Source organism: Actinomyces wuliandei, from assembly GCF_004010955.1.
In the GTDB taxonomy this organism is placed as follows: domain Bacteria; phylum Actinomycetota; class Actinomycetes; order Actinomycetales; family Actinomycetaceae; genus Actinomyces; species Actinomyces wuliandei.
This window is the reverse complement of the sequence record NZ_CP025227.1, coordinates 3,051,459-3,107,761: the sequence shown is the minus strand read 5'-3', so window position 1 is coordinate 3,107,761 and position 56,303 is coordinate 3,051,459. Positions and strand designations below refer to the sequence as shown.

At 65.3% G+C, this 56,303-nt stretch carries 42 protein-coding genes (1 of these 42 only partly in view); 28 read left to right on the top strand and 14 right to left on the bottom strand.

Features of this window, described 5'->3' with window-relative positions; all coding sequences use genetic code 11:
- The first annotated feature begins 710 nt into the window (after positions 1-710).
- From rpmH to CWS50_RS13070, 8 genes are all read left to right on the top strand, one after another.
- Positions 711-848 (top strand): 50S ribosomal protein L34, encoded by a 138-nt coding sequence (gene rpmH, locus CWS50_RS12835; RefSeq protein ID WP_127843101.1) that lies wholly within the window; start codon positions 711-713, stop codon positions 846-848.
- 1 nt (position 849) lies between these two features.
- The gene (gene rnpA / locus CWS50_RS12830; protein ID WP_180342376.1) at positions 850-1,218 is read left to right on the top strand and encodes a ribonuclease P protein component; all 369 of its coding nucleotides are present in this window, start codon (positions 850-852) and stop codon (positions 1,216-1,218) included.
- Between the two features lie 41 nt (positions 1,219-1,259).
- Complete coding sequence (gene yidD / locus CWS50_RS12825) at positions 1,260-1,541, top strand: membrane protein insertion efficiency factor YidD (RefSeq protein ID WP_243118576.1); 282 nt, start codon at positions 1,260-1,262, stop codon at positions 1,539-1,541.
- A gap of 150 nt (positions 1,542-1,691) precedes the next feature.
- A complete protein-coding gene (gene yidC / locus CWS50_RS12820; protein WP_127843099.1) occupies positions 1,692-2,891 on the top strand; it encodes a membrane protein insertase YidC in 1,200 nt (399 codons plus the stop codon).
- An 83-nt stretch (positions 2,892-2,974) separates the two neighbouring features.
- Positions 2,975-3,652, top strand: a complete 678-nt coding sequence (locus CWS50_RS12815; RefSeq protein ID WP_127843098.1) for a Jag family protein — start codon at positions 2,975-2,977, stop codon at positions 3,650-3,652.
- A 132-nt stretch (positions 3,653-3,784) separates the two neighbouring features.
- Positions 3,785-4,513, top strand: a complete 729-nt coding sequence (gene rsmG / locus CWS50_RS12810; protein WP_127843097.1) for a 16S rRNA (guanine(527)-N(7))-methyltransferase RsmG — start codon at positions 3,785-3,787, stop codon at positions 4,511-4,513.
- 109 nt (positions 4,514-4,622) lie between these two features.
- Positions 4,623-5,525, top strand: coding sequence for a ParA family protein (locus tag CWS50_RS12805; RefSeq protein ID WP_127843096.1), 903 nt, complete (start codon positions 4,623-4,625; stop codon positions 5,523-5,525).
- Between the two features lie 131 nt (positions 5,526-5,656).
- Positions 5,657-7,102, top strand: a complete 1,446-nt coding sequence (locus CWS50_RS13070; RefSeq protein WP_423243484.1) for a ParB/RepB/Spo0J family partition protein — start codon at positions 5,657-5,659, stop codon at positions 7,100-7,102.
- 3,640 nt (positions 7,103-10,742) lie between these two features.
- Here CWS50_RS13070 and CWS50_RS12795 read toward each other — a convergent pair.
- The 8 genes from CWS50_RS12795 to CWS50_RS12760 all read right to left on the bottom strand — a co-directional run bounded on the left by CWS50_RS12795 (position 10,743) and on the right by CWS50_RS12760 (position 23,687).
- Entirely contained in the window at positions 10,743-11,702 is a 960-nt protein-coding gene (locus CWS50_RS12795; RefSeq protein WP_127843095.1) for a D-alanine--D-alanine ligase family protein, read from the bottom strand.
- 8 nt (positions 11,703-11,710) lie between these two features.
- Positions 11,711-13,009, bottom strand: coding sequence for an aminotransferase-like domain-containing protein (locus tag CWS50_RS12790; RefSeq protein ID WP_180342385.1), 1,299 nt, complete (start codon positions 13,007-13,009; stop codon positions 11,711-11,713).
- A gap of 300 nt (positions 13,010-13,309) precedes the next feature.
- Positions 13,310-14,755, bottom strand: a complete 1,446-nt coding sequence (thrC, locus tag CWS50_RS12785) for a threonine synthase (protein ID WP_127843093.1) — start codon at positions 14,753-14,755, stop codon at positions 13,310-13,312.
- Between the two features lie 175 nt (positions 14,756-14,930).
- The gene (trxA, locus tag CWS50_RS12780; RefSeq protein WP_127843092.1) at positions 14,931-15,257 is read right to left on the bottom strand and encodes a thioredoxin; all 327 of its coding nucleotides are present in this window, start codon (positions 15,255-15,257) and stop codon (positions 14,931-14,933) included.
- Positions 15,258-15,459: 202 nt separating this feature from the next.
- Positions 15,460-16,380: a thioredoxin-disulfide reductase gene (trxB, locus tag CWS50_RS12775; protein ID WP_127843091.1), complete on the bottom strand. Its 921-nt coding sequence runs from the start codon at positions 16,378-16,380 to the stop codon at positions 15,460-15,462.
- A 103-nt stretch (positions 16,381-16,483) separates the two neighbouring features.
- Entirely contained in the window at positions 16,484-20,761 is a 4,278-nt protein-coding gene (locus CWS50_RS12770; RefSeq protein WP_127843090.1) for a murein biosynthesis integral membrane protein MurJ, read from the bottom strand.
- Positions 20,758-23,181 carry a DUF6049 family protein gene (locus CWS50_RS12765; RefSeq protein WP_243118363.1) on the bottom strand — a complete coding sequence of 808 codons (2,424 nt, stop codon included), beginning with the start codon at positions 23,179-23,181 and terminating at the stop codon, positions 20,758-20,760. Before CWS50_RS12765 ends, CWS50_RS12770 begins: the two co-directional genes overlap by 4 nt.
- The gene (locus tag CWS50_RS12760; protein ID WP_127843089.1) at positions 23,178-23,687 is read right to left on the bottom strand and encodes an NUDIX hydrolase; all 510 of its coding nucleotides are present in this window, start codon (positions 23,685-23,687) and stop codon (positions 23,178-23,180) included. Before CWS50_RS12760 ends, CWS50_RS12765 begins: the two co-directional genes overlap by 4 nt.
- Positions 23,688-23,839: 152 nt before the next feature.
- Here CWS50_RS12760 and CWS50_RS12755 point away from each other — a divergent pair, with 152 nt between their 5' ends.
- Positions 23,840-25,330 carry a CCA tRNA nucleotidyltransferase gene (locus CWS50_RS12755; RefSeq protein ID WP_127843088.1) on the top strand — a complete coding sequence of 497 codons (1,491 nt, stop codon included), beginning with the start codon at positions 23,840-23,842 and terminating at the stop codon, positions 25,328-25,330.
- 38 nt (positions 25,331-25,368) lie between these two features.
- On the opposite strand, the gene CWS50_RS12750 is transcribed toward CWS50_RS12755, so the two are convergent.
- The gene (locus CWS50_RS12750) at positions 25,369-26,130 is read right to left on the bottom strand and encodes a hypothetical protein (protein ID WP_127843087.1); all 762 of its coding nucleotides are present in this window, start codon (positions 26,128-26,130) and stop codon (positions 25,369-25,371) included.
- Positions 26,123-26,797, bottom strand: a complete 675-nt coding sequence (locus CWS50_RS12745) for an ATP-binding cassette domain-containing protein (RefSeq protein ID WP_127843086.1) — start codon at positions 26,795-26,797, stop codon at positions 26,123-26,125. The genes CWS50_RS12750 and CWS50_RS12745 overlap by 8 nt, the downstream gene beginning before the upstream one ends.
- Before the next feature lie 211 nt (positions 26,798-27,008).
- Between CWS50_RS12745 and CWS50_RS12740 the strand changes: the two genes are divergently transcribed.
- Together CWS50_RS12740 and CWS50_RS12735 are read left to right on the top strand one after the other, a co-directional pair.
- Entirely contained in the window at positions 27,009-28,199 is a 1,191-nt protein-coding gene (locus CWS50_RS12740; RefSeq protein ID WP_127843085.1) for a Gfo/Idh/MocA family protein, read from the top strand.
- A gap of 246 nt (positions 28,200-28,445) precedes the next feature.
- Positions 28,446-29,978, top strand: coding sequence for a glycoside hydrolase family 36 protein (locus tag CWS50_RS12735; RefSeq protein ID WP_127843084.1), 1,533 nt, complete (start codon positions 28,446-28,448; stop codon positions 29,976-29,978).
- A 52-nt stretch (positions 29,979-30,030) separates the two neighbouring features.
- Here CWS50_RS12735 and CWS50_RS12730 read toward each other — a convergent pair whose 3' ends face one another.
- Together CWS50_RS12730 and CWS50_RS12725 are read right to left on the bottom strand one after the other, a co-directional pair.
- Positions 30,031-30,936, bottom strand: coding sequence for an ATP-binding protein (locus CWS50_RS12730; protein WP_127843083.1), 906 nt, complete (start codon positions 30,934-30,936; stop codon positions 30,031-30,033).
- Between the two features lie 144 nt (positions 30,937-31,080).
- A complete protein-coding gene (locus tag CWS50_RS12725) occupies positions 31,081-32,676 on the bottom strand; it encodes a DUF4832 domain-containing protein (protein WP_243118362.1) in 1,596 nt (531 codons plus the stop codon).
- 379 nt (positions 32,677-33,055) lie between these two features.
- Between CWS50_RS12725 and serC the strand changes: the two genes are divergently transcribed.
- Together serC and CWS50_RS12715 are read left to right on the top strand one after the other, a co-directional pair.
- Entirely contained in the window at positions 33,056-34,138 is a 1,083-nt protein-coding gene (gene serC, locus CWS50_RS12720; protein ID WP_127843082.1) for a 3-phosphoserine/phosphohydroxythreonine transaminase, read from the top strand.
- A 49-nt stretch (positions 34,139-34,187) separates the two neighbouring features.
- Positions 34,188-35,366 (top strand): phosphoglycerate dehydrogenase, encoded by a 1,179-nt coding sequence (locus CWS50_RS12715; protein WP_127843081.1) that lies wholly within the window; start codon positions 34,188-34,190, stop codon positions 35,364-35,366.
- Between the two features lie 82 nt (positions 35,367-35,448).
- On the opposite strand, the gene CWS50_RS12710 is transcribed toward CWS50_RS12715, so the two are convergent.
- Positions 35,449-37,218, bottom strand: a complete 1,770-nt coding sequence (locus CWS50_RS12710) for a carboxylesterase/lipase family protein (protein WP_127843080.1) — start codon at positions 37,216-37,218, stop codon at positions 35,449-35,451.
- A 90-nt stretch (positions 37,219-37,308) separates the two neighbouring features.
- Here CWS50_RS12710 and CWS50_RS12705 point away from each other — a divergent pair, with 90 nt between their 5' ends.
- From CWS50_RS12705 to CWS50_RS12645, 13 genes are all read left to right on the top strand, one after another.
- Positions 37,309-38,676, top strand: a complete 1,368-nt coding sequence (locus tag CWS50_RS12705; protein ID WP_127843079.1) for an MFS transporter — start codon at positions 37,309-37,311, stop codon at positions 38,674-38,676.
- 125 nt (positions 38,677-38,801) lie between these two features.
- The gene (locus CWS50_RS12700) at positions 38,802-39,524 is read left to right on the top strand and encodes a FadR/GntR family transcriptional regulator (RefSeq protein WP_127843078.1); all 723 of its coding nucleotides are present in this window, start codon (positions 38,802-38,804) and stop codon (positions 39,522-39,524) included.
- 194 nt (positions 39,525-39,718) lie between these two features.
- Complete coding sequence (locus CWS50_RS12695) at positions 39,719-40,003, top strand: hypothetical protein (RefSeq protein ID WP_127843077.1); 285 nt, start codon at positions 39,719-39,721, stop codon at positions 40,001-40,003.
- Positions 40,004-40,498: 495 nt separating this feature from the next.
- Positions 40,499-41,236, top strand: a complete 738-nt coding sequence (locus tag CWS50_RS12690) for an aspartate/glutamate racemase family protein (RefSeq protein WP_127843076.1) — start codon at positions 40,499-40,501, stop codon at positions 41,234-41,236.
- A gap of 73 nt (positions 41,237-41,309) precedes the next feature.
- Positions 41,310-42,812, top strand: a complete 1,503-nt coding sequence (locus CWS50_RS12685; RefSeq protein WP_127843075.1) for an NCS1 family nucleobase:cation symporter-1 — start codon at positions 41,310-41,312, stop codon at positions 42,810-42,812.
- A gap of 169 nt (positions 42,813-42,981) precedes the next feature.
- Positions 42,982-44,361 carry an allantoinase AllB gene (allB, locus tag CWS50_RS12680; RefSeq protein WP_127843074.1) on the top strand — a complete coding sequence of 460 codons (1,380 nt, stop codon included), beginning with the start codon at positions 42,982-42,984 and terminating at the stop codon, positions 44,359-44,361.
- Positions 44,362-44,545: 184 nt separating this feature from the next.
- Positions 44,546-45,541: an aspartate/ornithine carbamoyltransferase family protein gene (locus tag CWS50_RS12675; protein WP_127843073.1), complete on the top strand. Its 996-nt coding sequence runs from the start codon at positions 44,546-44,548 to the stop codon at positions 45,539-45,541.
- A 191-nt stretch (positions 45,542-45,732) separates the two neighbouring features.
- Positions 45,733-46,152, top strand: coding sequence for a DUF3830 family protein (locus CWS50_RS12670; RefSeq protein WP_243118361.1), 420 nt, complete (start codon positions 45,733-45,735; stop codon positions 46,150-46,152).
- Positions 46,153-46,239: 87 nt separating this feature from the next.
- Positions 46,240-47,070 carry a transketolase gene (locus tag CWS50_RS12665; protein WP_127843072.1) on the top strand — a complete coding sequence of 277 codons (831 nt, stop codon included), beginning with the start codon at positions 46,240-46,242 and terminating at the stop codon, positions 47,068-47,070.
- Positions 47,067-48,080 carry a transketolase family protein gene (locus CWS50_RS12660; protein WP_127843071.1) on the top strand — a complete coding sequence of 338 codons (1,014 nt, stop codon included), beginning with the start codon at positions 47,067-47,069 and terminating at the stop codon, positions 48,078-48,080. Before CWS50_RS12665 ends, CWS50_RS12660 begins: the two co-directional genes overlap by 4 nt.
- Before the next feature lie 151 nt (positions 48,081-48,231).
- Positions 48,232-49,161 carry a sugar phosphate isomerase/epimerase family protein gene (locus CWS50_RS12655; RefSeq protein WP_243118360.1) on the top strand — a complete coding sequence of 310 codons (930 nt, stop codon included), beginning with the start codon at positions 48,232-48,234 and terminating at the stop codon, positions 49,159-49,161.
- A 32-nt stretch (positions 49,162-49,193) separates the two neighbouring features.
- Complete coding sequence (gene gcl / locus CWS50_RS12650) at positions 49,194-50,993, top strand: glyoxylate carboligase (protein WP_127843070.1); 1,800 nt, start codon at positions 49,194-49,196, stop codon at positions 50,991-50,993.
- Between the two features lie 11 nt (positions 50,994-51,004).
- The gene (locus CWS50_RS12645; protein ID WP_127843069.1) at positions 51,005-52,549 is read left to right on the top strand and encodes an NCS1 family nucleobase:cation symporter-1; all 1,545 of its coding nucleotides are present in this window, start codon (positions 51,005-51,007) and stop codon (positions 52,547-52,549) included.
- 75 nt (positions 52,550-52,624) lie between these two features.
- Here CWS50_RS12645 and CWS50_RS12640 read toward each other — a convergent pair whose 3' ends face one another.
- Positions 52,625-53,389, bottom strand: a complete 765-nt coding sequence (locus CWS50_RS12640) for a DUF4352 domain-containing protein (RefSeq protein ID WP_127843068.1) — start codon at positions 53,387-53,389, stop codon at positions 52,625-52,627.
- Between the two features lie 361 nt (positions 53,390-53,750).
- Here CWS50_RS12640 and CWS50_RS13900 point away from each other — a divergent pair, with 361 nt between their 5' ends.
- Positions 53,751-55,463, top strand: a complete 1,713-nt coding sequence (locus CWS50_RS13900) for a sensor histidine kinase (protein WP_279221957.1) — start codon at positions 53,751-53,753, stop codon at positions 55,461-55,463.
- A 41-nt stretch (positions 55,464-55,504) separates the two neighbouring features.
- Positions 55,505-56,303: the 5' portion of a response regulator transcription factor gene (locus CWS50_RS12630; protein WP_127843067.1), read on the top strand. The gene runs 47 nt beyond the window's last position; only the first 799 of its 846 coding nucleotides appear in the window; its start codon is at positions 55,505-55,507; its stop codon lies off the right edge, out of view.

The following is a 56,303-nucleotide window of genomic DNA, read 5'->3' as shown; positions in this document are numbered from 1 at the left end:
GTTCTGAGTCACAGTGAGGCGGTCAGGCAGTGCATGCCCACGCTGGTGGGTGTTCTTCTAGCTCAGCACAGGTAGCCGATGGAAAGAGCAGACGTCACTCGGGCGTGGTGTCCACAGGCTGCACAGGAGCAACAAGGCGTGGTGTCCACAGGGAGTCATGGGGGTCGGCATCCTCCGCGTAAACAGGTGAAACTTATAAAAGTTGATACTCAATGCAGGGAATCTTATAATGTTCGTGACGGCGCATCCCTAAGGTCCGCGCACGTACCGGCTGGGCGCTGCCCAGGCGTTGCCGGTGCTGCCGGCCTGCTAAGGCTTGCGCACACTGGCACACTGCGGCCAGGCAGGAAAGACGCGGAGGTGCGAGCGCTTGTTTCGGTACGGACGCCGTCGCCCTACAGAGCACGGCGAGAAGGAAGGAGACGGTGAGAACATGGATATGATAGAAAGCACTAATAAATAATGACCGTCGCATGCGCCCCCCAGCGCTGGCGCCGAGCGCCATGGGTATGACCCCGGCGTGTCAACCGCAGCGACCGGACGACATGTCGGTGAGAAGCTGGTGTGTTTGACCCCCGGGCACGTGAACCGTACAGTACCACTGGTGGACGTGCGGTCTCCCGTCCCAATCCATGGGCCAGCCGCATGGGGCAGTGTCACAGGATTTTCTGCGATACTGCAAGAACATACCCAGAGTCAGGAGTTAAGTCGTGACCAAGCGGACCTATCAGCCCAGCAACCGTCGTCGTTCCAGAGTTCACGGCTTCCGTAAGCGCATGCGGACCCGAGCAGGTCGCGCAGTTCTTGCCTCGCGTCGCCGTAAGGGCCGCGCGCGTCTCGCCGTTTGAGGTGCTCAGCGCGAGGCATCGTCTGATCCGGGGTGAGGATTTCTCCTCCGTGGTACGAAGTGGTGTGCGCAGCGGGAGCCGGAACATGCTACTTTACTTCTGTTCCGGTGCCGATGGGGATAACTCTCCTGTGCGTGTCGGAATAACAGTGTCTAAAAAGCAGATTCCTCTGGCGACGCACCGTAATCGCGTCAAGCGCCGACTGCGAAGTCTTCTGTCCGGCCGTCTTAATAGGATACGGCCTGGGTCAAAGTTGGTAGTCCGTGTCCTGTCTGATGCAGACGGTGTCACCAGTACCGACCTCGGTAGGGACTTTGATTCCCTTCTTCAGCGGTGCCAGTACCTACATGCAAAAGGTCGGCGGCGATGAGTGGTTCGGTCCTGCTCATAGTAAGTGCAGTAACCCTTCGGCTGTGTCACGCTGCACACGTTGTCGTCTTGTCTCTTCTGGTCTTTTATCAGAAGCGTATTTCCCCCGCGTTTCCGGCGAGGTGCCGTTACTACCCGACTTGTTCCGCATATGCGGTTGGTGCTGTCAGGACGCACGGTGCATTTAAGGGTCTGCTGCTTACTACCTGGAGGCTGTTGCGGTGTAACCCTATGACCTTAGGCGGAGTTGATCATGTCCCCGACAAAGGTCAGTGGCGATACGCTCTGCCCCGTGATGTTCCACGCTTCTTCCTTAAACAGTAGCGGTTGGCCAAGTTTTCCCGCATTATAGAGGCAACGTTACGGCCACCAAGTTTGAACTGAACTTGAATATGATGCAGTTACGGATATGAGAGCAGGGCCGCAGTCGGCCCGTCGGAAAGTTAAACAACTACTCGGAGGCTAGGAGCAGACATGGACAACATACTATGGCCCCTCAGTGTTGTAGTCGCGTGGGTCATGGTTCATATTCATGACTTTCTAGTCTTTCTGGGCTTTCAGGACGGCCCAGGGATAGCTTGGGTCCTCTCGATTATTGGTCTTACCGTGGTGGTCCGTATCCTTATTATGCCGCTTATGTTTAGGCAGATAAGGTCGTCTCGTGGGATGCAGCTAATGCAGCCCGAGATGCAGGCGCTTCGAGAAAAGTATAAAGGCAAGAAGGACCCCGTGTCACAGCAGCGCCAGCAGGAGGAGATGATGGCGCTGTACCGTAAGCATGGTACTAACCCACTTTCCTCATGCTTGCCGCTTCTTGTGCAGATGCCGGTATTCATAGCACTCTTTCGGGTGCTTGCTTCACTGCAGCGCGTCGCGGAAGGATCGTATAACGGCCGAAGTTCCATCGGTCCGTTGACTGCCGATATTGCGTCAGACATTCAGGCGTCCAACGTGTTCGGAGCTCATCTTTCAGACTCGTTCGTGAGCACGCCGGACGTTCAAGTCAGAGTTGTCACAGTCATTATGATTATCATTATGTCGGTGACGCAATGGTACACCATGGCGCAGTTGAGCATGAAGAACATGCCGGAGTCCGCCAAGAACTCAGACAACCCCATGATCCGCTCTCAAAGAATAATGATCATGGTGATGCCGCTTATCTTTGCCATCAGCGGGGTCCAGTTCCAGATCGGAGTCCTGGTATACTGGGTGACATCTAATATCTGGACACTGGGACAGCAGTTCTTTACTATTCGTAATATGCCAGCACCTGGCTCGGAAGCAGAAAAAAAATATCGCGCGCGTGTCAACGCCAGGCGTGCTCGTAAGGGACTGCCTTCACTAGAAGAAGAAGAGCGTGCAGAGGCTGCCGCCAAGGCTGAAGCCGATAGACGGGCTCGCGGTCAGCGGCGTCAGCCGACCCGTAAGGAACGGCGAGGGAAGTCTGGTCGAGCTGCGTTGGCACACCATACTTCGGGGGGCTCTTCAGCAGAAGGAGAGGACGCAAGTCCTCGGAGGAGCCAGAATGGCAGTTATCGCGGTGGTGGTATCGAAGGGACCTCATCCAAGCATGACAGCCTGACTGATGAGGAAATTGCTCGGCGCCGCTACGAGAAACGTGCTCGTGCCCGGAGGCAAGAAGCGGCGAGGCGCAAAAAGAGGCGCCACCGGTGATGAACAGCTTGAACTCTTATGTTTTGTTATGCAGGCTAGACCTATTAGCAGTGTTCGTTGACCCCACAAAGAACGGATAACCGATGAGCGACACCACGGCTCGGGCTGAGGCAGTATCCCGTCTGGAGGAAGAAGGTGAGATAGGCGCGGACTATCTTGAGGAGCTTTTGGATATTGCTGACATCGGGGGTGATATTGATATTGATATAGACCACGGTCGAGCATCTGTTGCAGTTGTCGCTTCTGACGAGGGCGATGAACATGAGCTGGCGGATCTTGTGGGAGATGAAGGCGAGGTCCTAGAGGCGGTTCAGGATCTCACTCGTCTTGCTGTGCAGGCACGTACCGGTAGCCGGTCGCGACTTATGCTTGATATTAATGGCTACCGTGCCTCTCGCCGACATGAGTTGACTAAGGTTGCTGAGGAGGCAATTACCAAGGTCCTTCTTGTGGGTGAGCCAGTGGTTCTAGAGCCAATGAATCCTTTTGAGAGAAAGATCTGCCACGATGTTGTAGCCGCAGCTGGACTTGCCTCGGAGTCTGAGGGTGCTGAGCCATATCGCCATGTTGTGGTCAGCCCTGCTAAAGATGATGTCAGCACACCTGGTACTCATGGTAGTGCTACCGCAGCGGGGACGCGGACAGAAGACATAGGCAACGGTGCGGCTTTTGGTGCAGATTCCGTGTCGGTAGATGTACATGCGTCACACAAGTTGGTAGATGGCACCGGACATCATTCTGTTGCCGGAATAGGGAGTTGATAGACTCACTGGCCTTGGGTACGCGCTGGAACAGGTAGCAATGACTCTGGTTCTGAGTTGGTGGTGATGCGGATTTGAGGCCACGACGGTCAATGTTCTCCGTGGTCACAAAAATGTTGGGAGGAGATGCGTATGAGTAGTTTCGATGGAGGTGGTGCTGGTTGCGATGAAAGCACTTTGTGCGAAAATGTGTTTAGCCCCAACGGTGGCGACGTGGCACAGGAAGAAACCAGTGCTACGCTCGAGGTTCCCCGCCAGGACGTCAGAGACTTCTTTGGCATTGCGTTTTCGGGTGCTGAACAGTTTGCGTACATGCTCGCGCGAGAAGGTCGGGTGCGAGGAGTTATAGGACCCCGTGAGCTTCCAAGGCTTTGGAGTCGGCACCTCGTCAACTCTGCGGCGGTGCTACCTTTTCTTCCCAGGAGCGGCAGGGTCGCCGATATTGGTTCGGGAGCGGGTTTTCCTGGAGTGGTCCTCGCACTTTTCCGGCCTGATCTCGATATTGTTCTTGTTGATGCGATGGACCGTAGGGTGAAGTGGCTTCATGACGTAGTGGATGAGTTGGGCCTAGAACGTGTGACGGTGCGGCACGGTCGTGCTGAGGACATGCGCGACCAGTTTGACGTAGTAACAGCTCGCGCGGTTGCTAGCCTTCCGAAGCTGGTTCATCTGACGGCACCTCTCATGCGCAGCGACGGGTGCCTCGTTGCCCTCAAGGGGGCCAAGGTAGAGGCGGAGATCGACAAGACGAAACAAGCCATCAAGAAGTTCCAGCTATCGACTCCTGTTATCCATGAGGTTGCCCTGCCGGGTGGTGGTGGGACACGGGTTGTCGAGCTGCGGCGGCGAAGCAGTCCATGAAGAGCCGGTGAAGTTCGGCGCGCAAATCAGGTAACTGTCGGACTCCTCGCGTAGACTGCTAGTGTCCGGCTGGCTCCAGCAGTTGGACTGTCGTCCGAGGAGAAGCAGGTTGTCTGGTTCGTCTATTTTCGATCAGCTCCAGGCCGACCGTGTTGCGCTGGATGAGATGACCGAAGAGGGTCACCCTCGTCCTGAGCAGACGCGTATCATGGCTGTCGCTAATCAGAAGGGTGGCGTGGGCAAGACCTCTACCGCGGTTAACCTCGCTGCGGCGTTAGCGCAGGGTGGACTGCACGTTTTGCTTATCGACGCTGATTCACAGGGTAACGCGTCCACGGCTCTAGGAGTCGAGCATGATGAAGGTACCCAGTCGATCTATGATGTGCTGGTTGACGATGCTCCGATCAGTGACGTCGTGGCCAGGACACGATTTAGCGACACACTGTTGTGTGTACCGGCAACCATAGATGTCGCTGCTGTTGAGATTGAGCTAATTGAGACTAGGGAAAGGGAGTCTCGGCTGCGTAATGCGCTCATCGAGTACCTAAGGTTCCGTGAGCGAGAGGATCAGCCACGCTTGGACTATATTATTGTAGATTGTCCGCCTAGTCTCGGTATCATGACTATTAATGCATTCGTTGCCGCCCATGAAGTTCTTATTCCAATGCAGGCAGAGTACTATGCTTTGGAGGGTCTGGCGCTTCTTACCAGGTCTATTGACCGAATAGCACAGATCCACAATCCAGGTCTTGGTGTTTCGATGATAGTGCTGACTATGTTTGACGGGCGGACTACGTTGTCGCGCGAGGTTGAATCTGAGGTTCGAACATATTTCCCTGATGCGACTCTTGAAACCAAGATACCTCGTTCTATCCGAGTTGCTGAAGCACCGTCGTTTGGCGCACCTGTTGTGTTCTGGGATCCACGTTCTACTGGTGCGGTAGCTTATATGAAGATGGCACGTGAGGTCGCTTTTAGGGGCGTCCCTGCTAAGGAAGGTGGCGAGGCCTGATGGCTCAGAAGAGGCGAGGACTTGGGCGGGGTCTCCAGGCCCTTATTCCTGATACTCAAAGAGAGACTGTAAGTTCAGGTAGGCCTTCTGACGTTTTCTTCCCAGAGAATCGGGAAAATGATGTCGCTGCGATGGACGAGTCCCAGGGAGGACATACTGGTAACTTTCAAGGCTCGGAGGTACTGGTCGGCCAGGAAAAATTCAGTCAGTTGGATAGCAGCGGCTCGGTTGATTCAGAGGACAAATCAACTCCAAAGGGGGCATTGAAGCGTCTCTCTTACTCAGATTCTTCGCGTGATGCCTATTCAGAAGGCGTTGATGTAGCCGTTGAGACCGGACAAGGAGAACCAGCTGAACACGACTTGAAGTCCGAGACTGCGACGACACGACAGAGGAAGCAGTCCAGGCGGGCTAGGAGTACTGCTGAGAAGACCCTTCGGGGCTCAGGGTCGGGTCGTCGCATCGACGGCTCCTCGGGTTCTGGCGCGGCCCAGGATAGAGGTAAGGGCACTTCGACTCATGTTTCACGTGAAACGGCTTCGAAGTCTTCTCAGCAGGCAGATGACGTTCATGCTGCCGATCGCCGTCCCTCTAGATCACAAGCCACCCCCATAGGTGATGGAGGAGATTCTGGCGACGTTGCCGTTCATAGTAGTCAGACTGCCTCTGATCAGCACGTAACTAATTCGGAAGGTAACTATGATGCTCAGGTTTCTGTCGTCAAAGAAGGTGAGCTTGTTCCAGTTCCCGGCGCAACTTATGCTGATATTCCGGTGGATCGTATTGATCCGAATCCCCGACAGCCTCGGCAGGTTTTTGACGAGGAGGAGATTACTGAGCTCGCTGCTTCTATCGTAGAAGTTGGATTGCTGCAGCCTGTTGTCGTACGCCGCGTTTCATCTCGAGAACGGCAGGAGGAGGAACGTTTCGAACTGATTCTAGGTGAACGTCGGCTTCGGGCTGTGAAAGAGGCGTCGCTCGACACTATTCCTGCGGTGGTTCGAGATACAGACGATGTCGACATGCTGCGTAACGCATTGTTGGAGAACCTTCATCGGGTGCAACTGAATCCCTTGGAGGAGGCTGCTGCCTATCAACAGCTGCTTGATGACTTTAACTGTACTCAGGCTGAACTCTCTGAGAGGATCGCTAGATCGCGATCACAGATTTCTAATACATTGAGGTTGATGAAGCTTCCCCCATTGGTACAGCGTCGACTGGCGGCCGGTGTGCTGTCGGCTGGTCATGCTCGGGCTCTTCTGGGGCTTCCGCACGTAGATGCGATGGAACGTATGGCTCAGCGTGTTGTTGCAGAAGGACTTTCTGTCCGCGCGACTGAGGAGTTGGTTGCTCTTCACGAGGAATCCGACTCATCTCGTCAGCAGACCAAGACGTTACGTGCTCGTAGTACTCCGTTGCCCGCGTTGTCAACTCGACTGTCTGATGCCTTTGATACGAGGGTTAAGGTGACTAGGGGGGCGAAGAAAGGTCGTATCACTATTGAGTTTGCAGGAGATGACGACCTCGCTCGTATCATAAGGACGCTAGCGCCTGGAACTTCTCTTGACGAGGACTAGTTAGACAACCTGTTGTCGTGTTAAGCACCAGTTTGAACCTGGTTCTCGTATGTGAACCGCCTTTTCCGCTGAGGAGCATAGGTGTGATCGTCATGTGGCCACTTTCCGGGTTCGGTGCCATGTGAGTTTCTCCGCGCATATTGCGATCCTGGTCGTTGTGGTACTCGTGACGGTTACTTGTGTTCCCGCTTTGCTTCATGGTTGGTATTAGCGCCGGGCGACATGTATGCATGCGGGACGATATTCGTACATATGGTTTTGCTTTTGGCCAACTGTGGGGGTTTGTTCCATACATGTTTCACTTTGTACGTGCTGTAGTGCTTCCCCTGATGATGAAACTCGCCGCCACTGATTCTATTCCGACACGGTTCGGGTGTAGGCCTTCATAGATGTCGCAACCTGTGAGGGCGAATGCATGTGCAAGCAGCCAAACACGGAGGGCACATGAGTCGCGCCGCTCAACTGCGGGACTATAGGTGTGGTGCTCTGTATGCGCACCTTGTGCTCAGGCTAGTTGGTACCTGTTCTACTCGGATTCTTTCACGCATATGTGTGGGTGGTTGGGAGTTGTTCACTACTGCGCATAACGGTTGATACAGAGTTTGTCTTATTGAGAGTGAGGTAAGTTCACGCCTCATTACTTCGTCATTTTGTCACTATGGCTCTGAGTGCTGACAGACGTGTCTTGCTGAGTATGTTTTCTATACTGGGACCTACCTGATCGGAATCGACAGTTGTCGACCAGTTCGTGTAAGTGTTTCACGTGAAACTATGATGTACTGCCCTTCAGGGACGAAGATGAGTGGACGATCGACATGCAGTTCGTGTTGCAAACTACCGCACGTCATGTCAAGAACGCTGGTTTGAAGTTGTCCGGTCGGGAATCGCATGTTAGCGCGTATTGGTTGCGCCATGTCTCTGAGCACACACATCTACGCGCCTCGTTACAACACAGGAGACTAGGTTTGACTCGTGCTGGCTGCTCCAGTCCTTGGTGTAGAAGTGCGAGCAGTTTCAACAGATCGTCTTCTGCCGAGGATACTTTCTGTGGAGCAGATTCAGACGCTAAAGGTATCTACTTGTCTCGAACATACCGCCATTTGAGCATCCGTGTGAGTTGGTTGAACTCGTGGACAGTGGTGGTTGTAGGAAGAACTTTTCCTACGCATGTAAGTGCTCGACTCGACAGGTGCGGTAGGTGAAGATTGTATGTGCCCATACGAAACCACTGCGGGTTGCATTCACTCAGGATGTTTAGCCGCATACTGCAACGGACCTGTCAGTCTGCTTCATTTGCTTGCTCTTGGAGGTCGGCGTGCATGGTTGCGATCTGTGACTGGATTGTCCGGATATGTGATGGATTGCCTAGTCTGTCGGCACCTGCTTACTCTGCCGTTATGGCACTAGGCCAGGCGGCATGTCGCAGAACTTGTGCATGGGGCAGGTATGTTCTTGTCAGCGCAGATGTTATTCAGCACGATATCTCTGGCCATTCTACATGCTTTTTAGCGCTGTCAGGTATCGATGGACGCGAGTATTCGTATACTGAACGTGCTCACTGCGTATGGCTTATATATATTCGATGTACACACTGGCAACGATGCAACGGCTGGCGCTGAACGACTTCGGATCGTATGAGTATTACCTTGACTCTCTGCCCCTGCTAGGACCGTGTATGGGGTCGGTTGTGTTGAGTCAAGTGCACAGCCAACGACATGTCTACGTAGAAACAGGGCGACGGGTGCGAGCACTCCACACCCATTATGGCAGCTGTGCCCGTACTGTAAAGAACAGAACCGATACGTTGCGGGCCCAAACCACGGCTGATTGACGGAGACTAGTAGTAACACTAGGTGTGCTGTAGTGCGAACTGTTCCAACACGTGCCAGCATACCTTGTGCGGAGCACGATGCTTAGTGCGCTAGTGTGTCGTCGCGGTGTGTGCAAGTACACCGCCTATTCTTAACGTGGATATCTGGGACCAGTATGGCAGTTATCTTCCAGGTATGTCGAGTAAGTCTGCGACTGGCGGAGACAGTCTATTTCATCAGAGAAGTTCCTAGTGGTTTCACGTGAAACATGGACCTAATCCAAATAGATGAAGCCCCCGTGGTTGTTCATGTTGCGCTCCTGACCTGTTGGCACTAGTAAATGTGTGATAGTACCGGGCGCACCTCGCCCACATGTAGTTATATACATCGGGAAGCCGGTTCACAGATGTGCGTCCATGTATGGACTCGCTCGCTTTCCGTGGCGCGAGGAATAACCTTAGCCACTCGTGGCTGTGGTCCCTGTGCATAAACTGCATCCATGCTAGCACACTGACGATGCCGCAAGGCGATCGGTGGTTCAAGCGACTCAGTGTTCTGCGGACTTCTGACTCTGTAGCGTGCGCATCCTTGGTAGTGTCTTGGCCACTTTATCTAGCACAGAATCACATATACACAGTAAACATAGTTATGTATGCGAATACAGTTACTTGCGCGATGGCGCCGTTGGCACGAACTATGTAGGTGGCTTGACGACCAATTCGTGTCAGCGGATGATCCACTCACGATCTCAACAAGACCGCTGCAGATGTGCCAGTGTTTCACGTGGAACATCCATCTTTGTATGAGTCTGGATACCGTGAATCATCGCTCCCTGCCCTGGGCTTGCGTTTGGGACCACTCTCAAACATGGACCATCCTGCATGTAGAATAGATGAATAAGGACGCCATCTGGGCATCCTCCCGAGTACAGTGCTGATCGCATCACCACATGTTGATACAGGAACTCGCTAAGTATGACGACAGCATGTGTGTAACATCAATGGAAGTGTAGGACATGCGGAATAACGTATGGCCGAATACTCCCATGGCAAGAAACTATGTGGACAAATATGGTTTCACACAGGCAACATGCATATGATGAGTATTGTTTCTGGCTGACTGTCTAACAAGTGTTTACTTGGAGTAACTGGCGGGTATCACAGGTACATATTGATAGCCTAGCCCTACGTCGGCAGAATAGCATCAACGGAACCTGCACTTCGCACAGTCATTTTCTTCTAACAACCACTAGATGCCGAAAAAATACTGAGGAAAGAGTTATGAAGGTCAAGTACTGTGTATTCCGTGCGTCAAGAACAGTCTCTGTCGGGAAAATCCCTTCATGCGTCAACACAATTCATGGAAACCAAAAAACGCTCTACCGTGGCTCGGTGCGTTGATAATAGGGCTACGGATACCATTCTCGCGATGTCCTAACAGCATTGCTCATGTAGACTCAACAACTGTTCGCGTCTCTTGTTTCCGTTTAGAAACTGTGCAGTCGGAACATGTTTCACGGAGAGTTCTCGAGCTTAAATAAAGCAGTTCATCCACCAAGAGTCAAGCAGAATAAGGTCGACCGTCGCAGATGTTAGAAGAAAACAACTATATAACTGAAACAGTCGCTATCCTCGGCTTCGCGTCCAACACATAAACTATTGCCGTGAGTTCACTGCAATTGATTCTTGCCGGGAGTGGAACTTGGGACACTGAAGAATACAGGCTAAATTCCGACAGATTGATACCGCCACGCCATCTTAGCGAACCTCAGGGCCTGCTCAGCCGTTGCGGCATGCAGCGCGCAAGCTATAGCAGCTGAGAGCGAGGCACTAGGGCTGGACCAGAGGACTTTTCACCAGAGCATCATAGAGAGGACCAAGTTCCCCGTCTGCCTCTACAGCCATGGGGAGGAGGGAGTTCTCTGTCATCCCAGGGACAACGTTGACATCAATAAACCAAGGTGTGCCGTGAGTGTCAAGGATCAAGTCGGTCCGCGACAAGTTACCGAGACCTAGCGTGCGGTGAACTGCAAGAGCCGTGTCTTGGACCTTGTCCGTGTCGCGAGCGTCAAGTCTGGCTGGCACAAAGTACTCGGACCGGCCAGGATTGTACCTGGCGTCGAAGTCATACTGGCCCTGGGAAACCACTTCCACCGGCGGCAAGGCACGTGGTCCCTCCCCAGTGTCGACGACAGACACCGCGATCTCTGTGCCCTCAACGTATTGCTCAATAAGAGCGCGGTCATCATAGGAAAAACAGGCGACCATTGCTGCTCGCAGTTCGTCAGCATTGAAAGCGATGGATACACCAAGACCAGAACCGCCTTGATTCGGTTTGACAACAAGTGGAAAACCTAGGTGCGCGGTAACGACGCCGAGAACCTCCTGGGCGCCCAGTTGGCTGAAGTACTCGCGTGGCAGCGTCAGGGAGTCCGGGGTAACAACGCCGCCAGTTCGCACGGTGGCCTTGGCAGTTGGCTTGAATGATGAACGTTGGCAGCCATCTGAATGCGTGCCAACGTAAGGAAGGTCTAGTGCGATGAGAGTGTTTTGGAGACCTCCATCTTCACCGTGGCTTCCATGTACCAGCGGCCACACCACATCAGGACCAAAAGCCCGCAGGGAACTAATCATACGGGCATCGACATCAAGGACGAGTACAGAGTGTCCAGCATGCTTGAGAACTTGGGCCACGCGATTGCCAGAGCGTAGGGAGATATCCCGTTCGTGACTGAGGCCTCCCGCAAGAACGGCGACACGTAGTGACTCTGACTGAGGACTGTTGCTCATGACTCTCCTTAAATTTGATCGGGTCCCGGGGCAGCTATACCCTCTGAGACCCGGTGTACGGTGGGACCAAACAGTCTGTAGTTCTCCACGTCCCGGCTAACGACCTCGGACAGTCGTCGAACTCCCTCCCGGATGTCGGCGGGCTCCGGGTAACAGAAAGACAGTCGGAGATGGTCCCGACCTGCTTTTCCTTCTGCATAGAAAGCAGTTCCGGATACGTAGGCCACAAGGTTCGTTACTGCGCGAGGAAGCATTTCTTTGGCGTCAACACCCTCGGGGAGCCCAAGCCACACGTAGAATCCTCCGTCTGGGACGTTCCAGTGGCATACCGGTAGATATTCCTCCAGCGCCCCCACCATAGCGTCGCGCCGTTCCCTGTACATCGCGCGAAACTCTTCGATCTGCTTCCTCCACTCGAACTGCTCAAGATACATCGAGATAGAGTACTGGCCAACCGAGGAGGGGCAGAGGATAGCCGCTTCCGAGGCAAGCTTCATTTTTTCCTTTACCGCCGGCGGGGCGACGGCCCAGCCCACACGGTATCCTGGTGCGAAAATTTTAGAGAATGACCCAAGGTAGACTACGTCTTCTGGGGCAAGTGTTTTAAGCGCAGTATATGTCTGGCCCTCAAAGCCGAGCAGACCGTAAGGATTGTCCTCGACAATAAGAATGTGGTGCCGACGGCAGATATCAATAACGAGGGGGCGGCGTTCCTCACTGAGAGTGACGCCAGCGGGGTTATGGAAGTTGGGGAGGCAGTAGAAGAACTTGATGCTGCGTCCTTCTCGCTCCGTCCGGATGATCGTCTCCTCCAAGGCCTCGGGGACAACGCCGTGAGCATCAATGGCTACCTGTTGCACATCAGCCTGGTAGGTGGAGAAGATCGACAGAGAGCCAACGTAGGTTGGCGCCTCGGCAAGAATCACGTCACCTGGGTCGATGAACAGCTCGGTTACTATATCGACAGCCTGCTGCGAGCCCGTCGTGACAATAACGTCGTCGGCGTTGGCGTCGACTCCTTCCAGCGCCATAACCTCGGTGACGTGCTCCCGCAGCCGTGGCAGTCCCTGACCATTACCGTACTGCAGTGCTCTACCGCCGTCTTTGCGAATCATTTGAGCAGTGGCCTCAGCAATACGGTCAAGGGGCAGGTCCTTGAGGTTGGGCATTCCTCCTGCCAGGGAGACTACCTCGGGGCGCGAGGCGACCGCAAACAGGGAACGTGTCTCGGACGCCCTCAGGCCGTGGGCACGTGTGGCATAGTTGTCTAGCCATGGGTCAAGTCGGTTTCCCTTGACCTGGTTCATCTCGCCCACCAGGAGCTCCTTCCATGACGATCTCTGGTACTGCGTTCGGTGCCAAGTCTGCCACGGACAGATGTCGGGAACGTCTCATGGCTGGACCCAACTCCCTCATGCTGTTCGTCTGGTAGCCACTCGCCCAACAGAGTGGTCCGTGAAGGGCGGTCTGCTAGGCCGACAGGAGCCTCTTTGTGCCGACCGCTGTCAAGAGACTGGGCAGGAGTGCCTCCGTCCGCACCAATATAAGGCCACGTCTGTTGTTGTCTGTGCGTCGTCTTGGCGACAGCGTCCGGCTGCTGGGACAGGCTACCGAAGGATCGGCGAGGAAGCAGTGACAGCATTCTCAGCGATAATGGCTCTCAGCGGCTTCTCGTCGTTGGGTATGGTTGTCTTTCGCTGAGGAAGCGCTAGAAGCTTGCTGACAGAATCCGGGACCGGTTGGGGGCACCCAAGGGCTTCCTCGACAGTGTCGAGAAACTTTTCTGGCCTCGCGGTCTCCAGGACCAGAGTAGGGAAGCCGGGCTCCATGAGGCGCAGGGCCGTGGTGATGCCGTCAGCGGTGTGCGGGTCGACGATGACACCGTGGCTGCTCATAAGGCGGATCGTCTCCAGGCGTTCAGCGTGGGAAGAGGACATGGCGACAAAGCCGAGCTCTTCACGCATACGTTCTACTTGGTCCGACAGATCCAGTGAGCCGCTGTCCTCCAGCTCCTTCCAGGCGTGGGAGAACCGCCCTGGTCCCAGGAGAGACCACAGGAACCGCTCCAGATTGGAGGCTTTGGAGATATCCATGGAGGGACTAGACGTGGCGAGCGTGGCTTCGGCACTGCGCGGTGTGTAGATGCCGGTGGAGAAGAACTCCTCCAGTACGTTGTTCTCGTTAGTTGCGACGATGAGCCTACGCACCGGCAACCCCATACTGCGCACCAGGTGGCCTGCGTAGATATTGCCAAAGTTGCCTGAGGGAACACACACGTCGACCTGGAGGTCAGAGGGTCGTCGCTCTTCCGTCCGGTCTGTGACACGCAGCCATGCCCACACGTAGTAGACCGCCTGAGCCACGATCCGCCCGATATTGATTGAGTTGACGGCGCCTAGTGAGTACTGTGCCTTGAAGGCAGGGTCGTTGCTGAGGGCCTTGACCAGGTTCTGGCAGTCGTCGAACACACCCTCAACGGCGACGTTGTAGATGTTGGGATCGTGCAGAGAATACATCTGCGCCCGCTGGACGGGACTCATTCGATCTGCTGGTGAGAGCATGAAGACGCTGACTGCGTCCTGACCTCGGAAGGCGTGCTCGGCGGCCGATCCGGTGTCCCCGGAAGTAGCACCCAAGATATTGAGTACCTGGCCCTGCTTGCCCAGGACGTAGGGCACAGCCTGCCCCAGGAACTGCATCGCCAGATCCTTGAAGGCCATGGTAGGACCCTCAGACAGACCTACGAGGTGCAGTCCCGCAGCAACCGTGCTGCAGTCACGCACCGGTACCACGGGCGCAGGGAACCGTTGCGGTCCATAAGCTGCGGCAGTCATATTCTGAAGGTCTGACTCAGGGACGTCGGTGGCGAACAGGCCGATCACCTCAGCAGCCAGGGCCACGTAGTCCAGGGACCGCCATGTCTCCAGACGGTCCCTGCTGAGTGCCGGTAGCGTGACGGGAACCACCAGTCCCCCGTCCGGTGCCAGGCCGGACAGCAGGACCTCGGTGAAACGGGCTGCGCGCATCCCGCCTCGGGTGGAGATGTAGTGCATGAGCCGTCCCCCCATCGTGCCCGGGTTGTCGTAACACCTGCCATTCTAGGCGGCTAGTGCAGGCCTGTGACGTGCACGTGTCCAACAACCTGTTGCTCCAGAAGCAGGTAGCTATCTGAGAGTCGGTGTGCCAGCCCAACGCAGACCGGGCTGGTACACCGACCGACCCAGACCCTCAGTCCAGAACTTTCTCCACCTCGGCCTTGAACGCGGCCTTGGGCCGTGAGCCGGCGAACTGATGGAATGTCTCGCCGTCACGGATGACTGCAAAGGTGGGAATGGACTGTATCCCAAAGGACCGGGCGGTGGCTGGGCTGGCGTCGACGTTGATCTTGACGAACTTCACTCGGTCTCCCAGCTCAGTCGCGACTTCGTCGACAATCGGTGCCATCTGACGGCAGGGGCCGCACCAGTCGGCCCAGAAGTCAATGACAACGGGCTTGTCCGAGCCGAGAACCTCCTCAGTAAAAGTGGCGTCGGTGACGTCAAGAGCAGCAGACATGGTGTTCTCCTTGAATGAGTCGTGGCGTGGCCCGTCGGTACGTCTGGCGGCACCTGGGCTGATATGTCCTTCCGACGTGCTGCGCGGGTGGAAGGTTCGGTGTCTCCTAACCTTTGCGCGCATATGTGCAGGTAGAGCCGGTGATGGGTATCGCGCCTCCTTGTATGCCGTAGGGCGGGCCTGTCCGGGTCACAGCTCCACGTCACAGCGTGGCCAGGTAGTGCTCTGCGTCTAAGGCTGCGCGGCAACCGGACCCGGCTGCGGTGACAGCCTGCTGGTAGGACGGGTCTGCCACGTCGCCACAGGCAAAGACGCCTGGTAGGCGAGTCCTCTGTGACGGGGCCTCAACCTGGATGTACCCGGCGCCATCCAGGTCCAGCACATCTTTTACCAGCTCACTACGAGGAACTTGGCCAATGGCCACGAACAACCCGGTTACCTCAAGCTGGCGCCGCTCTCCAGTCACTGTGTCCTCAAGCGTCACGCCAGTGAGAGAGTCCTGACCGCGCAGCTCAGCCACCGTGGAGTTCCAGGCAAAGGTGATCTTGGGGTCGTCCTGGGCTCGCTGCGCCATGACCGCAGAGGCTCGCAGCTCGTCACGACGGTGCACGACGGTCACCGACCTGGCGAACCGAGTCAGGAACGTGGCCTCCTCCATCGCGGAGTCTCCCCCACCAACCACGACGACGTCCTGGTCCTTGAAGAAGAATCCGTCACATGTCGCACAGTAGGACACCCCGTGGCCGGAAAGACGGTCCTCACCCTCCACCCCCAGGTGTCTGTACTCGGAGCCGGTGGAGATAATCACGGTGCGGGCCTCATAGGTTCCCTCCTCTGTGACGACACGCTTGGTCGTGCCCTCCAGCTCCAGGGCGGTGACGTCCTCGTAGCGGACCTCAGCCCCGAACCGTTCTGCCTGCTCCTGCATCTGGGTCATCAGGGTCGGCCCCATCACACCTTGGACAAAACCAGGGTAGTTCTCCACCTCCGTGGTGTTCATCAGTGCTCCCCCGGCCGTCACCGAGCCTGCCAGGACGATGGGTGCCAGCTGAGCGCGAGCCGCGTAGATGGCGGCGGTGTAGCCCGCAGGGCCGGAACCGACGATGACGACGTCGTGAATCATGATCCTCCTGGTACGGGAGTAGCACGCGGTGCACACCAGTTGACAGGAACCAGTGTCACTAGAGCAAACTGGCGATGAAAAGCGGTTGTTCCCGAATGAGGGTCTATCGGAGAGTGATCTCGGTGATAGTAGCCTTGTTGGAGCCGTCAGCGGCTCTGGGAAGTTCAGTGATCCACACGACAACTGATGCTGTCTCCGTGGAGTCGAAGTCAAATGAGGTGGCCTGCGAGGTGAAGGGACCTTCAGCCAGCAGCTCGCCTCCTGCAGGGTCCTCGGGACTCGTGGCACGGATCTGGACCGATCCGCCCTCCCCAGTCCCGTGGATGTCAATGCCGGATACCTCGGCAGCTTCCTCCAGGGTCACGGCGACTCCCACTCCGCCCTTGCCATCCATGCCGGGGTCGTTGTAGTACCGGGAGAACCACTCCTGGGAGGTGTCTCCGTCCACCAGGCGGTCCGCCAGCTCTGGGTGCTCGTTCCCGTCGCCGAAGGGGTCCAGGCTCTGCGCGCCGCTGACGGTGATGGGTGCGCTGTCCTCACTGCCCTCCTCGCCCCCAGCCTGGTTGTCGGCCTCCCCGCTGCCGTCCTGGGCCGACTGAGCCGACGTCGTGGAGGGAACCGTGTCCGCAGCCGGCTCGTCGGGGTCGGTGAAGCGAATTCCTACCAGTTGCTGCAGGATCAGTACGGCGATGACAACACCGACAAGAGCCAGGACGATCAGGGTGAGGATCACGCTGGTCGTGGTACGGCTGACAGACTGAACCACTTCCTCATCAACCTCGTCCTCCTCGTCCTCAAAGTCGTCGAAGTTGACCTCGAAGCTGCCCGTGAAGGGCTCGGAGGGGACGGGGGCGGCGCCTGGGGCCGTCTCCGAGGCGTTTGTCAGCATACTTGGCATCGGGTTGACCGGACCGGTGACCTGGACGTAACCGAGTCCCGCCCGGGGGGTCATCTCCTCCTCAGCACGCAGGTCGTCAGTGACGACGGTGCCGTCGCCCGTCGCGTCGTGAGCGGAACCATGCTGGGCAAAGGAGTCCGTCACGGCAGCCTGCGGGGCCTGGGTGGCAGACGCTGAGGTGGCAGCCGAGGCTCCACCGCTCGCACTGCTGGAGCGACGCAGGCGATCCAGCACCCCGCGAGCGGCGGTGGCGACCCCGGTCCCTGCTGTATGTGAGGTGGAGTCCGGCCCGCTGTGCTGGGCGGTGGTTCTCACCGCAGCCGGGTAGTCCCGAGCGGGGTCGACCACGTAGCCGCTGACTGGCTCCCAGCTTCCCAGCGCCCGCGCGACCTCGGCAGCCGAGATGGGAGGCTGGCCGTTCCACGTACGTACGCACAGGTCGTCCAGGACCGGGTCGATACCAGCCACCAGTGTGGACGGGACGACAGGCGCGCCACCCAGACGAGGCGCGGAAGGGATCCCGGGACGCTTCCCTGGCCAACGGCCGGTCAGGCCGTAGTAGAGAATCTCCACGAGGGCGCGGGCGTCAGCACGGTCGGCGGCAAGGGGGTCGTTCTTGGCGACCTTGCTCTCCAGGTCCAGGGCGGCGGCCTCAATCCCCAGCCCGCTGATCTTGACCTCTCCCCCGGGGAGCACCCGAATGGACTCAGGAGACAGGTTGAGGTGGTGCAGGCCCTTGCGGGCCCCAGCGTCAAGCGCTTGGGCCGTCTCACCAATGATTGCTCTGACCTGTGCCGAGGTGATGCCGCGGGCCACGAGTGAGCTGAGGGTACGGCCCGCCAGGGGCTCGGTGATGATGATGGAGGGCTCGGAGCGCTCAACGTCGTACACCCGCTGAAGGCGCTCGTCGTCCACCAGTACGGCGCGGCTTGCCGCGTCCATGATGCTGTCGCGGTGCACCGAGGCGTCTGTGAGCACGAGGATGGTCACCTCGCGGTCGAGGATGGTGTCAACACCCCGGTGCCGAACGATTCGAGGCAGCGTGGTGGACAGGGTCCCCAGGAGTCCGTAGCGGCCACTGCCAATCGGCGTCGCCTCAGACATGCGTCTCCTTCCTCGGGGTGACTGCCCGTCAGACACTGATGGACCCATCGTAGCGGTCCGTGGGCTCTGTGCCTGCTCGGTGGTGTGACCTGATGGGGGCACGGCGGCCGAGGGCTCCATGCTGACAGACAGGTTGGCGGGCAGGGAGGGGCTGTCCGGAGGTGGTGCGGGAGCAGTGCCCCGGGGGGTGGCTGCAGCGCCAGCAGGGTGGGCTGGTGGTGGAGGCGAGGCGAGGGGCATCGCGTGCTCGGTTGGAGGCGTGGTCGCAGTCGCTGGAGAGGTGCGGGGGGCGGGCGGGACCGACGGAGGCACTGTCGGTGGTACAGCGGGTACCACAGGGCGTCGTACAGGTGCCCGACCACTGCGGCCAGCAGAGGAGGGGGCGTGAGGAAGGAAGCTGGGGGGGTAGGTGCCCTGCGGCTGTCCGTGTGCTGGCGCGCCGTGAGGGGCGGTAGTCGGCGCGGACGGGGGCGGTGGTGCGGGGGCAGGCTGTGGCGTGGCCGTGGGGGCTGCAGCAGGTGGAGGCGGGGGCGGTGGGGCCGCTTGTGGCGGAGGAGGTGCTGGCGGAGCGGTTCTGCTTCCCGAGGTGCCCCTGGTGGGAGCCGACGTTGGTGTCATCCACTCTGCCAGGCGTAGTACCGGCCGACCTGCCGGACCCGGCAGGCGCCGACCAACCTTGACCAGGATCCGTGACAGCGGACGGAAGGCGACGATGATCTCCTCGACGTTGACTATCCGCCCCATGACAAGATAGATGAAGGACATGACCGAGGCCACAATGACGACCTGGGTCGAGGCAGCCAGGAGGCGGTTCAGGGACGAGGCGCCATCCACCTCTCCCATCAGCGCCACCAGGACCAGGCCGATGACTACCGCAGGTGCTGCGGCCAGGCACAGGCGCAGGTGGGTGGTGGCGACCCTGCGCCCGTCCAGGCTCGGCAGGTGGCGCCGCATCAGCGGGACGACGACGACGCACGCGGCGACCTGGCTCAGGGTGTTGGCAAAGGCCGCCCAGGCCATCCAGTGGTTGGCCGGTGCCAGGAGGTAGGCCAGGGCGCACAGGACCACGGGGAGCAGGCCCACCACGGCGTCGGCGAGGAGAAGCCGCTTGGTGTCCTCGTAAGCCAGCATGACTCGCTGGGTGGTGAACCAGATCCCCTGCGGGACGATTCCCAGAGCCAGGAGGACAAGAACCGGTGCGGTGGCCTGGGCCACCCTCAGGGAGATCGACGGGGTGAAGACCTGGAGCGCTGGCACTGCCAGGACGCAGATGCCCGCTGTAGCCAGCACCGTGAACACCCCGGCGGAGCGCAACCCCAGCGACAGGTCGTCGCGCACGCCCTCCCGGTCGCCTGAGGAGGCCTTCTCGCTCATACGGGTGAACAGGGCGGTGATGATGGAGGTCACCACCAGGGACTGGGGCAGGATGTAGACCAGGTAGGCGTTGGACCACATCGTCGTTGACGGCACCACGACGTCGGCGTACTCAGGAAGCTCAGAGGCTGTGACTGCGGCTGAGCCCAGGTTGGTGGTGGCCCAGGTGCTCAGCGAGATGATGGCGACACCGAGCAGTGCCCACAGGGCGACCCTAGAGCTCTGCCCCAGCCCCAGGCCCCGTATGCCAAAGACGATGCGCGGCTGGAAGCCGGAACGTACCAGGGGGATGTAGAGGATCAGGGCCTGGGCCGCGATGCCCAGGGTGGTGGTCGCCCCGATCAAGGTGATGCGGCCCGCGTCCCACACCTCTGGCCCCTGTCCGTCGGTGTAGGCCCCGTAGACCCGGATGTAGGCGATGATGGAGACGATAGAGATGATGTTGTTGAGCACCGGCGACCACATGTAGGGGCCGAAGCTGGACCGGGCGTTGAGGACCTGGCCCCACAGGGCGTAGAGGCCGTAGAAGAAGATCTGCGGCATGAACCAGAAGGCGAAGGCGTAGGAGACCGGCTGCCAGCGACCCGAGGCCAGGGAGGAGGCGTTGACGTAGAACACCAGGGGAGCGGCAGCGGTGATCAGCACTGTGACGGCAAGCATGAGGGTGGCGGCGGTGGTCAGGAGCCGGTTGACCAGCTCCTCGCCGTTGCGCTTGCGCAGCGCCCGGACGATCTGAGGCACCAGGATGGCGTTGAGGACGCCACCGATCATCATGTTGTACAGGTTTGTCGGCAGGTTGTTGGCGGTGTTGAAGGCGTCTGCCGCTCCCGAGCCGGTAGCCCCCAGGGCGATGACGATGAGGGCGTTGCGCACCAGTCCCAGCACGCGGGAAACCAGTGTGCCCGAGGCCATAATCGCCGAGGAGCGGGCCAGCGAGGCCTGGGAGCGGTGCGGGCTCGGGGAGAGGAAGGAACGTCTGGGTCGGGCGTGCCGGGGCGGGGTCATGCCTTCTCCTGGGCTGGTGGCGGTATGGCCGGTGTGACGGTGCGGCGTCCTCTGCGCACGGTACGCGCTACGCCGGAGACCAGGACAAGGGCCAGGACACCGCCGACCACCCAGGTGCCGACAGACTCCCAGGCCGCTCGCACCTGCATGTGCACGGTGGTCGGGGCCCCCACAGCCGTACCGTCGTCCGCAAGGACCTCGATCGTCAGGTCGACGTCACCGGACCCTACTGCCTTGACCGGGACCGTCGTCGTGGCCTGGCCGCGCGCAGGGACCGTGACAGTGACAGTGTCGGGGATCTGGAGACGTTGGTTGTCCGGGACCAGGCGCACCTGGAGGGTCACCTCCTGGTTCAGGGTCGAGACGATCCTCACCGGAAGGTCAGCCTGCGAGCTGATGATGTTGATGGTGGAGGAGGGAGCAGCGCTCAGCGCGTCGATGACCGCCTCCCCGGCGGCAACGGCAGAGTCCAGGTAGGTGCGGCGGGCCTGGGGGTCGCGGCGCCAGGCTGCTGAGGAGACGATGCTCTCGACGTCGTTGGCCCGCCCCAGGGCTGCCCGGGAGTCGGAGAGCACCGAGGCGATCGAGTCCAAGCGGTTCCCCGACTGGTAGGCCTCTGACAGGAGCCCGGAGGCGATCTCGTCACTGTCACTCACCTGGTCCGGCGGGTCCGTACGGGCCACGTCCCCACTGTCCCTGCTGCTCCCACTGCGTGATCCTGCCGGGTCCGGGCTCGTGGTGCTCCTGGTGCTCCCGGTGTCCTCAGCCTCTTCCCCCTCGGTGGTCCGGGACCTCAGGGCCTCCAGATCCTGGGGAGTGACCCAGGAAGTGTCCCGCAGGGCTGCCAGCCGCTGCGCGAGCACCTCTGGCTCTACCGCTGCGGCCGAGGCCCGGTCCAGGGTGATGACCAGGTCACGCCCCACGGACGGCGCCTGGCGGGTGAAGATCGCGGTCCGTGCACGCAGCAGCTGGCGCGTGTCCAGGTCGCTGAGCTCCTGGTCGTCGAGAGGCTCGGGCTGCCGCCCAGCCAGGGTCAGCGAGGCAGGCTCGTCGGGTACCAGTACCGTGCGACCTCCGATTGTTGTCGTTCCCGAGGGCGTGTAGGTGAGGTCCTGGGCCACGGGGACGGAGCCGACGGGGGCGACGAGGGTCGTCACGGAGCCAGGAAGGGCCTCCAAGGTCTGGGCGTCCAGCTGGGAGGAGGCGGGCCAGGCCAGCGTGGGGTGTGCCCCGGCACCAGCCACGGCTGAGGACTGGGACCTCTGGATGGAAGTGGCCAGGAGGTTGGTCTCCCCCAGGTGGGACAGGGCTGCCGTGTCGGCGTCGTCCCAGGGCAGGGTCGCGACGTCGCCGTTAGCGATGGCACGGGTCAGGGCTGCGGTCAGCGACGCCGGACTGGCCGGGGCGGAGGAGGAGTCAGAGCCTGGGGGTGCGGGGGAGGGATCCGCAGCGGGTGCTGCCGACGTGGAGGTGGCTGCGGGAGGCGACCCGGAGGGCTGTGCCGTGTGGGCCGAGGTGCTGGGCGCAAGGGCTGTGCTGGTGGCGTCTGGTGGTGTCGAGCCGGACAGGTCCCCCTGGAAGGAGCTGGCATCAACACCAAGAGCCTCCAGGAGGGCTGGGTCCACCGCCAGGACCACTCCGTCACCTGCCAGCTCCAGCAGGGCCTGGACCCGCTGCTGGATCTCGGTCACGGTCACCCCTGCGGCCGAGGAGTCACCGGTCGCAGACGCCGGGAGAGTCAGGACCGTCAGCTCCTCAGCAGAGGCTGTGACAGGGACGATGGTAGTCACGCGGGCCGCGTCCACACCTGAGGCGCTGTCCCAGACGATGATGCTGCGGTCCTCAGCGACGGTGGCTCCGCCCTGGGTCAGGGCGACCTGGACGCCGCGGGGACCCCACTGGTCGTGGGCGGACAGCGGCAGGTTCTCAGCGCTGACCATCACGGAGAAGGAGGACGTCTGCCCGGGCTGGACCTGTGGCAGCCGTGTGGTGGACGGTGACGACAGGGTGGTGTCCCGCTCGTTGGCGAGCCACAGGGACAGCGTCTCGAAGGTGACCTCCGTGCCTTCCTGGACCTGGACCACCAGGGAGCCGCCTGACAGGGTCTCGTCGGTGCCGTTGGCGATGGTGCCGGTGACCAGGAGGTCCTCCCCGTCGTGGATCACCTCCGGGGCCAGGGCGTCGATGCTCAGCGTCACCTGGCCAGAGACCAGCTCTGCCTCACCTGGCAGCGCAGGAGAGGCGGCGGGCACGGGTGCCGGGGGGGGCGGGGCCGCTGCCGGCAGGGCGCTGGCAGGAGCCAGCACCAGGGCCAGCAGGCTCAGTGCTGTCAGCGCGGTCACGAGCGCTGCTGCTGGCAGGCGCCGTCCTGCCGTCTGGGGGCAGTGCCTGCGCCGACGAGGTGCCTTCCGGCTCCTCATGCGTCACCTACAAGGATCTTCCGGGCGGCCGCCACGATACGACGCTCGTTGGGGTAGGCCAGACGGCGGGCCACGTCGTCCAGGGCCACCCACTCGACGTCCTCCGCCTCGTGGTCGGGGTCGTTGTCGGTGGTGAGGAACCCGTCGACAGCCTCCAGGAGGAAGTGGTGCACCACCTTGTGGACGCGGTGGGCGTCGCCAGCGAACCAGTAGTCGATCGTCGCCAGGTGGCGCAGCACCCGGCCGGTGATACCGGTCTCCTCGGCGATCTCTCGCACGGCGGCCTCCTCCGGTGTCTCTGTTCCTTCCAGGTGCCCCTTGGGCAGGCACCACTCCAGCCGCCCGCCGCGGTTGCGGCGCGCGATGACCGCAGTGAAGGCCTGACCGGCCTGGACGTCAACAACCAGGCCGCCGGCGCTTGTCTCGTCGACGACGGGGAGGCTGCGCGCACCCGCCCGGCGAGCCGCCGAGGCGGCGCGGGGCGTGCGGGTGCGACGGGAGGACATAGGGATACTCTAGGTCCAACAGCGGTGTCAATGGATGTGGACGAGAGCTCCGCGTGGGTCGGTGAGGACTGGCGCGGCCGGAGCCGACCGGGTGCTGACTGGACGCCGACCGGGGCGCCGCTGACGGCTCCCGGCGTGGCAGGCTTGGCCTGATGACTGCACAGACCCGTCCCCCCTCCCGCGCCCCGCTCTCCGGGGAGCCAGACGCCTCCGGCCTGACCCCGACAGCACGCTCCGCGCTCTCGGCCCTGCCGGTGCCCTTGGCAGCCCTGGCCCACACCTTTGCCCGGGCAGGCCACGAGATCGCCCTGGTGGGCGGGCCGGTGCGTGACGCCTTCATGGGGACCGCCCCCCACGACCTGGACCTGACCACCTCGGCCCGTCCGGAGCAGACGGAGGCACTGCTGCGCGCCTGGGGGGACGCCTGCTGGGACATTGGACGTGACTTCGGCACGATCGGTGCCCGCAAGGGGGAGGTGGTCGTGGAGGTGACCACCTACCGCACCGAGGACTACGAGGTCGGCTCGCGCAAGCCGACCGTCTCCTACGGTGACACACTGGAGGGCGACCTCACCCGGCGGGACTTCACCGTCAACGCCATGGCCCTGCGCCTGCCCGACCTGGAGCTCGTCGACCCCCACCACGGGCTGGTGGACCTGAGGGCAGGGGTCCTGCGCACCCCGGTGTCTCCCCTCCAGTCCTTTGACGACGACCCCCTGCGCATCATGCGGGCCGCGCGCTTTGCCGCCCAGCTGGGTCTGGACGTCGAGCCCGACGTGGTGAGCGCCATGTCCCAGATGGCGTCGCGGCTGGGCATCGTCTCCGCCGAGCGCGTGCGTGCCGAGCTGGAGAGGCTGCTGACCAGCCCCTGGCCCCGCCGCGGCCTGGAGCTGCTGGTGCACACCGGGGTGGCCGACGTCGTCCTGCCGGAGGTGTCGGCCCTGCGCGAGACCGTGGACGAGCACCGCCGCCACAAGGACGTCTACGAGCACACCCTGACGGTCCTGGACCAGGCCATCGACCTGGAGACCGGCCCGGAGGGACCTGTGCCTGGACCCGACCTGGTGCTGCGCCTGGCCGCGCTCCTCCACGACATCGGCAAGCCCGCTACCCGCCGCTTCCTGCCGGGCGGGACAGTGACCTTCCACGGGCACGACCACGTGGGGGCGCGCCTGGCCGCCAAGCGCCTGCGAGCACTGCGCTTTGACAAGCAGACCGTCAAGGACGTGGCGCGACTGGTCGAGCTGCACCTGCGCTTCCACGGCTACGCCGACGCAGGGTGGTCGGACTCGGCGGTGCGCCGCTACGTCACCGACGCCGGTCCCCTGCTGGAGCGCCTCCACCGGCTCACGCGTGCCGACGTCACCACCCGCAACCGGCGCAAGGCCGCCATGCTGGACCACGCCTACGACGACCTGGAGGCACGCATCGACCAGCTGCGCAAGGCCGAGGAGCTGGCCGCGATCCGCCCCGACCTGGACGGCAGCCAGATCATGGCCGAGCTGGGGGTCGCCCCCGGGCCGGTCGTGGGCCAGGCCTACCGTTTCCTGCTGGACCTGCGCATGGAGAAGGGACCCCTGGGTGAGGACCTCGCCCGCCAGGCGCTGCGCTCCTGGTGGGCCGCCCGGCAGGAGCAGGAGTAAGGGGTGGAGCTGGACGGGATGCGCGGGCACGGCCTGTGCTAGGAGGCGTGCAGGCGCACAGCGCCCCGGTGGCGCAGACGGGAGGTCAGCCCGACGGCCAGCAGGCATACCCCCACCCAGAGGGTGTTGAGGACCAGGCTGAGCACGTAGGGTCCTGTCGAGTCGGTGGTGAACGGTGTTCCCAGGCAGACGCCAAGAGGCCCGTAGTACACCGGGTACCCCGTGTAGGAGGTGGACGCGCCCACCGTCCACCCGGTGCCCTCCAGCCCGGCCGTGCTCCACACCGCAGCGGCCTGCAGGCCGACCAGCACGACGAGCCCGCCCGCGTAGACCAGGAGCCGCAGGTAGAACCCCCTGCGGCCTGCGGCGGCGAGCCCCAGGAGCCACGCCAGGGACACCAGGGCCGCGCACGAGACGAGCTTGGCGCAGACTGCGTAGGCTACCGCCCCTGCTCTGCCCTGCTCCGGCCACGTCGTGGCGTAGGTCAGCAGGGTGATGAGACCGGTGGCGCAGAAGCCGGCAGCGAGCGGGAGTGTCTTGACCAGGAGCTTCCTCAGGGGCGAGCGGGTGGAGAGCTGGAGGAGGACGTCTCCCTTGAGCACCAGGAAGACGAAGACGTGTGCCCCCACGTAAAAAGTGGTGGCTGCCGACACGAGGATGACGGCAAAGACCCAGACCACCTCGGTCACAGACCTGTAGGAGTCCAGGAGCTCCCTGAGGAGGAGGGTGGTGGCGAGCACGACGGCGCACACCGAGAAGAAGCCCAGGTGCTTACGCGCCTCGGTGCGGACGTCACGCACGCAGCATCGCCTCCTTGATCCGTGCCTCCAGGCTCTGCCCGGAGGCTGCCTGCGAGGCCTGCGTGCGCAGCAGCATCCTGCCGTCGTGGAGCACGACGCACTCGTCGAAAAGAGGCTCCAGGCCAGCGATGAGGTGAGTGCTGACGACAAGCAGAGCGTCGGCGGGCCTGTGCTGCCCTATGAGCTCCAGCATCCGGTCGCGTGTCACGGGGTCCACTGCTGCCAGGGGCTCGTCAAGGAGGTAGACCGACGACCTCCTGGCCAGCGTCATGCCGAGGTTGAGCTGCTCCTCCATGCCCTTCGACAGGTCGCCCACCTTCTTGGAGGTGTCCAGTGAGAGGCTGTTGATGATGGACCGGGCGCGGTCGCGGTCAAAGTCCTCGAAGTAGTCTTCCAGGACGTCGGGGACTGAGCCGACCCTGAGGAACGTGTAGAGGAACGGGGAGTCCGGCAGGAGGGTCGGGAGTGCCGCGCCCGGGGTTTTTACCGAGCCCGACCGGAGGGGCAGCAGCCCGGCCAGGGCTTTGAGCAGGGTCGTCTTCCCGGCCCCGTTGTGACCAAAGAGACCCACGACACCAGGGGTGTCAAAGCGGATGGTCAGTGGGGCGAGGCGGAACCTTCTCCCTCGGGAGACGACGAGATCCTCCAGCTCGAGCAGTGCAGTCATAGGCTTAACCGTGGTTGTTCGACAAGGGGTTAGTTACAGGTGCAGGTGACGGCGTTGTCCAGGTCAGTCTCGAGATAGAAGAGACGGAGGAACCTTCAGGATGAATGCTACAGCAGACCTGTCCTGGCGTGAGGGTGTGGACGGAGGCGTGCCCGGGTCTGTGCCAGGATGGGAGGTGCCCGGGGACACGTGCTGGTGAGGAGGCGGTACCGTGACAGAGCTGAGGGTCGGCGTCGTGGGGGTCGGCGCACGCAGTCCTCTGGCTGCCCTGGTTGACTCCTCCCCTGTGCCTGCCCGGCTGGTGGCAGCGGCAGATCCCGCGACCGACCGGCACCAGCGTGCGGCGCGGCTCCTGCCCGAGGGCGTGGAGGTGGTCCCCGACTACCGTGAGCTGGTCGGGGCAGGGCGCTCCGGGCTGGACGCCGTGGTCGTGACGACTCCGGACGACACCCACGAGGAGGTGGCCTGCGCCTTCCTGCGCGCCGGTGTGCCGGTCTACCTGGAGAAGCCGCTGGCCGTCAGCCTCAAGGGGGCGGACCGGGTCCTGGAGGTGGCGCGGCGCAGCGGGACCAGGCTGTACGTGGGCCACAACATGCGGCACATGGCCGTGGTCAGGCTGCTCAAGGACGTGGTGGACCGCGGCGAGATCGGCGAGCCCAAGGCGGTGTGGTGCCGACACTTTGTCGGCAACGGAGGTGACTACTACTTCCGGGACTGGCACGCCGAGCGGGCCAGGACCACCGGGCTGCTCCTGCAGAAGGCCGCCCACGACATCGACGTCATCCACTGGATCGTCGGGTCCACGACCCGCAGGGTGGTGGGCATGGGTGACCTCATGGTCTACGGCACCGGGGGGCGGCGCCCTGCGGAGACCAGCCCCGGCACCGTCATGGGCGACTGGTTCAGCCACGACCACTGGCCGCCCGATGCGCTGACCGGGCTCAATCCGGTCATTGACGTCGAGGACCTGTCCATGGTCCTCATGACCCTGCGCAACGGGGTCATGGCCAGCTACCAGCAGTGCCACTTCACCCCCGACTACTGGCGCAGCTACACGGTCATTGGGACGCGGGGCCGGGCGGAGAACTTCGGCGACGGCGCGGGGGGCGTGGTGCGGGTGTGGACACGGCGCTCGGGGTACCGCGAGCACGGCAGCGCCGAGTACCCCATTGAGGAGGAGGGGACCGGTCACGACAGCGCCGACCAGCGCACCGTGGACGAGTTCCTGCGCTTCGTGCGTGACGGCGGGCCCACGCAGACCTCCCCCGTGGGCGCTCGCGACGCCGTGGCCGCAGGCGCTCTGGCCACCGAGTCCCTGCGCTCGGGGTCGGTGCCCCGCGACGTCCCCCAGGTCGAGGACCGCCTAGCCGCCTACTTCGAGCAGGGCCAGCGGGAGGGCTGAGCCGGGCACAGTCAGGGTGAGAGCCGGGGCTGAGCGGCGGTGACGGCGCGCTACGGCGGCGCGGGAAGGCGGTCTGTTCCATCGGGGGCCGCTGACAAGAAGGGAGTTGTCCACAGGACGTCCTGGGAGCCTGCCACTGGACCGTGGGACCCGGTAGGTTGGCGGCGTGGGCGGGACAGAAGAGGACCCAGGAGGGTCCAGAAGGACTAGAGGACCACGAAGACACCGGCAGGCAGGAGAGGCCTCGTGATCCACCAGATTGACCTGGGCGGCCGGAGCGTCGCCCTGGCCACTGACGGCACCGTCACCCGCAGGGACGGGGAGGTTTACGTGCGCGCGGCACACCTGAGTCTTCTCCACGACATGCGCAGTGGTGAGGTCTACCGCACCGGCCAGACCTCGTGGTCCCCCTCGGGGTGGCGGCGGCTGGCGGACCCGCCCCTGCGGGTGGCCAACCCGGTTCGCCGCCGCACCGCTGACGACGACGCCTGGGACGACCAGGTCCGTCATCACTCCTCCTGGGTGGCCGTGGTCGAGGACGCCGGACCCGCCGGAGGGAAGGCTGCCGGGGAGGTGGTACCAGACTGGCCCAGCGCCGTTCTCGTGGGCTGCCTGGAGGGTGAGACCCCCCGGGTACGCGTGGACGAGGCCGCCCTGGAGGCCTTCACCGAGACCGGCCGACCGGGGACGTGGGTGCTCCTGGCCGGGTCGGCCCCGCAGGTCATGGCCGCCTACGCCCGGCGGCTGGGGGCGCACCAGGGACGTCGTGAGATCAGGCCGCAGAGCGTGTGGTGCTCCTGGTACTCCTACTACGAGGGCGTCACTGAGGAGGCTGTGGCTGCCGAGATCCCTGATGTGGCCCGATGCGGGTTCTCCACCCTGCAGATCGACGACGGCTGGCAGGAGGGGGTTGGGGACTGGTACGCGGGGCCACGCTTCCCCTCCGGCATGAAGGTGGTCGCCGACGCCGTCTGGGAGGCGGACATGACCCCCGGCCTGTGGGTGGCCCCCTTCATCGCTCTGCCCGGCTCCCAGGCGGTGCGGGAGTATCCCGACGCCTTTGTCCGAGCCGCCGACGGCTCGCTGGCTGTGGCTGGGTCCAACTGGGGCTCCCACTACCACGCCCTGGACATGACCCACCCGCGTGCCCAGGACCTGGTCTACGAGGTCATCGACCGGGTGGTCCACGAGTGGGGCTTCTCCTACCTCAAGCTCGACTTCCTCAACGCTGCGGCGGTCCCCGGGGTCCGGTCCCAGGACAGCGACCGGGAGCAGGCCTACCGGGAGGGCCTGCGGGTAGTCCGTCAGGCGGCAGGGGAGGACGTGTTCCTGCTGGGCTCGGGTGCCCTGCTCATGCCCTCTGTCGGTGTCCTCGACGCAGTGCGGGTCGGGCCGGACGTGGCCCCCATGTGGGACAACTACGCCACCGATGACCCCAGTGACGCCACGGCCCGCAACGCGCTGCGAGCCAGTGTGAGCCGGCTGTGGCTGGGCGAGGTCATTGGGATCGACCCGGACGTGGCCTTCTTCCGCCACTATCGCAACCTCCTGGACGACACCCAGATGCTCTGGCTGCGTGAGCTGGCTGCCGCCTGCCGGTTCCGGTGCGTCTCAGACCGGATGGCCTGGCTGGAGGAGGTGGAGAAGAAGGCGCTGCGGCAGTGGGCCACCCGGGAGGAGGAGGTCGAGCTCCTGGGCCGCTACCGCTTCCGCGTGGGCGGGCGGGAGGTTGACCTCACCAAGGCCGTCGAGGAGAGCTCCTCGCCGTACCCGCTGTAAGAGCGCCCCTGAGTCCTGACGCGACCCCTTTGTGGTGTCATTTGTGGTGTTATTATGGTCGCAGGGCTGACAGGGGGCAGGTGACCGTGCCGTCGTCCATGGTCAGGACGGGTCCGGTCCCGGTGACCACCAGCCTGAGGACCGGCTCTCCGCGGACCTCGGTGTCAACCTGGTCCACCGCCCTGGCCAGGGACGACGCTCCCGCGCTCGCCTGCTGACCTCCCAGCTTGACCTCGACTGCGGCCCAGCGGCCGTCGGGAAGCGTGAGGACCGCGTCGATCTCGCGCCCGCTGGAGTCTCGGTAGTGGTGCACGCGCCCGCCCAGGCCGGAGACGTAGACCTGCAGGTCGTGGACCACGGCGCTCTCAAAGAGGAATCCGGTGGTGCGCACGTCTGCCAGCAGTGTGGTGGGGGAGGCGCCCAGGGCGGATGCCGCGAGTGCCGGGTCGGCGAGGTGGAGCCTGCTGGTGGTGCGCAGGCGCGCTCGTGAGCGCAGGCTGGGGGTCCAGGCGGGGACGCGTTCCACCACGAAGAGCCGCTCCAGCAGCTCCAGGTAGGAGGTGACCGTCTCTGCGCGGATCCCCGGCGCCAGCTGCTCCAGGTCTGCGGCCAGCGTGGACACCCGCACCTGGGCCGCTGTCTGCCTAGCCAGTGAGCGGATCAGGTGGTCCAGCACCTCCGGGGCGTGGCGGATCGGCGCCAGCCGGTGGATGTCGGTGCGGGTCACGTCCTCCAGGTAGCCTGCCATGGCCAGGATCGAGTCGCCGCCGTCCAGGTCGCGCAGCGCGGGAAAGCCTGAGCGGGCTAGGCGGTCGATAACCTGAGGGAGTTCTACGAGTTCCCAGGCAGCCTGCGGGCCCTCGACCACGACCGCGCCTGCGATGCGGAGTCGGCGGTGCAGCTCGTCGTCTACTGCTCGTGCCAGGTAGTGGTGGCCCAGCACCGCCTCAGTGTCCATTGCTCCCTGGTCCCCCTCGCTGCCCGAAACTGTCTGGGTACGTGGCCTATCCGGATTCGTGCAGACCTTCTCTCCGCAGGCGTGCCCACTGCGGGAGGGGCACCCACTTCCACGGGCGGGCAGCGCTCCGCATGGTCAGCCTGGTCAGCCCTCCACCTTCTCGGGGAGGACTGAGCCCGTCGGCCCCAGGTGGCCCAGGGTCAGGTAGCCCTCCAGGTCCTGGTCCTGGCCCGCGTTGGCCAGCCGCAGCGGCGCACCGCCCTCCAGCGGGTTGACGACCCGCAGCAGCACCGTCGCCTGCTCCCCCGGCACGTCCAGCTCCCCGGAGAAGGTGACCGCCGTGCCGGGCAGGACCTCGCGCAGGTCGCCGTCCAAGGGCGTGCGGCCCACCACGGTGCCTCCGGAGTCCAGGACGACGGCCTCCACCTGCCAGTCGTAGTAGAAGGGGGCCACGCCGTCGTTGACGAGCTCCACCTCCACCTCACTGCCGCGTGCACGCCACCGCGTCGCCGCCAGCTCGTAGCCGGTGGACGCGCTCGACTCGGCGGCGAGCCCGCGCTCGCGCTCCCCCATGTCCCCAGTAAAGACCCAGTCGTCGAGCAACCAGGTGGCGTGCGTGGCCTGGACGGAGGCGGCCAGGTCGATGTCGTGCCCGGCGTTGTGCCCCGCCGCCGCGTCCTGGGCGGAGCCGCAGCTGTCAGGGTCGGTCAGCACACAGTCCTGGATGCCCGGGTACACCTCCCCGCCGATCGGCTGGGTCTGCCAGGCCTGCGTGGTCCCGGCCGCGCGCATGAGCGCCATGAAGTGCCAGTCCGTCGTGTCCAGGGTGGCGTACCCGAAGGAGTCGTCGTGGTAGCCCACGTCGTGGGAGGCCGACCACGACGTGGGGTAGCGCACCTGGGTCGGGGTGGTGTCAAAGGCCTCGTCCCAGGCCTCGACCAGGGTCTTCTGGTTGGCCTCGCTGGCCATCCAGTCCTCACCCCGAGGGTTGTCCGAGGAGACGGTGCCGTCCATGGGCCAGGTGTGCCCCTCCCCCCAGAAGCCCACCAGGCCCTGGGTGACGAAGCCCAGGCGGGGGTCGCCGTCGTAACGTTCCCCAAAGGCGGAGACGAAGCCGGTGAGCATCTCCATCGTGTCCGGGTCGTTGTAGTCCGGGCTCACCGAGGCGGCTGAGCCCTGCGCCCCGTTGTGGTAAAAGGTGTAGGAGCGGGTGGTGGCCAGGCCGTCCTCCACCAGGTAGCGGGGGATGCCGCTGCTACGACCGGGAAAGTCCATGTAGAAGCGCAGGACGGTATGGTGCCCGCGAGCGGCGACAGCCTCCAGGTGGGACTCCAGTGCCGTCCAGTCGTAGGTGCCAGGTCCTGTGACCACGTCGCTGAGAGGCAGGTAGAGCCACTCCATCGTGTGGGGCAGGGCGGAGTCGGAGAGCTCGGGGTCGGCCTGCGGGTCCTGGGGGGCATAGGGGAGCATGCCCTTGAGCGGGTTGGCCGTGGGAGCGGCGGCCCGGGGCAGCTCCTCCCACGCCCCCAGGGGCAGGCAGGCACGCAGGCCTGCAGCCAGGAGGACAGCCACGACGACGGCGCTGACGGCGCTGACGACGATGGCTCGGCGTCTTCCCCCACGGCGCCCCCATCTGGCCGCGACCCGGCCCCAGAGCGCCCTGACGCTGCGCGAGCCGGGGGTGCCCGGTGCGTCGCCGGGGTCCTCGGCAGGTACGCCGTCGCTTGGGAGCTGGGTCATTCTCGCCGCCTTGCTGGGACGTGCTGGGTCGGTGCCCCGGACCACGGGGGTGGGGCAGGTCAGGGGACGGCAGCCCGACGCACGAGACCGACCTCGCCGGTCCTGGTGGGCTGCCGCCGCCTTTGTGCTCGCAGGCTACCTGCCAGGAGCGGGCAAGAGCGGTAGCAGGTCCTGGTGGGCGCAAGCCGTTGCACCCCGGGCGCGACTGCCTCTGGGGTGGTGAGTGGCCTCGACCATCTGCCACGAGCCCCTGTGCCCCCGGTAAGGCTGACGACTCCCGGGCTGCCCGGTGGAGCACTACCTCACAGTGGGGGCTTCCGGCACCACGCCACGGGTGTACGAGATTGCTGCCCCTGGCCCAAGTGGACACAATGTGCCCGTGCGCGTCTACAACTTCTCCGCCGGTCCCGCCCAGCTGCCCCTGCCCGTGCTGGAGCGGGCTGCCTCCGAGCTGACCGACTGGTCCGGGTCGGGGATGTCCGTCCTGGAGGTCTCCCACCGCGGCAAGGACTTCGTGGCATGCGCCGCTGATGCCGAGGCCACCTTGCGTCGTGTCATGGGCGTGCCCGAGGACTACCGGGTCCTCTTCCTCCAGGGCGGGGCCACAGCCCAGTTCGCAGGTATCCCTCTCAACCTCACCGCACCCGGTGACACGGTTGCCTACCTCAACACCGGCCAGTGGTCAGCCAAGGCTGTCGAGCAGGCCCGCGCCTACGACCTGGACGTCGTCGTCGCTGCGGACGAGGCCGCCTCCTCCTACACCACCACCCCGGAGGAGGGCTCCTTCTCCGTCCCCCAGGACGCCCGCTACCTGCACTACACCCCCAACGAGACCATCGGCGGCGTCGAGTTCGGCTACGTCCCTGACACGGGCGACGTCGCCCTGGTGGCCGACGCCTCCTCCACCATCCTGTCCCGTCCCCTGGACGTCAGCCGCTACGGGCTCATCTACGCCGGGGCGCAGAAGAACATGGGCCCCTCCGGGCTGTGCGTGGTCATCGTGCGTGAGGACCTCCTGGGGCGCGCCCGCACCACGACCCCCGTTGTCCTGGACTACACCAGGATGTCCGCCGCCGACTCCATGCTCAACACCCCGCCCACCTTTGCCGTCTACCTCCTGGGGCTCATCGCTCACTGGCTGGAGGATAACGGTGGCCTGGAAGCCATGGGTGAGCGCAACCGTGCCAAGGCCGAGCTGCTCTACGGTGCCGTCGACGCCTCAGACTTCTACACCAACCCTGTCCAGGAGCGCTCCCGGTCCTGGATGAACGTTCCCTTTACCCTGGCTGACCCGGCCCTAGACGCCGACTTCCTCCTCGGCGCCCAGGCTGCGGGCCTGACCAATCTCAAGGGCCACCGCTCCGTGGGAGGGATGCGGGCCTCCATCTACAACGCCATGCCCATTGAGGGCGTCCAGGCGCTGGTGGACTACATGACCGACTTTGAGGCGACCAGGACCTGAGCCCAGGACTAGGGCCAGACCTGCCAGACACAGGGAAGAGACTGCACAGATGACTGACAAGACCTACCGCATCCAGACACTCAACGGCATCTCCGGGGCTGGCCTGTCGCGCTTCCCCGACGAGCTCTACGAGGTCGGTGGTGGTGTGGAGGAGCCCCACGCGCTGCTGGTGCGCTCGGCCTCCCTCCACGACACCCCCATCGGGGACTCCGTCATGGCGGTGGCCCGCGCCGGGGCCGGAACCAACAATATTCCGGTGGCGGCGCTGACCGAGCGGGGCGTCCCGGTGTTCAACACTCCCGGAGCCAACGCCAATGCCGTCAAGGAACTGGTGCTGGCAGGGCTGTTCATCGCCTCGCGTCACCTCATCCCCGCCGCCCGCTTCGCCCACGAGCTGTCGGGCGACGACGCGCAGATCGCCAAGGCGGTCGAGGCGGGAAAGAAGCAGTTCGTGGGCTTTGAGCTGCCCGGACGCACCCTGGGCATCATCGGCCTGGGGGCGATCGGGGTCCAGGTCGCCAACGCGGCACTAGGGCTGGGGCTGAGTGTCGTCGGCTTCGACCCGGGGATCTCGGTGGAGCACGCCTGGCACCTGAGTGCGGAGGTGGAGCGGGCTGACTCGATCGAGGAGGTGTTCCGGCGCGCCGACATCCTCACGGTGCACGTCCCCCTCGTCCCCGCCACCCGGGGCCTGGTGAGCACTCAGCGTCTGGCTCTCATGAAGGACACTGCTGTGCTGCTCAACTTCGCCCGGGCGGAGATCGTCGACACCGACGCTGTCGTCACTGCCCTGGACGAGGACCAGCTGGGCGGATACGTGTGTGACTTCCCCTCCACGGCCGTCCACAAGCATCCCAAGTGCATCTCCCTGCCGCACCTGGGCGCCTCCACCAAGGAGGCAGAGCGCAACTGCGCCATTATGGCGGCGGAGTCCCTACGCGGCTTCCTGGAGGACGGTCAGGTCCACAACGCCGTCAACTTCCCTGAGGCTGTCATGGCCCGCGCGGAGGGTACCCACCGCCTGGTCATCGTCAACCGAAACGTCCCTAACATGGTGGGACAGGTCTCCACGATCGTGGCTCAGCACGGGCAGAACATCGCCAACCTGCTCAACAAGTCCCGCGACGACCTGGCGGTGACCCTGGTTGATATCGAGGGTGAGCGCCTCCCCGAGGTTCTTGCTGAGGTGCGCGCGATAGACGGGGTACTGTCGGCGCGCTGCATCTGAGCGTGGTACCGCGCGGTACCACGTGCTATGACAGGGCACACGCCCGGGTATTGGCGAGGCCTTAGCCGGGGCAGCCACGACCTCAGCCCTGCGGGCTGCGCCCCTGGGTCGTGTCCTGGCGCCTCAGGCTCCTGCCTGCGGCCAGCAGCCGACGTTGGAGCCTGTACACCTCGCCGTCGGCGGCGCCGTCAGGACGGGGGCCGCGTGGGTCGCCGTAGGTGCGCCCCAGGCCGCGCTCGTCCCAGGCGGTCCACCCCGGGTCCCCGGTGGTGATGAACCGTACCCAGTCGCCGTGCACAGCGTCAGCCAGTGACTGCGGCGGTCTGCCCTGCAGGGTGTGGTCGCAGTAGGGGTGGGTCAGGCAGTCGAAGGCGAAGGGTACCTCGAAGCAGTGAGTGGACCAGCCGGTGGCGGGCGACTCCCAGGCGAAGCGGCTGATCCACGTGCCTGCGGTGCTGTCGTGGGTGCTGCGGTGACAGTGGCGGGCCTCGGCCCAGGCCACCAGCGGCAGGTGGAACATGGCGTCAGACAAGACGTTGCCGAGAAGCAGGTGCTGCCTGTCCGTGTGCTCGGGGTGCCCGGCCACGTAGTCGCGCGCCAGCCCGGCGTCCACCCCCGCTTCGGTCAGCACCTCTGCGGCACTTCGCCCCTCCATCTCATCAGCCAGCTCCGACGTTGCGGCGAGGAACTCGTGCGTCGTGCTGATGGCCAGGAGCGGGACCCCGGCGCTGTGGCCCCGGGCGACCGCCTCGTGCACGCCCAGAGGCAGGACGTCACCGTCCACAGTGGGGCCGTAGGTGATGGTGGTGCCCTCGCCGGGCACCAGGGCGGCTCGGACCCTGTGGGCCAGCGGCGGCGTGTGCGTCGCGGCCAGCTCGGTGCGATGGGCCTCAAAGCCCGTGGTGGTGGCGAAGAGCTGGTCGTAGTCCAGGGTGTGCCACCCCTCCAGGGTGGGGGTGACCCCGGCGAGCTCAGCTATCTGCCGGGCCGTGTCCCGAGCCCGGTCGGCAGGGATGTCAGTGACAGCCGCCGACTCGATGATGCCGCGGCAGAACAGGCCCTCAGCCCGGGGTGCTGTCATCAGGGTGAGCACGTTGCCCCCGCCAGCGCTCTGCCCTCCGACGGTGACATCAGCGGGGTCACCACCAAAGTCGGCGATGTTGTCGCGCACCCACTCCAGGGCGAGGACCTGGTCGAGCACACCGCGGTTGAGCGGGGCGTCAGACCCGTCCACCCAGCCGTAGCCGTCAAAGCCAAGCCGGTAGGACGGGACGACAGTCACCACACCGTCCCGGTTGAAGGCGGCCCCGTCGTACCAGGGGCTGGCCTGGCACCCGGAGGACCAGCCGCCGCCGTGGATCCACACGTAGACCGGCAGCCCGGCTCCCACCTGCCCGGGCACCGGGGTGAAGACGTTGAGGTTGAGCATGTCCTCGCCGGGGACAGAGGGCTCTGGGATGGCGGGGTCCTCGAAGACCGAGCCCCGTTGCGGCGTCGGCCCGGGAGCGAGGGCCGCGCGCTCCTCCTTCCAGCGGGTGCGCCGGACGGGGGCCATAAGGCGAAGTCGGCCTACCGGAGCCTCGGCGTAGGGGATGTTGTAGAACGCGGCGGAGCGCCCGTAGCCGGTCGGCTGTCTGGTGCGGTCGGGGGCTCGGCAGGCAGATGTGGTACCAGGAGTGGTAACAGGAGCGGCTGCTGGGGGGCCAGGCGGGACGATGGTGCGCCACAGGCCGCGTACCGGCCCGCACGGTGCCTGGACCAGGGGCCCGGTCCCCGGGACAGGCACCGCGATCGGGGTGGAGGACACGTGCTCGGCAGGGGGTGTGGCGTCAGTCGTGGTTCTATCGCTCATATCTCTATTGTCCTGTCACTCGGTCCGCTGTGCAGAAGGTGCTCCGAGGCTTGCTGGACCTGGACCCCCGGGCCGGGAACCATAGCGCCCATGCGGCTGATGACCGACCTCAGGGACCTTGCCTCCACCCGGGCCTTCCGGACTCTGCTGGCGGTCCGGCTGCTGTCCCAGACCGGGGACGGGATGGTCCAGGTGGGACTGGCCACCCTCTTCTTCTTCCAGGCCCAGAACATGGCCACAGCCGGCGGGGTCGCTACCGCCCTGGTGGTCATGCTCCTGCCCTTCAGCGTCGTCGGTCCCTTGACCGGCCCCCTCATCGACCGGTGGCGGCGCCGCCAGACCCTCCTGTACGGCAACCTGGCCCGGGCAGGCCTGGTCGCTGCCACCGCTGTCGTCCTGCGGGTCCTCGGTACGGGGGCGCCCCTCTACCTGCTCGTGCTCGGGGCCCTGGGTACCAGCAGGTTCCTGCTCAGCGTGCTCAGCGCCGGAATGCCCCAGGTCGTGGCCCGTGAGCGTCTCCTGGTGGCCAACTCCGTCGTGCCCACCTTGGGTGGGGCGGCCACCGCGCTGGGTGCCGTCATCGGGGTGGTGCTGAGGCTCCTGCTGCCCGAGGGCAGCCCGCAGGACACGGGCAGCCTGGTGGCGGCAGTCCTCCTCTACTGCGGTGCGGCCCTGGTGGTGAGCCGGCTGCAGCCTGACCAGCTGGGGCCTGACGGCCGGGAGGGCAACGGGGGTACCGGCCTGGGTGCTGGGCTCGTGGCTGCTGTGGCTGACCTGGTCGACGCCGCGCGCTACCTGGTCCGGCGAGGTACCCCGGGCCTGGCACTGGCCACGATGGCGCTGCACCGGTTTGTCTACGGCATGGAGGTCGTCACCGTCATCCTGGTTGCACGCAACCTGCTGGCTGCCCCGCAGGACGCCGACCGGGGCCTGGTGCTGTTCGGCGTCCTCATGGGGGCGATAGTGACAGGTCACGGGGTGGCGGTGGTCCTGACCCCCCTCACCCGCGAGCGGGTCTCGCCGTCAGCGTGGGTGGTCACCTGCCTTGCGGGGGGCAGCGCAGGTCAGCTGGTTCTTGTGGCGACCTACGACCAGCACTGGATGACCGGCGGTCTCCTCGTGTTCGGTGCGGGGGTACAGGGAGCCAAGATCGCTGTGGACACGATAGTCCAGAGCGACACGGCCGACCGTTACCGTGGTCGTGCCTTCAGTATCTACGACGTCCTGTTCAACACTGCCGAGTGCGCGGCGGCAGGAGCTGCGGTCCTGGTGCTTCCGGGAACCGGCTGGTCGGCACCGGTGCAGGCGGCGCTGGTGGTGCTCGTGTGGGCGACAGCGGCTGCCTACTGGTGGTTGGTGCGTGCCCTGGGCGGGGTGCCCAGGGCGGTGGCGGCAGAGGCCGAGACCGGGTCGCGGCAGCAGCAGGCGGAGCCGCTGGGCGGTCCCGCAGCGCGCTGAAGAGCGTACTGCTCAGGGTGGAGGGTAGGCTGCGAGCGATAGTACTGGATGTCGGTCAGGCCCCTTCGTGCGCGGTCGTCCAGTTACGCTGCCACATCCTGGGAGCCTGTGCGTGAGGAGTCTGCGTGGCCAATGACATGGTGGCAGGGGCCGTTGAGAAGGTTCTCGACGCGGTTGCCAACGGAACCTTCGTGGAGGACGAGCCGCTTCCCGCCGAGGCCGAGCTGGCCCGGTTCCTTCGGGTCTCGCGGCCAACAATGCGTGAGGCGGTGAGGAACCTCTCTATGGGCGGGGTCCTCAACGTTGTGCACGGGAGGGGCACGTTCCTCCTGCCGCGGTTCCGGTGGCGCGAGCTGCGCTACCTCATGTACGTGGCCGCGCACGAGGGGCGTGTGCTGGAGGTGGAGCTCGACGTCCTGGGGGTTCAGGAGATGCTGGAGGTCGGTGCCGTCCGGCTGGCGGCTGCTCACCGCTCGGACAGTCATCTAGCGGAGATGTCACGGTGCGTGGAGGAGTACGAGGTGGCCGCGAGAACCGACGACGTCCAGGCTGTGGTCGGGCTGGACAACGCCTTTCACGACGCCGTTCTCAGCGCTGCCGGCAACCAGTTCGTCCCCGCTGCGGTGCACCCCTACCGTGACGCCCTGCTCGGTGCCAGGTTCAGAGCCGCAGAGGCTCAGGGCGTGCGGACGCGTGTGGCTGAGCAGCACCGTGCTATCCAGGAGGCGGTTGCTGTCGGCGACGCCGCCCGGGCCGCTGAGCTGATGCGTGAGCACATGGCGCAGACGCGGGCCGACATCCTGGCAGCACGTGACCGCCAGGGCGGGGAGCTGTCTGACGGCCTCTGAGGACCTGGCGGCCAAGGAGGGGTCTCGCCCACCCCGGTCAGGTTGTGAAGGGCCCTAGGACCTGAGGGGTGAGAGGTATCTGACAATGCTCAGTGCTCTGAGGTGGTTTATGCTCGGTTGGACTGTCGAGACGTACAAGGCTGTGCGGGAGCACGGCTCTCACGCGCTCCCGCCCATGCCAGAGAGCAGGAGCCATGTCAGCAACAACCGCATCTATCAGTCCTTCCGCCGTCGAGGCGGTGGGGGTCCCGCAGTCCCCGGGGGCCAGCCAGACGGAGGGCGCCGCAGTCAGCACGGCTGATGTGGAGGCCGTGGTAACCACGGTGACTGTGGTGCTGGCGGTGCTGGCGGTGCTGGGGATGTTCATTATCTTTGCTGCGGCCGCAGGATCCCTGCCTACGGTGCTTGCCTGCGCCTTTGTGTCTGTCGTGGTCTGTGTGGCGACTGCCTTCCGACTGCTTCACCGCTCCGGAATGTGATTGTCGCCATATTTGCGTATCCGTGAATGGGTACGCCGCAAGGGGGGGTCGTGCGGAAGGGAGCGAGGAGGACGGCCGCGTCGGTGGCCGTCCTCCTTGACGTTTCTGTCCGCTACCAGGACCGACGCGGGAGAGCCAGCCAGGAGAACCCCTCAGGGGTGGTTGCCAGGTAAGGGGGCGTCCACGGTTCTTGACAGGCCGGGCTGGAGGCGGGGGGCAGTGCTCGGCCCCTGTGGTCATGGTTGGGGCCGGAGCGGGTCAGGATGGGGGGTTGCCAAGGTCCGCAGCCGGTGGTGTAATGGATGCACAAGACCTCAGAGCACTGAGTTCTTAGGTATCCAGTGCGGGTGAGCTGCTCGCCGTGGATCCGCAGTGTGGGTGCGCTACCGCGTCATCCCGCCGCAGGCTCCGGGCTGCTCAGGACCCCAGCAGCCCGGAGCCTGAGAGCCCAGGTGCTGATACGCAAACCGTCGAACCTCCTGAGAGCGCGGAACAATGAAGATCCTCGCCGTCAACGTCAACACCACCTCCTCCATGACCGAAAGCATCTGCCAGGCTGCCGCCGCAGTGGCCCGCAGCGGCACGGACATCGTGGGCCTGACCCCCGCCGTTGGCGCGGACTCCGTAGAGGGGGGCTTTGAGTCCTACCTTGCTGCCGCTGCCGTCATGGACGCGGTGGTCACCTACCAGGGCGGTGCTGACGCTGTGGTCCTGGCCGGCTTCGGTGACCACGGCAAGGAGGGCCTCATGGAGCTCTTAGAGGTGCCGGTTGTTGACATCACTGAGGCGGCCGTGCACACAGCGATGGTGCTGGGCCGCCGTTTCTCGGTGGTCACCACCCTGGACCGCACCGTCCCCCACATTGAGGACCGCCTCCTGTGCTTCGGCCTGCTGGACCACTGCAGCTCCGTACGGGCGACCGGTCTTGGCGTGCTGGAGCTCGAGGACACTGCCCGGGCACGGGAGGCGATTGCCCACCAGGCCCGGCTGGCTGTGGAGCAGGACCTCGCCGAGGTCGTCGTCCTGGGCTGTGGCGGTATGGCGGGACTGGATGCCGTGCTCGCCGAGGAGCTGGGGGTCCCGGTGGTCGAGGGGGTGGCTGCTGCGGTCAAGACTGCGGAGCTCCTGGTGGACCTGGGCCTGCGTACCTCCAAGGTCCGCACCTATGCCGAGCCTCGTCCCAAGCGGCTCAGTGGCTGGCCCCTGTCCGCTGAGGCCATTGAGGTCACCTGACTGCGTGCACCCGGTCGGGCAACGGCGCCTGAAGCGGGTGGAGCGAATCTCACAAGACTGAAAGGACGCTGCGGTGGAACACGACACACTAGCCGGGCACCCGACCGAGTCGACCGCGTCGGTCGATCCCCGCCTGATCAATGACGACCTGGCGCCGGCCAGGAGCCGGGACTGGGGATTCTTCTCCCTCTTCGCCATGTGGATGTCAGACATTCACTCCATCGGTGGCTACACCTTTGCCGCTGGTCTCTTCGCCCTGGGCATCGGTGCCGTCTCTGTGTTTGCCTCGCTGACCGTAGGCATCATCGTGGTCTTCCTCCTCATGAATCTCGTGGGATTTGCTGGGCAGAGGACAGGCCTGTGCTATCCCGTCCTGGCGCGGATCACCTTCGGCACGCTGGGCTCCAACCTGCCCGCACTGCTGCGAGGATTCGTGGCGATCTGCTGGTACGGCATCCAGACCTGGCTGGCCTCTAGGGCCGTCATCGTGCTGGTCGGGGGCATATGGCCCGGTGTCACCGAGGTCGGGCAGGCCAGGTTCCTGGGTGAGAGCCTTCTGGGCTGGGCCGCCTTCCTTTTCATGTGGGCACTCCAGCTGCTGCTGCTGCGCAACGGCATGGATACCATCCGCCGGTTCCAGGACTGGGCTGGTCCTGCGGTGTGGGTCGTCATGCTCGTCCTGACCGTCTACATCCTTATGCGTGCGGACTGGCACATCTCGCTCAACCTTGCCACGTCCCCAGCCCGCTGGGGAACTGCTCACGCCGTGGGAGCCGCTGTGGCCCTGACGGTGTCCTACTTCTCCACCCTCCTGCTGAACTTCTGCGACTTCTCCCGGTTCTCTCCGACACGCCGGGCCGTGTGGATGGCGAACCTGTGGGGCCTGCCCGTCAACTTCATCGCCTTCTCCGTGGTCTCTGTACTGGTCACTGCGGGCTCCCTGAGGATCTACGGGGACTACATCTTTGACCCCATCGAGCTCGTCGCGCGGATCGAGCACCCGGTAGCCATCATCCTGGGTGCGGTGACCTTCACGGTGGCGACGCTAGGGATCAACGTGGTGGCGAACTTCGTCTCCCCGGCCTACGACCTGGCCAATGCCTGGCCAGAGAGGATCACCTTTGTCCGGGGAGGTGTCATCTCGGCCTGCATCGCCTTGGTGATCACCCCGTGGAACCTCTACAGCAACCCGGTCATCATCAACGTGTTCCTGGCTGCCCTGGGTGCCGTCCTGGGGCCGCTGTTCGGCATCATCATCGCCGATTACTACATCCTGCGCCGGGAGAAGGTTCAGGTCTCCGAGCTGTTCCGCGCTGACGGCCTCCACTCCTTCACCCGGGGGTGGAACCTCAGGGCGGTGTGGGCCTTCGTCGTCGCCAGCGCTCCCTCGGTAGCCGTGGCGGTGGTACCGACCGACCCCTGCAGGTTCCTCAGCCCCTTCTCCTGGTTCATCGGCGCCGCGCTGGGGCTGGGTGTGCACCTTCTCCTGTCCCGACACGACCCCTATGTGCTGCGCGCGGTTCGCCAGGCGGAGTCTGTGGACCTGGAGGCAGACCGGGACTCTGTCTCCCGCTGACTCGCAGGACAGGTGCCGCCCGAACCTGCTAACGCCCGTCACCAGCCGCGAGGCACCGGCGGCCCCGGACAGTACCGGGCGGCATCGGTGGGTATCCGGGACCACAGAGCACACCAGACCGCACCCACAGGCCCACACAGACAAGACAGACCAGACACGGAGATCCGCCATGGAGACCACCGCCCCTGCACCACCACTGCCAGGCACGTCCGCCACGCCGTCGCACCACGACCTGGTCGTCCGCTCCCAGCAGGTCGTCCTGCCGGGGGGCACCCGCCCGGCCGCCGTTGTTGTCGACGGGGAGCGCATCACCGCAGTAGCGGGTATTGACGCCCCTGTCAGTGCTGACGCGGAGGTGAGCGTACCGGGCACCTGCGTCCTCATGCCCGGCCTGGTGGACACCCATGTCCACGTCAACGAACCGGGCCGCACCAGCTGGGAGGGCTACGAGAGCGCTACCCGGGCCGCTCTGGCCGCAGGTGTGACGACGATCATCGACATGCCGCTCAACTCCTCTCCTCCTACCACGACAGTGGAGGCGCTGGAGGCCAAGGAGGCGGCCACTCGCGACAGGCTCTCGGTGGACGTCGGACTGTGGGCAGGGGCGGTCCCTGGCGGTACCGCCCAGCTGGCGCCCCTGTGGCAGCGTGGGGTCTTCGGTTTCAAGTGCTTCACCTCCTTCTCCGGTATCACGGAGTACGGCCACCTGAGCTACACGGAGCTGGACCGGGTGGCCGCCGAGGTGGCCGAGCTGGGAGCGGTCCTGCTCGTCCACGCCGAGGACCCCCAGGTGCTGGCGGCTGCTCCCCAGAACGTGGGGCGGGAGTACGTCGGCTACCTGGCCTCGCGACCGTCCCAGGCGGAGGTCCAGGCCATCGACCGGGTCCTCCAGGCGGCCCGTGCCACGGGGGCGCGGGTGCACATCCTCCACCTGTCCTCCGCCCGGGCCCTGCCTGCGATCCGTCGGGCCAAGGACGACGGCGTCCAGGTCACTGCGGAGACCTGCCCCCACTACCTGACCTTTGCGGCGCACACGGTGCCTGACGGTGCCACCGAGTACAAGTGTGCCCCGCCGCTGCGGGAGGAGACCAACAGGCAGGCGCTGTGGGAGGGGCTGCTCGACGGCACTATCGACCACGTCGCCTCAGACCACTCTCCCTGCACCGAGGACCTCAAGAACCGGCAGACCGGAGACTTTTCCACGGCGTGGGGCGGTGTCTCCTCCGTGCAGGTGGGGCCTGCGGCCGTGCTGACGGCTGGCGAGGAGCATGGCGTGGGTCCGCAGGACCTTGTCCGCTGGATGGCTACCGCTCCCTGCCAGGCCTTCAGTATCCCGGGCAAGGGTGCCATCGCTGCAGGACGTGACGCCGACCTGGTGGTGATGGACCCCCGGGAGACCTTCGTCGTCGATGCCCAGCGGCTGGAGCACAGGAACAAGGTCACCCCCTACCACAGGCGGAGGCTGCGCGGGGTGGTGCACCGCACCTTCCTTCGTGGCCGCCTGGTGGACCGCGAGTCCATGGGCGGTCGCGTGATCAGGCGCTGCTGACCCCTGCCGGGCCGGTGGCTGAACGAGGTGGGCGGCAGGTGGTCCCGGCTCGTGACAGCCCCCGGCGCAGCCACTGCCCGACGCCACTGCCCGACAAGGACCAGACAAGGACCAGACAAGGACCAGACAAGGACCAGACAAGGACCCGACAAGGACCCGACAAGGACCCGACAAGGAGGACACAATGCCCCAGTACATGCGCTCGATCGAGGAGCTCGTCAGCGCCGTCGACCATGTTGGCAAGAGCTTTGTCTCCATCAACGACATGGCTGACGACCAGCTCTACAACCTCTTCGAGCTGGGACGGGTCCTGGAGCTGTTCAACCGCTCCAGGATCGACCTGCTGCCGGACAAGGTGCTCGCCCTGCTGTTCTTCCAGCCCTCGACCCGGACCCGGATGAGCTTTCAGACCGCTATGGAGCGCCTGGGCGGCCACACGATCGTCGAGGCGAACCCCGGTGTCACCTCCTCGGTGGCCAAGGAGGAGTCTATTGAGGACACCATGCGCTGCATATCCCAGTACGCCAACCTGGTGGTGCTGCGCCACCACGACGAGGACGAGGCCAGGAGAGGGGCGCAGGCCGCGACCTGTCCCGTGATCAATGGAGGCTGGGGCCACTGGGAGCACCCCACTCAGGCGCTCCTGGACCTGTACACCATGTGGCGCCGCTTCGGGCGGGTCGAGGGCCTTCGCGTCGCGGTGGTCTCCCCTGACATGGTGGAGGCCCGCACCGGGCACTCCATGGCCTACGGCCTGGCACGCCTGGGGGCGGAGGTGACGATCTGCTCGGACTCCGACCGCCGTGCCCCTGAGGAGGTCACCAGCCTCATCCGCTCCACCCTCCACGGTGGACTGCGTGAGGAGACTGACTTTGACCAGGACCGCTTCAACGACTTCGTCCGCACCCAGGACCTCATCTACCTGCCCGGGTGCTCCGCCCCGGCGGGAGCCAAGGCGGAGGAGTTCAAGACGCTGATGGAGCGCTACCTCGTGCGCTACGAGACGCTGGCTGAGGAGGCGGAGAAGGGTCACCAGATCTATGTCACCCACACCCTCCCCCGCCGGGCGGGGGAGATGGACCTGCGCATCGACGACAGCCCCCACCAGCTCTACTTCCGGGCCATCCTCCAGTCCGTGTCGATTCGGATGGCTCTGGTGACCGCGATCCTGGGGCTGTGAGCGTGGGCCTGCTCAGTGAGGGGCCGGATGCGTGGCCGCGAGCGCGGGAGCCTCCTGCCAGCCTGGCCTGTCGTTACGGGGCCGGGGGCTGCCGTGAGCGCCAGGAGCAGCAGGAGCAACGACTAAGAACGACTAGGAAGGCCGGTCAGGAGCAGTGACCGGGAGCACTACCAGCTACGAGAAAGGCAGTCATGATGACAGGGCTTGAGATCACCGTCGGCGGCTTCAGCCTGCGTGCACGCTACGAGGAGGAGGCTGCTCCCAGGACCGTGGCGGCGCTGCGGGACAGGCTCCTGCCGTTGGAGTCCCAGATCATCCACGTGCGCTGGTCCGGGCAGGCAGGGTGGATTCCCTTCGGGGACCTGGACCTGGGGCTGGAGGCCGAGAACGGGACCTGCTACCCGCACCCGGGTGAGATCGTCATCTACCCCGGTGGCGTCTCCGAGACCGAGCTGCTCATCGCCTACGGCTACGTCAACTTCGCCTCCAAGGCGGGACAGCTGGCCGGGAACCACTTCGCCACCGTCGTCGAGGGTGGGCAGCACCTGCCGGCCCTGGGCGAGAGGCTCCTCTGGGAGGGAGCCCAGGACATCTCGTTGCGGGAGGTGTGAGCAGGACCGGGTACGAGCCCCCGGGCCCGTCACGGGACTGGGAGGACAGGACCTGGTGCACGCAGCGTCGGACCAGAGGAGAGAAGTATGCTCAACGACCAGGAGCTGGAGGAGATGCGCCGGGTGGCACGCCAGTGCCGACGCGACATCGTCCTCATGACGCACAAGGCCGGCAGCGGGCACCCGGGAGGGTCGCTGTCAGCCATCGACGTGCTGGTGGTGCTCTACCTGCGGCACATGCGCATCCGCCCCAAGGAGCCGCTGTGGCGCGAGCGGGACATGTTCTTCCTGTCCAAGGGGCACTGCACGCCCGCCTACTACGCGGCCATGGCCGCCAGGGGCCTTATCGCCCACGAGGAGCTTATGACCTTCCGGGCCATGCGCACCAGGCTCCAGGGGCACCCCTCCAACACCCACCTGCCCTGGGTCGACTCCTCCTCGGGGTCTCTGGGCCAGGGGCTCTCAGTGGCCAACGGCGCCGCCCTGGCCGCCCGCCACGACGGCGTCACGGCGCGCTACTACGTCATGCTCGGTGACGGGGAGATTCAGGAGGGGCAGGTCTGGGAGGCCGCCATGACGGCGGCGGCGCACCACCTGGACAGCGTGTGCGCCGTCCTGGACGCCAACGGGATCCAGCTGGACGGGGCCGTCGAGGGGGTCAAGTCCGTCGGGGACGTCTCCGCGAAGTGGAGGGCCTTCGGCTGGAACGTCATTGAGGTGGACGGCCACGACCTGCGTGCGGTGGACACCGCGCTGGAGACGGCCGCCCAGGCACGGGGGGTGCCCACCATCATCATTGCCCGCACAGTCAAGGGGAAGGGAGTCTCCTTCATGGAGAACACCTCGGCCTTTCATGGGAAGGCACCCAGTGACGAGGAGCTGCGCCAGGCCCTGGAGGAGCTGGAGGAGCCGGTATGACACCCGCAGGAAAGCAGACGGAGCCGCAGGACAGTACCCAGGGTGCCCTGGGCGGGCCGCAGGACCGTGCGCCCCGGAGGGAGCCTCGCGACGGGTACGCACAGGGTCTGCTGGACGTCGGCAGTCGCCACGAGGAGGTGTTTGTCCTGGATGCCGACTGCTCCAAGGCCAACTACACCAGCCGGTTCCAGGAGGCCTTCCCTGACCGGTTCCTCAACATCGGAATCGCCGAGTGCGACATCGTGGGAACCGCTGCCGGGCTCTCGCTGCTGGGCAAGGTGCCCTTCGTCAACGCCTACGCCAACTTCCTCACCGGCCGCGGCTTCGACCAGATCCGCGTGAGCGTGGCCTACTCCGGGCGCAACGTCAAGGTTGTGGGGCACAACGCGGGCACCACTGCGGCGCAGGAGGGCGCGACCCACCTGCCCCTGGAGGACGTCAGCCTCATGCGCTCCCTGCCGGAGATGACGGTGGTCTGCCCGTGCGACGCGGTCGAGACGCGCAAGGCCGTGGCTGCAGCCTACGAGCTGGACGGGCCTGTCTACCTGCGGGTCGCCAAGCTGGCGGTGGACGTGGTCACCCGGGAGGACACCCCCTTTGACATCGGCAGGGCTCTGCGCCTGCGCGAGGGCTCCGACGTCACCCTGGTCTCGACAGGCTGCATGCTCAGCGAGGTGCTCGGAGCCGCCCGCCGGCTCCACGCCCAGGGGGTCGAGGCCGAGGTCCTCCACGTCCACACCGTCAAGCCCCTGGACGCCCAGACCCTGCTCGAGTCTGTCGGGCGGACCGGGTGCGTGGTCACTGCGGAGGAGCACTCCGTGATCGGTGGCCTGGGCTCTGCCGTTGCCGAGCTGCTGGTGGAGAACCGTCCAGTCCCCATGGAGAGGGTCGGTACCCGTGACGTCTTCGGCCTGTCCGGGACCATGGACGAGCTCTTCGACTACTTCGGCCTGCGGGCCGGGGACATTGCCCAGGCGGCGCTCAGGGCGGTGGGGCGTCGCAGCGGCTGAGACCTGGCACGCCCGGTCGGGACCAGGGGTCCCAGGTCCCGGGCACGACGGGGTACCGCCACAGCCTGCTTCCCGGGCACAGCGTGGTCAGGCGGCAGGGCAGTCAGGAAGACAGAAAAGAAACAGGGAAAGAGAAACGGAAAAGAGGTGCATGATCGTGAAGGAGTCGCTGCACGACTACATGAAGGTCGGGATCGTCCACTTCATGGCCTACCCCTTCGCCGCGGGCGGGGACCAGCCCGTAGCCGCCTCCGTCGCCGAGGTCGTCGAGGACGACTTCTTTGAGGAGATCGAGATCACCCGCATCAATGACCGGGAGGAGCGCGACGCCGTCACGGGGCTGCTGCGCACCTCCGGCGTGGACGTCGGGTTCGGCGCCCAGCCCTGGCTCCTCAAGGGCGGCTACGACCTCAACTCCTTTGACGAGGACCGGCGCGCCCAGGCCGTGGCGGCCATGAAGGCAGCCGTGGACCAGGCCTACGAGGTGGGGGCGCGCAAGATCGGGTTCCTCTCCGGACCCAGGCCGCCGCAGCGCCGCGACGAGGCCCTGGCGCTGCTGGTCGACTCCGTCGTCCAGGTCGGCCGCTACGCCAGGTCCCAGGGGGACGGGGGGCTGGTGCTGTCCCTGGAGACCTTTGACGACTCCACAGACAAACGCGCCCTGGTGGGTACTAACCGGCTGGCCTGCGAGGTCGCCTCCGAGGTGCGCAAGGCTGTCCCGGACTTCGGCCTCATGGTGGACCTCTCCCACCTGCCGATGCAGGGGGAGACACCGCGCCAGGCCCTGTCCGCCACTCGGGACTTCATCAACCACGCCCACATCGGCACCTGCGTCATCCGCGACCTGGACGACCCTGCCTACGGGGACCTGCACCCCTACTTCAGCCACCCCAAGGGCGAGAGCGGTGTCCCCGAGGTGCGGGAGTTCCTGCGCTGCCTGCTGGACATCGGCTACCTGCGCGAGGACGCCGCTGAGCGCGCTGTCGTCGCCTTCGAGGTTCAGCCCCTGGGCGCGCAGCGCTCGCGCGCCGTGGTCGCTGACGCCAAGCGGGTGCTGCGCGAGGCCTGGCGCACGCTGTGAGCAGTGCCGTGAACAGATAAGGAGCGGAAGACATGACACGAATGCGAGCAGTGGACGCTATCGCCCTCATCCTGGCCAAGGAGGGAGCCACCCAGGCCTTCGGGGTTCCAGGCGCTGCCATCAACCCGCTGTACTCGGCCATGAGGGCGCACGGGGGCATCCGCCACGTCCTGGCCCGCCATGTGGAGGCCGCCTCCCACATGGCCGAGGGATTCTCCCGTGTGGGGGGAGGCCGTATCGGGGTGTGCATCGGCACCTCCGGTCCCGGGGGGACCGACATGGTCACCGGGATGTACTCCGCGTCGGCGGACTCCGTACCCATCCTGTGCCTGACCGGCCAGGCTGCCGTCCCCATGCTGCACAACGAGGAGTTCCAGGCCGTCGACATCGCTGCGGTGGCCGCGCCGGTCACCAAGATGGCTGTCACCGTCCTGGAGGCCGCCCAGGTTCCTGGGATCATGGCCAAGGCTTTCCAGCTCATGCGCTCTGGCCGTCCGGGTCCCGTCCTTGTCGACCTGCCCCTTGACGTTCAGGTCACCGTGATCGAGTTCGACATCGACGCCTACCAGCCGCTTCCAGTGGAGCGTCCCGCCATGTCCGCCTACCAGGCAGAGCGGGTCCTCGACATGCTCGACACCTCCAGGCACCCGCTGCTTGTCTGCGGCGGCGGGGTGATCAGCGCCGAGGCCGCCGACGACATGGTTGCCCTGGCGGAGTACCTGGGTGTTCCGGTGGTCTCCACCCTCATGGGGTGGGGAGCCGTCCCTGACGACCACCGGCTGGCCCAGGGCCTGGTAGGTATCCAGACCTCCCAGCGCTACGCCAACGCGACCTTCCTGGAGTCCGACCTGGTCATCGGGATCGGCAACCGCTGGGCGAGCCGCCACACCGGGGACCTGGAGACCTACCGGGGCCAGCGCCGGTTCGTCCACGTGGACATCGAGCCCACGCAGGTCGGGCGGGTCTTCCCGCCCGACCTCTGGTCCGTCAGCGACGCGGGCACCGCCCTGCGCACCCTGCTCCAGGCAGCCCGTCAACGCTACTCTGCCCCGCTGGAGCGCTACGGACCCTGGGTGCAGGAGTGCCAGGAGCGCAAGCGCACCCTGCTGCGCAGGACCCACTTTGACGAGGTGCCCATGAAGCCCCAGCGGGTCTATGAGGAGATGTGCCGGGCCTTCGGGCCCGAGACCCGCTACGTCACCACGATCGGCCTGTCCCAGATTGCCGCGGCCCAGATGCTGCACGTCTACCGCCCCCGGCACTGGGTCAACGCCAGCCAGGCGTCACCGCTGGGGTGGACGCTTCCGGCGGCGATCGGTGCCTGCGTGGCGGACCCGGCCACCCCGGTGGTGGCCCTGTCCGGGGACTACGACTTCCAGTTCCACATCGAGGAGCTGGCGGTGGCCGCCCAGTTCCAGATCCCCTACGTGCACGTGGTGGTCAACAACGCCTACCTGGGCCTCATCCGGCAGGCGCAGCGCGCCTTCGACATGGACTACCAGGTGCAGCTGTCCTTCGCCAACATCAACGCCCCCCAGACCCAGGGCTACGGGGTGGACCACGTGGGTGTGGCAGAGGCGCTGGGGTGCCGGGCCGTGCGGGCGCACACGCCTGAGGAGCTGGCGCAGGCGCTGTCCACCGCGCGCCAGACCGCGCTGCGCGACCAGGTTCCGGTGGTGGTTGAGGCGGTGCTGGAGCGTGTCACCAACATCTCGATGGGGACCTCGCTGGACGCCGTCAACGAGTTCGAGCCGCTGGCGCACGACCCTGCCGCTGACGCCCCCCTGGCCGTGGCACTGGGTGCGACGGCGGGTGCGGTGCCCCAGGCCTGAGGAGAACGACCATGAAAGCCGTGGAGATCGACCGCGACGAGCTGCGTCGCGGTGACACGGACGGGCGGCTGTTCAACGACGACCTGGCCCCGGCGGTGGCGCAGGAGCGCACCTGGGGCGGTTACGCCCTGTTCTCCCTGTGGATGAACGACGCGCACAACGCCTCGAACTACACCTTCGCAGCCGCCCTGTTCATCGGGACGGGGGCGCTGATGGGAATGACGCCGCTGGCGATCGTCATCGGCGTGCTCCTCGCCACGCTGATCATCTTCGCGGCGTGCTGCGTCTCCGGGCTCATGGGCTATGAGACCGGAGCCCCCTACCCGGTGATATCCCGGGTGACCTGGGGCGTGTGGGGCGCGAACTTCCCGGCCGTGATCCGTGGGATCGTGGCGATCGCCTGGTACGGGATCCAGACCTACCTGGCCTCGATATCCCTGGAGCTGCTGATGATACGGGTGCTGCCCGTCATGGGGGACCTGGACACCCCTGTCCTGGGGCTGCGTGCCTCAGGGTGGGTGGCCTTCCTCATCCTGTCCGCCGTCCAGCTGGTCATCGTGTGGCGGGGCATGGACGCCGTGCGTCACTTCCAGGGGCTGGCCGGACCGGTCATCTGGGTCATCATGATCGGCCTGGGTGCTTGGATGCTGTGGCAGGCGGGGTGGGAGTTCGACTGGACGGTCAACGCCGACGGGCACACGCCCGACCTTGGCCACCAGGTGTACCAGGTCATGGTCACCGTGGGACTGACGGTGGGGACCCTGGCCACCTTGATGCTGAACTTCTCTGACTTCGCCCGCTACGCGCCCAGCGCCCGCTCCATGGTGCTGGGCAACGTGCTGGGGCTGCCTCTGAACTGGACCGCCTTCGCCATGACCTCGGTGCTGTGCTCGGCCGCGGCCATCAAGGTCTACGGCGAGGCGTTCCACGACCCGGGCGACCTGCTGTCGCGTATCGACAACGACCTGGTGTTCTACGTGGTGAGCCTGGGATTCATCGTGGCCACCATCGGCGTCAACATCGTCGCCAACTTTGTCTCGGCGGCCTTCGACCTGTCCAACGTGAACCCGCGCAGGCTGTCGTTCCGCATGGGTGGGATCGTCGCCGTCGTCGCCTCGGTGGCCGTCACCCCGTGGAACCTGTACGGAAGCCCTGTGGCCATCACCTACTTCCTGGGGTCGCTGGGTGCCCTGCTGGGGCCGTTCTTCGGGATCCTGGTCATCGACTACTTCTACTACAAGCGCTCCCGGGTGGACCTGCGTGACCTGTACTCCCCGGCCCGCAGCGGGCGGTACTACTACCAGTGCGGGATCAACCTGAACGCGCTGGTGGCGTTCGTCCCCGCAGCGGTGGTGGCGCTGTGCATCGCGCTGCTGCCACTGCGCCTGTGCCAGGTGCTGGCCCCCTTCTCCTGGTTCATTGCCGCGCCCCTGGGTGCCCTGTGCTACTGGGTGGTCATGAGGGTGCGCGGCCAGGTGCCCGGTTCCCACGTCGGCACTGACTCTGGTCCTGGCGCCGAGACCGGTCCCGCCCCGGCCTCACAGCCTGTGGGCTGAGCGCCCAGCCGTCAGCCACGGTACTCCTGGTGGTACTGGCTGACGGCCGGGCCGACGCCGCCGCGCGCGGCCTGCTCAGAGCTCGTTGACCCAGGCGGCGCGGTCGGTGAACAGGGTCAGGACCGGGTCGTAGATGACCACGTACTGCCCGCCTGCGGAGATATCGACGTCGAAGCACACGTCACCGCTGACGCTCCCCTGCGGGACCAGGGTGCTGGAGGTCAGGTGGGTGTCTGTCCCGCTGAAGCCCGGGTCGGTGATGGCGCCCTCAGGGTTCAAGAGCGTGAAGTCGAATGCGTTGACGTCCACCGGGTCCGTGGAGCCGTTGACGACGGTGACCGTGGTGCAGGCCGTCGGCCCGAGGGTGGCGTCCCCGGCGGTCACCGGTGTGGTGGTGACGCTCACGTCCTTGCTTGTCAGGGTGTCGCCCGTGCGACCGACGATGTCGTCGTCGGCCATGCCGGGGAAGGTGAGACCGGACGGCGGCTGACTGTCCTCGGACTGGCTGTCCTCGGCAGGAGCCTGCGCGGTGTCGGCGCTGTCCCCAGGGCCTGCGGCGGCCTGGTCCGTCTCGGCTGCGTCGGCTGCTGCGCCGGGTGCCGTGGTCGCGCCTGTGGAGGACCCCTCACCCCCACCGAGGGCGGAGGCCAGGGCGGACACGAGGACGAGGGCGCCCAGGCCGGTGAGGATCTTGTGCCTGGCGAACCACGAGCGCCTGGGTCCAGAGGGCACAGGAGCGCCGGGCACGGGGACGGGAGGCACCTGTCCCCCAGGTCCGGGATAGGGGGCGGAGGGCTGAGGCGGTGTGGGCTGAGGCGGTGTGCCAGGTGTGGTGGTCATGGTCGGGTCCTTCCTGTCAGGATCTGTGCCAGGTCTGCGTCAGGTCTGCTCCAGCAGGGGCGCGCCCGGGACCGGTGAGGGCCTTGCTGTCTGGCGGCAGGCTGCCCGGGGCGGTGGCGTCCAGCGCTGGCTGATGACAGGGTCAAGGCTGCGCCACAGGGGCGTGCGGCCACATCGACCGATCGGTCTGAGCAGGCTGTCTGTTCGGACAGGGCTTCTGGGTGCCCACGCCTGCCGCCGCAGTCAGCCTGAGTCAGCCTTGTGGGCAGCCCCGTGCGGGTCGTCCTGCCGACAGGTCCGTGGCCAGGTGGCTGCCTCATCGGTGGAGGTCGGCGGCCGGTGCAGGCTCTACAGTGTCCGCATGACCTCACCCGGCTTCATCCCCGGGCACGGCGCCTACCCCCTCCAGGGGAGTGCACCTGCCTACCCGGCCCGGGCGGGTGTGCCTGCCTACCCGGTCCCGGCAGCCCCGCCTGCCTCCCCTGTCCCTGGTGCCTCTGCGACTGTCCCTGGTGCCTCTGCGACGGCCCCGCCCTGTGCGGCTGCCCCTGGTACGGGTGCGCTGGCAGGGTCTCCCTACCCCGTCTACCACCTCCCTGCCCCGGCCCCCCGGCCTCGGCTCGCAGCCGTCGTGGGCAGGGTGGTGCGGGAGACCGGGCTGCTCCTCCTGTGCTTGTTCGCCAGCCTGGTAAGCCTGGGATCCATCATGTCCCACGAGGAGGTGCTCACTGGCCGCCCGATGCGGGCACTGCCCGGCCTGGGGCTCGTAGGCCTCGCCCTGGTGCTCCTGGTGGCCTTGTTCGCGCGTCACAGGTGGCCCGTCGCCGTCACCGTGGTCTCCTCCGTCGCTGGCCTGCTCACCGGGCTGGACACGACGGTAGGGCTGGTCGCCATGACCACCGTCGTACGGCGGGCCGGCTCCGTGCGCGACCCGGCTCCCTGGGTGGTCGGCCTCGTGCTGGGTGCCGGGACCTGGCGGGCCATCGGTCGCGACGCGGTGCAGGCAGTCACCGGCAACTCCGTGGTGGGGATCTTTGCCTTTGACCAGAGCAACGGTGTGGGAACCCTCCACGGGAGCACCGCCCCCGCCCTGACCCTGCTCGTCATGGCCCTGCCCGTGGTCACCGGGCTGTTGCTGCGCGCCCGCGACGGCGAGCGGAGTGCCCGCCAGCGCGCCCAAGCCGCCGCTGCCGCCTCCGCCCAGGCCGCGCGCACCGCCCAGGAGCAGGCCAGGGTCTCCACCCACCTGGCTGAGCGCGTGGACCTGCAGGAGGAGCGGGAGCGCGTGGCCCGGGAGGTGCACGACGGGCTGGGGCACCGCCTGTCCCTGCTCGCCCTGCACGCCGCAGTCCTTGAGGCCGCAGCCCAGCCCGGTGAGCCGCAGGAGGAGGCCGACGGCCAGGCGGGGGCGGAGGGCGGCCCAGGAGGGGCGGGTGGCTCGCAGGAGGCGGACATCCTGGCCCGGGCCGTGGGTCCGGACCAGGACGTGCCCACGGACCACGCGCGGGAGGCGGCCCGACTGGTCCGTGAGGAGGCGGAGACCGCTATGCGGGACCTGCGCTCGCTCCTGACGGTGCTGCGTGAGCCTGTGGGCGCTGCCGAGCCTGCGCCGCGCCTGGCGGACCTGGCTGGCATGGTGGACGACGTCCTGGCTGCCCGGCAGCCTGTCACCTCCTCGATCTTCCTTGACCGCGCTGACCAGGCCGACGACGTCTTGTCCCGGGCCGTCTACCGGATCGTGCAGGAGTGCCTGACCAACGCCCGCAGGCACGCCCCGGGGCGCACCGTGAGGCTGCGGGTGGAGGGAGGGCCGACCACTGGCATTGACATCACCTGCTCCAACCCGGTGGACGTCGGGGCGCAGGCAGTCGGTGAGGCTGCAGGTGAGGTCGCAGGGGAGGCTGAGGCTGTGGGCGGGGCACGGGGAACGGATGCAGGTGCAGGCAGCGGGACGGGGCTGCGCGGGATGGCCAAGCGTGCCGAGATCTGTGGGGGCACCTTCCAGGCCGGTCTGGACGGCCAGGGCAGCTTTGTGGTGCGCAGCCACCTGCCGTGGTGGCCCGCCCCGACGTGAGAATGGGAGCGGGCTGCCTTGCTGGTACGTAGACTGGGCAGGTGCACACAACGGAGCCCGGTGCGACCACCTCGGGGCCTGTCCGGGTCATCGTCGTTGACGACGACCCGCTGACCCGGTCGGCCATCCTGCCTCTCCTGCGCCCCCGGGAGGAGTTTGAGGTCGTGGCGCAGGCCGACGACGGTCAGGAGGCGGTCCAGGTCGTCGCCCACCACCCCGCAGACGTGGTGCTCATGGACCTGGGGATGCCGGTCATGGACGGTATCGAGGCCACCCGGCGCATCTGCGCGGCCGCAGGCCACCCCCACGTGGTCGCCCTGACCACGTGGGACGTGGACGACGCGGTGGTGCGTGCCATCGAGGCCGGGGCCGAGGGCTACCTGCTCAAGGTCTCTGCCCCCAAGGAACTGGTGCCCGGCCTGCGACGGGTCGTGGCTGGAGACAGCCCCCTGTCGCCCGGGGCCATGCGCACGCTCCTGGCGCACGTGCGCTCCCGGGGGCAGGCGGTGGCTCCGGGCGGGGTAGGCAGGGCCGCTGCCGGGCCCGGGAGCCTGGCGGAGGCCGGGAGCCCCTGCGCCGGGCTGCCTGGTAGCGGATTGCCTGGCGGGCAGGCGGGTGCCGGGGCGCCCCGCACTCGGCTGTCGTGGTCTGAGGGGACCGTGCCGTCCGGTGGGGGCGGGGGCAGGCTGACTGACCGGGAGCGTGAGGTGGTCCAGGCGGCTGCGGAGGGCCTGACCACCGAGCAGATCGCGGCCCGGCTCTACGTCTCCGCCTCCACGGTCAAGACCCACCTGCGCAGCGCCCAGGAGCGGATGGGCGCCAGCAACCGTGTCCAGCTCG

What these genes read in the sequence shown, in the direction of transcription:
- CWS50_RS12690 (WP_127843076.1), top strand. Translation starts at nt 40,499, where the DNA reads ATGAAGATCCTCGCCGTCAACGTCAACACCACCTCCTCCATGACCGAA.
- CWS50_RS12645 (WP_127843069.1), top strand. Translation starts at nt 51,005, where the DNA reads ATGAAAGCCGTGGAGATCGACCGCGACGAGCTGCGTCGCGGTGACACG.
- yidC (WP_127843099.1), top strand. Translation starts at nt 1,692, where the DNA reads ATGGACAACATACTATGGCCCCTCAGTGTTGTAGTCGCGTGGGTCATG.
- CWS50_RS13900 (WP_279221957.1), top strand. Translation starts at nt 53,751, where the DNA reads ATGACCTCACCCGGCTTCATCCCCGGGCACGGCGCCTACCCCCTCCAG.
- CWS50_RS12795 (WP_127843095.1), bottom strand. Translation starts at nt 11,702, where the DNA reads ATGAGCAACAGTCCTCAGTCAGAGTCACTACGTGTCGCCGTTCTTGCG.
- CWS50_RS12725 (WP_243118362.1), bottom strand. Translation starts at nt 32,676, where the DNA reads ATGACCCAGCTCCCAAGCGACGGCGTACCTGCCGAGGACCCCGGCGAC.
- gcl (WP_127843070.1), top strand. Translation starts at nt 49,194, where the DNA reads ATGACACGAATGCGAGCAGTGGACGCTATCGCCCTCATCCTGGCCAAG.
- trxA (WP_127843092.1), bottom strand. Translation starts at nt 15,257, where the DNA reads ATGTCTGCTGCTCTTGACGTCACCGACGCCACTTTTACTGAGGAGGTT.
- trxB (WP_127843091.1), bottom strand. Translation starts at nt 16,380, where the DNA reads ATGATTCACGACGTCGTCATCGTCGGTTCCGGCCCTGCGGGCTACACC.
- CWS50_RS12670 (WP_243118361.1), top strand. Translation starts at nt 45,733, where the DNA reads ATGATGACAGGGCTTGAGATCACCGTCGGCGGCTTCAGCCTGCGTGCA.
- CWS50_RS12665 (WP_127843072.1), top strand. Translation starts at nt 46,240, where the DNA reads ATGCTCAACGACCAGGAGCTGGAGGAGATGCGCCGGGTGGCACGCCAG.
- CWS50_RS12770 (WP_127843090.1), bottom strand. Translation starts at nt 20,761, where the DNA reads ATGACCCCGCCCCGGCACGCCCGACCCAGACGTTCCTTCCTCTCCCCG.
- CWS50_RS12640 (WP_127843068.1), bottom strand. Translation starts at nt 53,389, where the DNA reads ATGACCACCACACCTGGCACACCGCCTCAGCCCACACCGCCTCAGCCC.
- CWS50_RS12705 (WP_127843079.1), top strand. Translation starts at nt 37,309, where the DNA reads ATGCGGCTGATGACCGACCTCAGGGACCTTGCCTCCACCCGGGCCTTC.
- CWS50_RS12745 (WP_127843086.1), bottom strand. Translation starts at nt 26,797, where the DNA reads ATGACTGCACTGCTCGAGCTGGAGGATCTCGTCGTCTCCCGAGGGAGA.
- CWS50_RS12765 (WP_243118363.1), bottom strand. Translation starts at nt 23,181, where the DNA reads ATGAGGAGCCGGAAGGCACCTCGTCGGCGCAGGCACTGCCCCCAGACG.
- CWS50_RS12655 (WP_243118360.1), top strand. Translation starts at nt 48,232, where the DNA reads ATGATCGTGAAGGAGTCGCTGCACGACTACATGAAGGTCGGGATCGTC.
- rsmG (WP_127843097.1), top strand. Translation starts at nt 3,785, where the DNA reads ATGAGTAGTTTCGATGGAGGTGGTGCTGGTTGCGATGAAAGCACTTTG.
- CWS50_RS12695 (WP_127843077.1), top strand. Translation starts at nt 39,719, where the DNA reads ATGTCAGCAACAACCGCATCTATCAGTCCTTCCGCCGTCGAGGCGGTG.
- CWS50_RS12710 (WP_127843080.1), bottom strand. Translation starts at nt 37,218, where the DNA reads ATGAGCGATAGAACCACGACTGACGCCACACCCCCTGCCGAGCACGTG.
- CWS50_RS13070 (WP_423243484.1), top strand. Translation starts at nt 5,657, where the DNA reads ATGGACGAGTCCCAGGGAGGACATACTGGTAACTTTCAAGGCTCGGAG.
- CWS50_RS12660 (WP_127843071.1), top strand. Translation starts at nt 47,067, where the DNA reads ATGACACCCGCAGGAAAGCAGACGGAGCCGCAGGACAGTACCCAGGGT.
- CWS50_RS12790 (WP_180342385.1), bottom strand. Translation starts at nt 13,009, where the DNA reads ATGAACCAGGTCAAGGGAAACCGACTTGACCCATGGCTAGACAACTAT.
- CWS50_RS12760 (WP_127843089.1), bottom strand. Translation starts at nt 23,687, where the DNA reads ATGTCCTCCCGTCGCACCCGCACGCCCCGCGCCGCCTCGGCGGCTCGC.
- thrC (WP_127843093.1), bottom strand. Translation starts at nt 14,755, where the DNA reads ATGCACTACATCTCCACCCGAGGCGGGATGCGCGCAGCCCGTTTCACC.
- CWS50_RS12815 (WP_127843098.1), top strand. Translation starts at nt 2,975, where the DNA reads ATGAGCGACACCACGGCTCGGGCTGAGGCAGTATCCCGTCTGGAGGAA.
- allB (WP_127843074.1), top strand. Translation starts at nt 42,982, where the DNA reads ATGGAGACCACCGCCCCTGCACCACCACTGCCAGGCACGTCCGCCACG.
- CWS50_RS12755 (WP_127843088.1), top strand. Translation starts at nt 23,840, where the DNA reads ATGACTGCACAGACCCGTCCCCCCTCCCGCGCCCCGCTCTCCGGGGAG.
- CWS50_RS12715 (WP_127843081.1), top strand. Translation starts at nt 34,188, where the DNA reads ATGACTGACAAGACCTACCGCATCCAGACACTCAACGGCATCTCCGGG.
- CWS50_RS12730 (WP_127843083.1), bottom strand. Translation starts at nt 30,936, where the DNA reads ATGGACACTGAGGCGGTGCTGGGCCACCACTACCTGGCACGAGCAGTA.
- CWS50_RS12675 (WP_127843073.1), top strand. Translation starts at nt 44,546, where the DNA reads ATGCCCCAGTACATGCGCTCGATCGAGGAGCTCGTCAGCGCCGTCGAC.